The sequence below is a fragment of the Aurantiacibacter hainanensis genome (genome assembly GCF_036321025.1).
Classification (GTDB): domain Bacteria; phylum Pseudomonadota; class Alphaproteobacteria; order Sphingomonadales; family Sphingomonadaceae; genus Alteraurantiacibacter; species Alteraurantiacibacter hainanensis.
Map to the genome: position 1 here is coordinate 1,063,751 of NZ_JAZAPB010000001.1, position 54,461 is coordinate 1,118,211.

Genomic DNA, 54,461 nt, shown 5'->3' on the forward strand with positions numbered 1-54,461 from the left:
GCCTGCCGAGGAAGCGGCGGCGACCGCCGATCCTATGGATACGTCGGATCGCGAAAGTCTGTCCGACCACGAGGTGGCGGATCGCTTCATCGAGGTGTTCTACAACGAGAACCGCCTGACCGACGGGTTCGAGGCCTGGGTGCATCCCGATTACATCCAGCACGATCCCAATTCGCCCACCGGCCGCGACCCTACCATCGCGGTGCTGGCCGATCACATGCAGGCCAACCCGGAAATGACGCACGACGTGAAGCGGGTGATCTACGGTGACGATGGCGCTGCCGAGGGCGGCGGAACGCTGGTGGCGGTGCACTACCACTTCAAGCGGGCACCCGACGATCGCGGCAGCGCCGTGGTCGACATCTTCCGCGTGCAGGACGGCTATCTTGTCGAGCACTGGGACGTGATCCAGCCGGTGCCCGAAGAGGCGCTGAACGACAACACGATGTTCTGAAAGGAGAACGGGGCATGGTGACGGGCAAGCTGGAGGACGGCAGCGAGAAAGGCCTGAAGGGTCACTTCAAGGAGGACTTTTCGCACCGCACCCGCATCGGTCTTGCCCCCCGCGCCGGTCACATTGATCGAGACGCGCCCTACAAGCGCATCGCCACCGAGGAGGCCTGGACCTTTCCGGAGTTGGTGAAGGCGCAGGTCGATTACCTCCAAAGCGGGGATGCACCGGACGACGACAGCCTGAAGATGGCGGGCATGTTCTCGAAGATGCCCAGCCTGCAGGAGATGTTGCAGGACCTTGGGGCCTTGCGTCTCTCGCACATGGACGAGCTGGGCATCGACAGGCAGCTTCTGCTCCTGACAGCGCCCGGCGTACAGGTGGTACGGCCCGGCGACGGAACGCCGCTGGCGCGCGAGGCAAACGACATCGCCGCCGAGGCCTGTCGTAATCACCCGGATCGCTTCTCCGCCTGCGCCGCCTTCGATCCGCGCGACGTTGCGGGCAGCGTCAAGGAAATCGAGCGGGCCATGGGAGAGTTGAAGCTTAACGGCGCGGTGCTCAATTCGCATTTCCAGGGCCATTACCTCGACGAACAGGACTACTGGCCTATCCTCGAGGCGCTGGAGGCGATGGATGCCGCGCTCTACATCCATCCCACCGCGCCCTACAACGCGCCGCACTACGAGGATCGCGGCTTCCTCGGCGCGCTGGCAGGCTTTCCGCACGACGTGTGGCTGCACACGATGGGACTCATCTTCTCGGGCGCCTTCGACCGCTTCCCGAAGCTGCGGCTCGTCATCGGCCACATGGGCGAATGCCTGCCGCTGCATCTCTACCGGTTCGACTGGATGCAGGGGAACGCCGACGGGCGTAGTCACCTGCGCGGCGGCAACCAGCCAAAGCTGAAGCATCCGGTCAGCTACTATTTCCAGAACAACATCTGGATCACCACCAGCGGCGTCGGCTGGGAACCGGCGATCAAGTTCTGCCAGCAGGTGATGGGCGTAGACCGCGTGCTCTACGCCATGGATTACCCCTACCAGCAAAGCTACGACGAGGTCGCCGCCTACGACCGGATGGACATGGACGCGAAGACCAAGCGGATGCTCATGGAAGACAACGCACGCACCGTGTTTCGCATCACCGGGTGATACGAAAAGGGCGATCCCGCCAAGGACCGCCCTTCCCTTTTCCTCGCAGTCGCCTGACCGATCAGTCGACTTCGGCGGGCACCTTGCCCCAGACCTCCTCGGCCACCTCGACGCACAGGCGGATCTTGTCGGCCTGCTGCTCGGTGGTGATGTCGTTGCCGTGCACGGTGCTGGCAAAGCCGCACTGCGGGCTGATGGCCAGCTGTTCGATCGGTGCGAACTGCGCGGCTTCGTCGATACGGCGCTTGATCGCGTCCTTGTCTTCCTTTTCGCCCAGCTTGGTGGAGACCAGGCCCAGCACGACGGTCTTGCCCTTTGGCAGGAAGCGCAGCGGGCTGAAATCGCCCGAGCGGGCATCGTCGTATTCGAGGAAGAAGGCGTCGATGTCGCATTCGTTGAACATCACTTCGGCCACGGGGTCGTACCCGCCTTCGGCCGCCCAGCTCGAGCGGAAGTTGCCGCGGCACAGGTGCATGGTACGCACCAGGTCATCGGGCGCGCCGGCAAAGCTTGCGTTGATCAGCTTGGCGTAGTCGTGGGTGATGGAATCCGGGTCCATCCCGCGGTTCTTCGCGTCCTCGCGGTGACCGGTGTCGCACAGGTAGGCGAGGTTGGTATCGTCGAACTGGATGTAGCGGCAACCGGCATCTACGAGGTCGGCGACCTCTTCGGAATAGGCCTTGGCGACATCGTCGTAGAAGCCCTGCATGTCGGGATAGGCTTCTTCGGGAATGCCTGCCCGGCCGGCACGGAAATGCAGCATCGTCGGGCTGGGAATGGCGACCTTCGCCTTTGCACCCGGCTTCGTCACCTGCGCGGAGAGGAACTCGTAATCGGCGCGCTGGATCGGTTTGACGTGCTCCACCTTGCCGGTGATGACCATCTTGGGCGGCGCGAACTTCACGTCCACGCCCTTGTCGTTCTTGAAGGCCTTCTGGATGCCGCCGGTTTCCTCCACGCCCGAAAGCTGGAGCAGGAAGTCGGTGTGGAAGAACTTGCGCCGGTATTCGCCGTCGGTGATGGCCATGAGGCCGAGGTCCTGCTGCCATTCGGCCAGCTCGGCAATGGCGGCGTTCTCGACCTCGCGCAGGGCATCGCGGTCGATATCGCCTGCGGCGAAGCGCTCGCGCGCCTCGATCACGGATCGCGGACGGAGGAAGGAGCCGACGTGATCGGCCCGTGAGGGTAGCTTGAATGTCATCGGATTAATCCTGTCGTGGCTAATAGCATGAATGCAAAGCCAGGGTCATGACGCGGGCTCGCGCTCGACTGACGAGGGCAAGAATACTCCCATTCCACCCCGCAACGCAACAGCCCGTTCGACCGGAAGGCGACCAAAGGCACGCTTGACCTTGTCCGCGACAATTCTAACGATGGTTACGATTGCGCGGGTCCCTGGCCATGGAGAGTCGCGCGCCGCGCTTTGGGAGAGGCGAGAATGCATCTGGGAAAGTGGGCGGCAGGTGCCGCCATGGGTATAGCGCTGGCAAGTTGCCAGACCGCCGGGGAGACTCCCGCGGCAGTGGCCTCCGCATCTGTCGGCACGGTGGACGGGGAGGACCTGCTTTCGGCTGCTGCCAACAACGCAAACTGGCTGACCTACGGGCGCGACTATGCCGAACAGCGCTATAGCCCGCTTGCCCTGATCAATGCCGGCAACGTCGGAAGCCTGGGGCTGGCCTGGTACGCCGACATGGATACCGCGCGCGGGCAGGAGGCGACGCCGCTGGTGATCGATGGGCAGCTGTTCGTCACCACCGCCTGGAGCAAGGTGAAGGCCTACGACGCCACCACCGGCGCCCCGCTGTGGGAATACGATCCTCAGGTCCCCGGCGAGACGGCGGTGAATGCCTGCTGCGACGTGGTGAACCGCGGCGTGGCGGCCTGGGGCGACATGCTGTTCCTGGGGACGCTCGACGGGCGGCTCGTCGCCCTCGACCGCGCCACGGGTAACGAGGTCTGGTCCGAAGTCACCGTCGACCAGTCCATGCCCTACACCATCACCGGCGCGCCCCGCGTGATCGACGGCAAGGTGATCATCGGCAACGGCGGCGCGGAATATTCCACCCGCGGCTACGTCTCCGCCTACGATGCCGAAACAGGCGAAATGCTCTGGCGCTTCTACACCGTGCCCGGCAGCCCGCAGGAAGCGGGCAGCGAGCCCGCACACCTTGCCGCCGCGCGGGAGACCTGGACCGGCGAGTGGTGGGAGCTGGGCGGCGGCGGCACCGTGTGGGATGCCATGGCCTACGATCCCGATCTCGACCTGCTGTATATCGGCGTGGGCAACGGATCGCCCTGGAACCAGGCCTATCGCTCGCCCGAGGGCGGCGACAACCTTTACCTCTCCAGCATCGTGGCGCTGCGGCCCGATACCGGCGAGTACGTGTGGCATTACCAGACGACGCCCGGCGATACGTGGGATTTCACCGCCACTCAGCACATCATGCTGGCCGATCTCGAGATCGACGGCGAGGTGCGCGAGGTGCTGATGCAGGCGCCCAAGAACGGCTTCTTCTACGTGATCGACCGCGCCACCGGCGAACTGATCAGCGCCAACAACTACGTGCCGCAGAACTGGACCACCGGCATCGACATGGCGACCGGTCGCCCGATCGAAGTGCCGGAGGCGCGTTATGGAGATACCGGCGTGCCCTTCGTCTCCAGCCCCGGCGCGGGCGGCGGACACAACTGGCACCCGATGGCCTACCACCCGGGCGAGGGGCTGGTGTTCATTCCCGCCATCGAAGCGGCCTTCCCCTACGTGCCGGAAGCCGACTGGGAGCCCGATCCGCATCGCGGCTTCAACGTGGGTATCGACCAGTCCGCCGGCTTCCTGCCTGCCGATCCGGAAATTCGCGCCGCCTCTGCCGCCGCCACGAAGGGCGCCCTGATTGCGTGGGACCCTGTCGCGCAGCAGGAACGCTGGCGTGTGCAGTATCCCGGCCCGTGGAACGGCGGCGCGCTGGCGACCGGCGGGGGGCTGGTTTTCCAGGGCACGGCAGCGGGCAACATGGCCGCCTACAGCGTGGCCGACGGCAGCGAGCTGTGGCGCTTCCGCGCGCAGACCGGCGTGGTCGCCCCGCCCATCACCTACATGATCGACGGCGAGCAGTACGTCGCCGTGCTGGCCGGCTGGGGCGGCATCTGGGCGCTGGCGCCCGGCGGCTTCCTGAACGAGACCAGCGGCCCGGTGCAGAACATCTCGCGCCTGCTGGTGTTCAAGCTGGGCGCAAGCGGCGAACTGCCGCCCGAGCCCGAGCTGGTGCGCCTGCCGCTCGATCCGCCGCCTTTCCGCGGCACCCAGGAACAGGTGGCCGGAGGGACCTACGACTACGGCCGCTATTGCGGCACCTGCCATGGCGACAATGCCGTGGGATCGACCGTCCTGCCCGACCTGCGCCGCAGCGCCGTGCTGCAAAGCGAGCAGGTGTGGCAGACGATCGTCCACGACGGCGCGCTGGCCGAGCGCGGCATGGTCGGCTTTTCCGAAAGCCTCTCGCCTGCGGAGATCGAGGCCATTCGCCAGTTCGTGATATTCCGCGCCAATCAGGACAAGGAGCTTGACGCGCGCGGCGGATAGAGTCGCCACCGATCGCAATGATTGCTATAACATACAACAATTCTTCTGATTCTCCCGGGAAAGGAGCCCCACGATGAACGAACAGACCACGATCGACCGCACGCAGCGCGAATATTCGGATGCCGCCAAGAAGGCGCTTGGCCGCAGCCCGCAGCTCTTCATCAATGGCGAATGGGTGGATTCCAGCCACGGCGAGACGCTGGACGTGGAAGACCCCTCCTCCGGCAAGGTCGTCTCCAGCATCGTGGAAGCCAGCGACAAGGACGTGGACCGCGCCGTTGCCGCCGCACGCACCGCCTTCGACGATGGCCGCTGGCGGGGCATGCCGCCGGTCGCCCGCCAGAAGATCATGAATCGCCTGGCCGACCTGATCGAGGAACATGCCGACGAGCTGGCCGAACTGGAAGCCATCGACGTGGGCAAGCCCAAGGGCATGGCCGGCGCGATCGACGTGCCGGGCGCCGCCGCCCACATCCGCTTCTGCGCGGGCTGGGCCGGCAAGATCAACGGCGAGACGATCAGCCCCTACACCATGCCGGGCGACATGATGTTCGCCTACACGCTGAAGGAGCCGGTGGGCGTCTGCGCGCAGATCGTGCCGTGGAACTTCCCGCTGCTGATGGCCTGCCTCAAGATCGCCCCGGCGCTGGCCGCGGGCTGCACCACGGTGCTCAAGCCTGCCGAGCAGACCAGCCTCACCGCGCTGCGCCTGGCCGATCTGGTTGCGGAGGCCGGCATTCCGGCGGGCGTGGTCAACATCATCACCGGCAACGGCCATACCGCCGGCGACCGGCTGGTGAGGCACCCCGATGTCGACAAGGTGGCCTTCACCGGCTCCACCGAGATCGGCAAGCTGATCAACCGCAACGTCACCGACACGCTGAAGCACATCACGCTGGAACTGGGCGGCAAGAGCCCGGTGGTGGTGATGCCCGATGTCGACATCCAGGAAACCGCCCCCGGCGTCAGCCAGGCGATCTTCTTCAACTCCGGCCAGGTCTGCGTTGCGGGCAGCCGCCTCTACGCGCACAAGAGCGTGTTCGACGAAGTGGTGGAAGGCATGGCCAACACCGCCGAGTTCTGGGCACCGCGCGCCAGCCTCGATCCCGATGCCCACATGGGGCCGCTGGTGTCGAAGGAGCAGCACGAGCGCGTGATGGGCTACATCGATGCCGGCAAGCGCGACGGTGCATCCGTCCTGATGGGCGGCGACGGTCCGGGTGGTGACGGCTACTACGTGAACCCCACCATCCTCACCGACGTGAATCCGCAGATGAGCGTCGTGCGCGAGGAGATCTTCGGCCCCGTGGTCGTCGCCCAGCGGTTCGAGGACCTCGACGAAGTGGTGAAGGATGCCAACGACACGCAGTACGGCCTCGCCGCCGGTGTCTGGACCAAGGACGCCAGCGCCGCGCACCGCATCGCCAGCAAGCTGCAGGCGGGCACGGTGTGGGTGAACTGCCACGCCATGATCGACACCGCGATCCCGTTCGGCGGCTACAAGGAAAGCGGCGTGGGCCGCGAACAGGGCCGCGAGGGTATCGAGGCCTATCTCGAAACCAAGTCGGTGATCATGAAGCTGTGATCGACTGACACCAGACGAGGCCCGCCTTCGGCATTGCCGGGGCGGGCCTTGTCGTGTTTACCTTTGGCCCCACTGGAACACGCGAGGGAAAGCCGTTGCCCGTAGATCCCGACAAAGTCCGCGCCATCGACGTGCACGTTCACGCCGAGGTTTCCTGCCATGACCCGGAAGACCCGGTGATGGGCAAGTTCTTCGATGCCGCCAGCACCTATTTCAAGGCGCCGCGCGAGCGGCCGAAGATGCCCGAGATCATCGAGCTTTACCGCGAGACCAACATCGCCTTCTGCATGTTCACCGTCGATTGCGAGAGCGGCATGGGGGCCAAGCGCGTCTCCAACTACGAGGTCGCGGAGATCGCCAACAAGAACGACGATATCTGCATCCCCTTCGCCAGCATCGATCCGCACAAGGGCAAGTACGGCGCGCGCGAGGCGCTGGACCTGATCGAGAACCACGGCGTGAAGGGCTTCAAGTTCCACGGGATCGCGCAGAACGCGCACCCGGCGGACCGCATGGGCTACCCGATCTACGAGGTGATCAACGAGTACAAGCTGCCCGTCATCTTCCACACCGGCCACTCCGGAATGGGCACCGGGATGCGCGGTGGCGGCGGGATGCGCCTGAAGTACGGCGAGCCCATGCTGATCGACGACGTCGCCGTGGACTTCCCCGACATGAAGATCATCCTTGCCCACCCCAGCTGGCCGTGGGTGGACCAGAGCCTGTCGATGGCGCTGCACAAGGACAACGTGTTCATCGACCTGTCGGGATGGAGCCCGAAGTACTTCCCCAAGCAGGTGATCACCTACGCAAATACGCAGCTGAAGCACAAGATGATGTTCGGCAGCGACTTTCCGCTGATCCACCCGGACAAGTGGATCAAGGCGGCCAAGGACGTTGGCTTCCGCGACGAGGTGATGCCCGGCATCATGAAGGACAACGCTGCACGGGTGCTGGGACTGGTCTAGGCCCGTGGGCGGCGGTGACATCGGCGACCCGGTCGATATCCGTGGCTGGCTGCGCCTGTCGCCTCGCTTCACGACATCGGGACGGCTGCACGCCGAGGACCTGCCGCGCCTGGCCGCGCTGGGCGTGCGCCATGTCGTCAACCTCGCCCTCGACAACCATCCGGAGGCGCTGGCCGGCGAAGCTGAGAAGCTGCGTGCGTCAGGCATCGCCTACACCCACATCCCGGTGCCGTTCGATGCGCCGACGGACGAACACTACCGGCAGTTCGTGACTGCCATCGAGGACATGGAGTGCCCCGCGCACGTCCATTGCATCATGAACTACCGGGTGTCGGCGTTCTTCTATCGCTGGCACCGCTCTTGCGGCATGCCGGAGCCTGAGGCACGAAGGCTGATGGAGAAAATATGGTCGCCGCATGATAGCGACCGCCCGGACGTGAAACCATGGCGGGCATTCGTGGAGAGGGCAGGACAGGAATGAATTTCGAAGGGCAGCACATCGCCATCACCGGCGCATCTTCCGGCATCGGGCTGGAGACCGCGCGCCTGCTGGCACAGCGCGGCGGGAAGGTGACGCTGATAGCGCGGCGGGCGGACAAGCTGGAGGAGGCCGCGCGCGAGATCGGCGCAAGCGCCGCCTTCGCCGCCGCCGACGTGGGCGATCGCGAACAGCTGGAAAAGGCGCTGGAAGATGCCGAGCGCCAGAACGGCGCGATCACCGGCCTTTTCGCCAATGCCGGGCTGACCGGCGGCTTCACACCGCTGCTGGACTATCCGGGGGACCTTTGGGACGACACGTTGCGCGTGAACCTCTCCAGCGTGTTCTGGGCCATCCAGAAAGTACTGCCGGCCATGGTGGAGGCGAAGCGGGGCAGCATCCTCGTCACCGGCTCGATGGCCTCCAAACGGGGCATGGCCATGAACCCTGCCTATGTCGCATCGAAGCACGGCCTCCTGGGACTGTCGCGCGCGGTGGCCATGGAAATGGCGCCCCACGGCGTACGCTGCAATTGCGTGATCCCGGGCTTCATCGAGACAGAGGCGCTGGCGCGCATTCCTGAGGAACAGCGCGGCATGATAGAAAAGCGCATACCCCAGCGCCGCATGGGACACGTCGCGGAACTGGCCGAAGTCGCCGCGTTTCTCTTGTCGGATGCGGCAAGTCATGTGACAGGGCAGGACTGGGCCGTCGACGGCGGCACGCTGGAAACGCTGGAAGTATAGGACTGCGGGGAGAGAACGATGCGCGCATGGCTGATGCCGGAAGGCTCCGACGGCTTCGACAAGCTGTACATGGACGAGTTGCCCGATCCCGAGCCGGGTCCGGGCGAGATCCTGATCGCGCCCAAGGCATGGTCGCTCAACTACCGCGATTTCGCGGTTGCCGCCGGGAAGTATTTCGGCGGCCCGATCACCGAGCCTTCGATCCCGCTGTCGGATGGCGCGGGCAAGGTCGTGGCGATTGGCGAAGGCGTGAAGTCGGTGCGCGTCGGGGACGAGGTTCAATCCACCTTCTTCCAGGGATGGTACGACGGTCCGCCCAAGTTCGTGCCTGCGCTGGGTGACGGCAAGGCGCCCGGCATGCTGGCGGAAAAGGTCGTGCTGGATCAGCACGGCGTGATCCCCATCGCGCGCAGCCTGGATGTGCAGCAGGCCTCCTGTCTGCCCTGCGCGGGCGTGACCGCGTGGAACGCCCTGTTCGAGGGCGGTCGTCCGCTGGAAGCGGGTGAGAAGGTGCTGGTGCTGGGCACTGGCGGCGTGTCGCTTATCGCCATGACACTGGCCAAGGCGGCAGGCGCGGAGGTGATCGTCACCAGTTCCTCCGACGAGAAGTTGGAGCAAGTGAAGGCTCTCGGCGCCGATCACACGATCAATTACAAGACTACGCCCGAGTGGGGTAACCACGTGAAGGAACAGTTCGGCGGCGCGGACAAGATCGTCGAGGTTGGCGGCACCGGCACGCTGGAGCAGAGCATGAACGCCTGCGCGCCGCTGGCCGAGATCGCGCTGATCGGCGTGCTGGCCGATGGCACTCCCCCCGAGCCGCGCGGCCTGATGTTCACCGGCTCTTCCATCCGCGGCATCTTCGTCGGCTCCGCGCGGATGGCCGAGGATCTCAACGCCTTCGTGGATGCGCACCACCTGAAGATCCCGGTGGGCAAGACCTTCGCCTTCGAAGAAGCGGACAAGGCCTATCAACACGGCTGGGGTCCGGACAGTTTCGGAAAGACGGTCATCGCGCTGGGATAAGTCGCTCCCCACCCGCGCGCAGAGAGGAGAGACCCGATGTGGCAGGTCCGCGTGAGCCCTTGCGGCGATTTCGACAACCATCCGTTCAAGTCGAACCATTTCGGCGTGGAGCCGCTCGGCGCCGCCATGGGCGCGGAGATCACCGGGGTGCGCTTGCCCGAACTGTCCGACGAAGGCATCGAGAGCCTCAAGCAGGCGCTGTGGAAGCACAAGATGGTCTACCTGAAGGACCAGCACCTCAGCCACGCCGAGCACGAGGAATTCGCAAGCCGCCTGGGGCCCTTTGCCGTCGACGCCTACACGCAAGGGGTGGAGGGGCACCGCGAGGTGCATCCCATCATCAAGGAGGCCGACGAGGTGACGCCCAGCCTGTTCGGCGGCGGCTGGCACACCGACAGCCCCTTCCTGCCCGAACCGCCCAGCATCACCACCCTGCGGCAGGTGGAAGGACCGCCCTACGGCGGCGACACCACCTGGGCCAACAGTGCGCTGGCCTTTCGCCACCTGTCCGAAACCTACCGCATCATGCTGCGGCCGCTGCGCGTGCACATGAGCGCGCGCAACAATATCGCCACCCAGAACCTGCTGCGCGATGGCGGCGCGATCCAGTTCGGCGATCCGGCCAAGCAGGAACAGGGCATCAAGGGCAGCTACCACCCTCTGGTCCGCACGCACCCGCACACCGGAGAGGAAGCGCTGTACATCTGCGATACCTATGCGGTCGGGATCGAAGGCATGACCACGCACGAGGCCAGGCCGATCATCGAATACCTGGTGTGGCACACCACCCAGCACGCCTTTACCTGCCGCCTGCGCTGGAAGCCGGGCATGGTCTGCATGTGGGACAACGCCGCCACCATGCACCTGGGCCCCAACGACTACGACGGCTTCCGGCGTGAAATGTATCGCACGACCACGGCGGGCGGCGCGCCGCATTAGGTCGCAAGCGAGGCAGAGCCTGCGTCAGGTCTCCAGGCGTTCATCGTCGGCGAGAGGCGGCGGCTCCGCCGAATTCCGGGTCACGAGCACGCGACGTTGGAGGGATCGAAACTGGTTCGGTCCATAAACTCGGCATCAGGCACAACGACCGCGGCTCCATTTTCCTGCAACAATTGCGCTGCCGCACGCGCCACGGCGAAATTGCCGGGCTCGCGCAGGTGGTAATCGGGATTGCCGAAAAGTTCGCTCGTCGGAATGCCCGCTTCCCGGGCCGCGTCCTCAAGCACCGGTTTCAGGTCCAGGTATGTGAAGCCGTTCTCTTCCGCAGCCTCTTGCAGCAGCCCGCGCGTGGCATTGCCATATCCCACGGCATCTTCACGCAGGGACATCCGCTTGTCCTCGAAGAATTCCGAAGCCTCGGGAAGGGAAAATACGAACAGGCGCGCGCCCTGATCCGCAACCGAGCGCGAGAGTTCCGCCAGCGATTGGGCAAGCAGTTCTTCCTCATCCTCGCTCGGAGTCGAGGAGTAGCGATAGCCGTCGAGATAGCCCTCCTTGAACCGCTGCAGTAGCTTGCCGACGTGAAGGGTGAAAAGCATTTGCTTCAACCTTTGCATCGCGGAAGGCTCACGCGAATTGGCCTCCGGATCATCCTGCCAGGCCTTGAAATCGAGGTTGTCGGCAAGGTCGTTGCCATTGAAGACGAACAGCAGGACGACTTCATGGGGGATCGTGTCCTTGAACTCCTGGTAGGTCAGTGCGTGCTGCATCGTTCCGTGGCCGCCGGTGCCCAGGTTTACGAAGTGCGTGCCCTGCGACCATTGCGACAACAGCGCAGGGATGGTCTCGGTCTCATCGGCAAGCGTTCCGCGAACGAATGAATCGCCAAGGACCAATATCCGTTCTTCGGCATCGCCTAGGTCGAACTCGCCGCGAAATCCGTATTCGTTGGTCTCGATGAGAGAAGCGCTGTCATTGAGAAACTCGAAGTAGCGCTGGTTCGGCAGTTCGCGCGAATTCACCACCGGATGCGCGACCAGCTGCTGTGGGCCTCCTTCACAGAAATAGAACGGGCTGGCTCCGAGGGGGACGTTCGCCATCTCTCGGCTTGCATGGGGCTGGAAATCGAGCGGATCGAGAACGCGCAGACCGATCTCTACGATCAACAGTGCGAAGACGGTGCTCAGACCGGCTATGACGATGCTTTTCACGAACAATCCCCCCCAGGTAGTTCGACATCAAGCATACACCCGGGGCGTCGCAATCGCTACCTGCAAGCGGACACGGAGCCGCAGTATCAAGGCATTACTGGCGTGGCGACGCCTTCTTGTCCCAAACCGGGACGCTTCACTCCCCGAAGAAGTTCAGTTCCAGCAGGACATTGTTGGGATCGGCCGTGAAGATCTGCCGCAGGCCGATCGCTTCCACCAGGTTTTCCTGGTAGTCCGCCCCGCGCGCGTCCAGCCGCGCCTTCATTTCCTCGTAGCCTTCCAGCCGCAGGGCGACGTGGTGCAGCGCGCCGGTCAGTTCGCCGGGCTGCACCTCGCGGTCGTAGGCGCGGGTGCAGTCGACCGAGTTGATGTGGATTATGGCGCGCCCGTCCGCATCGAACATCCACTGCGCGGTCGCGGGCGTCAGCGGCGGCGGGGCATCGCGGCGTTCCAGGTCGAGAAGGTCGGCATACCACCGCGCCGTTTCGTCCAGCCTGTCGGTGATGATGTTCACGTGATCGAGTGCCTCGACCTTCATGGGGAACCTCCTGCCGATTGGTGCGCCTTATCCCTTGCACCTCTAGCCGAATATTGTATGCACCGCATACTAATTTCGCATACGTGATTCATTCACAACCATGGAGAGGAGCCATAATGGCCGACAACCTGCAGCAAATCGTAGAGGGCACTGACGATATCGTCGGCATGCTCCGCAACAACCAGATCGGTGCCTACGTGTATCCTGTCGTCGCCCCGGAATTTTCCAACTGGCGTGACGAGCAGTGGGCCTGGCAGCACGGCGCGGTGCTGTTCGACCAGTCGCACCACATGTTCGATCTCTACATCAACGGTCCGGACGCGCTCAAGCTGCTGTCCGACACGATGATCAACTCGCCCAACGGCTTTGCAGTCGACAAGGCCAAGCAGTACGTGCCCACGACGCCCTATGGCCACGTGATCGGCGACGGCATCATCTTCCGCCTGGCCGAAGAAGAGTTCGTCTACGTGGGCCGCGCGCCCGCCGCGAACTGGCTGATGTTCCACGCCGAGACCGGCGGCTACAACGTCGATGTCATCAACGATCCGCGTTCCCCCAGCCGCCCGATGGGCAAGACGGTGAAGCGCATCAGCTGGCGCTTCCAGATCCAGGGCCCGCGCGCCTGGGACGTGATCGAGAAGCTCAACGGCGAGCCGCTCGACAAGCTCAAGTTCTTCAACATGAGCACCATGAAGATCGGCGACAAGACGATCCGCACGCTGCGTCACGGCATGGCCGGTTCGCCGGGCCTGGAGATCTGGGGTCCGTATGAAGAGCAGGAATATGTCCGCGACAAGATCCTGGAAGCGGGCGAGGAATTCGGCCTGATCCCGGTCGGCAGCCGCGCCTATCCGTCGAACACCCTGGAATCGGGCTGGATCCCCTCCCCGCTGCCCGCGATCTACACCGGCGACAAGCTGGAAGACTATCGCAAGTGGCTGGGTGCCGACAGCTACGAGGCCACCGGCTCGATCGGCGGTTCGTTCGTCGGCGACACCATCAACGACTACTACCTCAACCCCTACGAGCTGGGCTACGGCCCGTTCGTCAAGTTCGACCACGATTTCCACGGCGCCGATGCGCTGAAGGAAGTGGCCGAGAACAAGGACGAGCAGCGCAAGAAGGTGACGCTCGAATGGAACGCCGACGACATGAAGAAGATCGTCAGCTCCATGTTCGATCCGGAAGGTGAGCAGTACAAGTTCTTCGACCTGCCGCTCGCCAACTATGCCAACTCGAACTACGACAAGGTGGTGGATGCCGGCGGCAACACCGTGGGTCTGTCGATGTTCACCGGCTACAGCTGGAACGAGAAGAAGGCGCTTTCGCTCGCCACCGTGGATCCGGAAATCCCGCTGGGCACCGAGCTCGAGGTCGTCTGGGGCGAGGAAAACGGCGGTACCGAGAAGACCACCGTGGAGCCGCACAAGCAGATCAACGTGAAGGCCATCGTTTCGCCGGTTCCCTATTCGGAAATGAGCCGCGAAACCTACGCCACCGGCTGGCGCACCTCGCGCAAGTAAGCGCGCGCCGAAAGGCAGCTTGATGGAAGGCCCGCGCACCGTCAGGGTGTGCGGGCCTTTCGCATTTCATGGAGTTTCGGCATGGCCACTTTCGTCCTCGTCCACGGCGCCTGGGGCGGCAATCACACCTGGGGCGATGTCCCCGCGCGGCTCGAGGCAGAAGGCCATGAGGTGCTCAACTGCACCCTTCCGGGTCTCGGCTCGCGCCAGGGCGAATTGCATCCCGGCATCACGCTCAGCGATCATGTGGACGATGTCTGCCGCCAGATCGCGGAGGCGAAGATCGGCCGCTTCATCCTTGCTGGCCATTCCTACGGCGGCATGGTGATCTCCGCCGTTGCCAGTCGCCTTGGCAAGCATATCGAAGCGATCTGCTACATCGATGCCTTCCTGCCCGAAAGCGACCAGTCGCTGTGGGACATTACCGGCGAATTCGAGCACAACTGGTACGTCGACAGCCAGCGTCACCAGCCCGGATATGTCACGCCCATCGGCTCGCTGGATTTCGAGCACGTGCCCGGCGTCGTGGGCTTCCACCCGCTCCTGACCCTGCTCGAGGCGATGCCCTTCACCGGCGACGAGAAGGGCATCGCGAAGAAGAGCTACATCTTCGCCACCGGCTACGAGCCCACGCCGTTTGGCGGGTTCGCCGCCAAGGCCAAGGCCGCCGGGTGGGACTATCACGAGACCGATACCGATCACTTCGTCATGCAGAACGATCCCGACACGACGGTGAAAGTCCTGCTGGGTCTTGCCGACTGAACTGCGCCGGCAAGGCTCAGATCGTGGCCGGATCCCAGAACGTCGCCAGCGCGACCGCGGCGACCATCATCGCCCGCCGCTTTCCGATTTCCGTTCCTTGCGGCAGGATCAGCACCGGCTTGCCGTTAAGCTCCAGCGCGCCGATCGCGCGACCGTCCTGCTCGAAGACGTAGCCGATCGAGTCTTCCACCGGCCAGGACGAACCGGCGAGAGAGTGAACCAGCCGGAAGGACACGATCTCGCCAGCCAGCCCGATCTCCCCGCGGCGTGCGTTGCGCGTCAGCGCGTTCTCCAGGCCGCGGCGGTCTTCCTGAACTTCGAGACGCGCCGGGATCGCGCGCCCGTCGGCTTCCAGGTCGCACCGGTATGCCATCGGACGGGGGCGGAATTCGATGTCGTCGAACGCCAGCGCCCGCTTGCGCACGCTGCAGTACCCCTCGATGGTGGTCGAGATTCCCGGTCCGGCGATGGTGAACTCGGCATGGCCATCGGTGCGCTGGAACAGGTCGCCCACCGTGAGCCTGTCCAGCCCCCTCTCATAGCCGCCCACGTACTCGCCGGCGGAAAACCGGCCGTGGGTCCAGCCGCTCATGTTATCGAAGGGAATCCGCTCCGAGGTGTCGGTCAGCGGGGCGGGGAGAGCCATTCTGGCAGGCTGGATGGCAGAGCAGGCAGAGAGCAACGCTAGCGTTGCGACAAGGGCAGGAAGGCGCATTGCCAAGACTTTCTAAAGAGGTCCCGCCGCGCAATTGACCCAGCCATCCTGAACGGCGCAGAAACGAACATTCGCGACATCGCCGGATGGCGAAGCCCGTCCGTCGAACGACCTGCTACCTATTCGCCCAGAACGGACGGATCGAGCGGAGTGCCCTGCGCCTCCATGCCTGCCACGAGGTCCGTGACGATCTGGTCCATGTCATGCTGCGAAGCGCGGGCACGCAGCGCGGCGATATCCTCTTCTCCGTGCCATCGACCGTTTCGCACAACGCCGACGACCTGCCGGATGCAGGCGATATCGGCGCGCGGATTGCAGGCTGTGAAGACAAAGTCGGCGGCGCAATCCTGCTCGAGGCAGCCAAGACGACCCTCCTCGCCCAGAGCCCGCGCGGCGTTGGTCGTGGCCGTCTCGATCGCCTCGCCGGGAGTAAGGCCCGCCTCCACCAGCAGCTCCAGTTCATCGTGCAGGGCATCGCCCGGCAGGTTCACGAAGATGCCCGCGTCGCTGCCGGCCACCAGCGGCACACCGGCGGCATGCATGCGTCCGGTCAACCAGCTGTAGAATTCCGCCCGCTCGCTTTCGTAGGCCGGATCGCGCGCGGCCCAGGCGGCGATATTCTCCGCCTCGGTCGACTGGATAACCGGGTTGAGCCACTCCATTCCCTCGCGGCTGGCGTAGACTCCATCGCTTTCCGCGACGCGGACGAGATTGCGATGCGCCACCAGCGTCGGCGTCACGGTCGCACCGCTGGCCGCGATCTCTGCAACGAGCGTCTCGCCCGCGTCACGGTCCACCCCGGCGCGAAGACCGTGGAAGGCGATGCTCTCTGTGTGCTCGATCGTCTCGAAGGCGGCAGTCAGCGTATCCGCGAACGGAACGAGGAAGTCGCGCTCAAGCGGAATGCCCTCTTCCCGCGCGCCTTCTACCGGATGCCCCGTCAGCTTCATTCCCAGCGCGCGTGCCTCGTCCAAAGCGGCGACAAAGGCCTCGCCGGTCAGGTTGGAATAGACCTTCACCCGGTCGAAGCCCGCCGCGTGCTGCGCGCGCACCGCTTCGCGGGCCTCGTCGATTGTCGAGACCATGACGTGATTGATCTGCGCATTCGGCCCCGGCGAATTGAGGATCGGACCGCTGGTGAAGAGCCGTGGCCCTTCGAGCTCGCCGTTCTCGATCCGCTCCGCCATGCGCAGATGGAAGGGCATGCCCGACAGGTTGCGAACCGTGGTGACGCCGTGGGCGAGATAGGCCGCCAGTTCGGCCTCTCCCCACAGGTGGACATGCATGTCGATCAGGCCGGGCGTGGCAAATGCCCCTTCGGCATCGACCGTGCGGCCCTGCTCTGGCGGAAGGATCGACGGGCCCTGGTCGACGACGACGCCGTTCTCGACGAAGATGGAATCCCCGTCCGGTCCGACGTTGACGACCAGCAGCGCGTCCTGCGCGCTCGCGGGCGCGGCGGCTGCAAGCAGGGTGGCCGTGAATATCCCGATTGCCAACCTGCCCATGTTCGCCCCCTTCGTCAGACCCTGTTGCGCAGCGTCAGAGCCGCTTCGCTTTCCTGCATAAGCTGCGCGATGATGTCGGCCACCGGCTCTTCCGCCTTGACCATGCCGACCGACTGGCCCGCCATCAGCGAACCGTTCTCCACGTCGCCGTCGATGACCGCGCGCCGCAGGGCTCCGGCCCAGTAATGCTCGATCTGCAACTGCGCCTCGGCCATGGCGATTTCCTCCCGGTCGAGAACGGCCGCCACCTCGCGCTGCTTGGCGGTGAATTCTTCCGTCCCCTTGTTCTTCAACGCCCGCACGGGGATGACCGGCAGGCGCGGGTCCACCTGCACGCTGGCCACGGCATCGCGGGCGCTGGCGCGGAAGAAGGCCTTCTTGAAGTCGGGATGGGCAATGCTCTCGGTCGCGCAGGCAAAGCGGGTGCCGAGCTGCACGCCTGCCGCGCCCATTTCCAGGTAGCCCGCGATCATGTCGCCCCGGCCGATCCCGCCGGCCACGAAAACCAGGTTATCGGCGGCCAGCTCGGGAAGGATTTCCTGTGCCAGCACACTGGTGGAGACGGGGCCGATATGGCCGCCCGCTTCCATCCCCTCGATCACCAGCGCATCGGCGCCAGAGCGCAGCAGCTTCTTTCCCAGAGCCAGCATCGGCGCGAAGGCAATCAGCTTCGCGCCCTTCTGCTTGATCGCGTCGACGCTGCCCTTGGGCGGCAGGCCGCCTGCCAGGACCACGTGCGTAACCTCGTGCTTCGCACACACGTCGATCAGGTCGAACAGGTCGGGGTGCATGGTGATCAGGTTCACCCCGAAAGGCCTGTCCGTCAGCGCCTTCGTGGCGGCGATCTCCGCATCCAGCAGGTCGGGCGTCATCGCTCCGCAAGCGATCACGCCGAAGCCGCCGGCATTGCTGATGGCCGAAACGAGGTTGCGTTCGGAAACCCAGCTCATTGCGCCGCACATGATGGCGTAGTCGGAACCGAGGAATTCGTTACCGCGCGCCATCAGCGTCGAGGTCTTGGGAAAACTGCTCATGGCTGCGGGCCTTATTGCCCCCCTCGCCCGCGAGCAAGGGGAACCCTCGCGCGTTCCACGCCGTTCCGGTCACATGACAACGCCCTACGACAAGCTCGATCGAATTTTCATTGCCGGCGAATGGCGCGACGGAACCGGCAAGGAAATGACCAACATCTGCCCGTGGGACGAATCCACGATCTTCACGATGAAGGGCGCGACGGCCGAAGATGTCGACGAAGCCTGCCGCGCCGCTGCCGAGGCCCAGAAGGAATGGGGCGCGATGCCCCCCGCGGCGCGCGCCGCGGTGTTCGGCCGGATTGCCGAGATCATGGAGGCGCGCAAGGACGAGATCGCCGAGTGGATCGTGCGTGAAGTCGGCGGCACGCAGGTCAAGGCCGCGCTCGAACTGATGCTCTGTACCGATTTCGCCCGCAAGGGCGGCGTTTGGCCGTTCATGAAGGAAGGCCTGATCATCGACGAGGACATTCCCGGCAAGGAAAGCCGCGTCTATCGGCAGCCCGCCGGTGTCGTCGCTCTGATATCGCCGTGGAACTTCCCGCTGCAGCTTACCGCCCGCACGCTGTTCCCCGCGCTGAGCCTGGGCAACGCGGTGGTAGTGAAGCCGTCCAGCGATTCCATCGTTACCGGGGGCACCATCTTCGCCGCGATCTGCGAGGAGGCGGAAGTGCCCAAGGGCCTGGTGTCGGTGCTGCCGGGCGGCGGTTCCGATATCGGCGACCCGCTGATTGCCCACGACATCCCCTCGGTCGTGTCCTTCACCGGGTCCACCGGCGTCGGACGAGGCGTCGGCAAGGCCGCGCTGGACGCCAATCTCATCAAGCCGGTCGAACTCGAACTGGGCGGCAATTCGCCCATCGTCGTGCTCGACGACGCGGACCTCGATTACGCGGTCGAAGCCAGCGTCTGGGGCAAGTTCATGCACCAGGGCCAGATCTGCATGATCGCCAACCGCATCATCGTCGAAGACGGACTTTACGATCGCTTCGTCGAGGCTTTCGTGGAGCGGGTGAAGAAGCTGCCGGTGGGCCAGCGCGATGCGGCGGATTGCTTCATCGGGCCGATCGTCAACCGCGACCAGTTCGATTCCATCACCGACCTGATCGCCAAGGCGAAGGACCAGGGCGCCAATTGCGCGCTGGGCGGCGATCCGGACGGCCTGGTCATTCCACCGCACGTCTTCACCGACGTATCGGAAGACAATTGCCTGTTCGAGAACGAGATCTTCGGGCCGGTATGCCCCATCTCCCGCGCCAGCGACGAAGAGGATGCGATACGGCTCGCCAACGCCACGACCTACGGCCTCTCAGCGTCGGTCTTCTCGCAGGACGAGGGGCGCGCCCTTCGCGTGGCGAAGCGGATCCAGTCGGGCGTGTGTCACATCAACGATTCGCCCGTGAACGACAGCCCCTTCTCGCCGTTCGGAGGCGTGAAGAACTCTGGCATCGGCAGGTTCAACGGCCGCTGGGCGGTGGAAGCCTTCACCACGACACGCTGGATCAGCGTGCAGCACGAGAAGCGCCAGCTGCCTTTCAGCGCGGACGACCTCTAGCCGCACGCTGCCAGTCGACGTTCACGCCGCCGCTTCGTCCGGCGCATCGAGGCCATAGGCGGTGTGCAGCACGCGCACGGCGAGTTCGGTCTCGTCCTCGTCGATCAGCACCGAGACCTTGATTTCCGAGGTGGAGATCGCCTGCACGTTGATGCCGCGATCGGCCAGGGCCTTGAACATCGTGGCGGCGACGCCGGTGTGGCTTTTCATGCCCATGCCGACGACGGAGATCTTGGCCACCTTGCTGTCGGTGATGATGCGGTTGAAGCCGAGCGCTTGCTGCTTTTCCTCCAGCAGCGCCTGCGCGCGGGCAAGCTCGGCCTGCGGCACGGTGAAGGTCACGTCGGTCTCGCCCTTGTCGCGGCCCACGTTCTGGATGATCATGTCGACGTTGATGCCCGCCTCGCCCAGCGGGGTGAAAATCTCGGCCACCGCGCCCGGCTTGTCGGGCACGCGGGTGAGGACCACGCGGGCCTCGTTCTTGTCGTGAGCGATGCCGGTCACGGTCTGGCGTTCCATATTCGAATCCTCCAGGATATTCTGCATTTCCTCTTCCGAGACGATCATCGTGCCGGGCAGCGTGTCTGCGGGCGGGGCACCGTCATCGACGAACGAGGACAGGACCTGCACCCGCACGTTGTGCTTCATCGCCAGGCTGACCGAGCGGGTCTGCAGCACCTTGGCGCCGACCGAGGCGAGTTCGAGCATCTCTTCGTAGGACACATACTTGATCTTGCGGGCGCGGGCGACGATGCGCGGATCGGTGGTGTAGACCCCGTCCACGTCGGTGTAGATGTCGCAACGATCCGCCTTCACCGCGGCGGCGATGGCGACGGCCGAGGTATCCGATCCGCCGCGTCCCATCGTGGTGATGCGCTGGAGGTCGGATACGCCCTGGAAGCCGGGGATGATCGCGATCTCGCCGTTCGCCATGCTTTCGGCCAGGCGCTCCGCATGGATTTCGCCGACGCGGGCATTGGCATGGGCGGAGAACGTCTTGACCGGCAGCTGCCAGCCAAGCCAGCTGCGCGCCTTGCAGCCCATCGCCTGCAAGGTCAGCGCCAGCAGCCCGGCCGTCACCTGCTCTCCGCTGGAGACGACCACGTCGTATTCGGCGGGGTCGTAGAGCGGGTTGGCTTCGCGGCAGAAGTTCACCAGGCGATCGGTCTCGCCGGCCATGGCGGAAACCACCACGGCCACCTCGTTACCGCCCGCGGCCTGCGCGCGCACGATATTGGCGACGCGGCGAATGCGCTCTGTCCCCGCGACCGAGGTGCCGCCGAATTTCATCACGATGCGGGCCAAGAATCCCCCTTCATGCATTCACTGGTTGAAACCCACGCGCGCTGTTAGGGAGCATGCATGGCCAAGGCAACTGTCACATCTGCAACCAGTCCTGCAACCATCCGTCCGGAGGAAGCCGCCCACTTCGGCGCGCTGGCCGCCGAATGGTGGGATCCGCACGGCAGTTCCGCCATGCTGCACAGGCTCAACCCCGTGCGGCTGGGCTTCATTCGCGACGCGGTGGACATGCACTGGGGCGGCGATATCGAGAGTGCCCGCCCCCTGGCGGGCAAGCGCGCGCTGGACGTGGGCTGCGGCGCCGGGCTGCTGTGCGAACCGCTGGCGCGGCTGGGCGCGGAAGTGACCGGCGTGGACGCCTCGCCCGAGAACACCCAGGCGGCTGCCGCCCACGCCGACGGCGCGGGGCTGGATATCCGGTACATCCCCGGAGAGCTGGGATCGGCCAACCTGGGACACTTCGATCTCGTCACCGCGATGGAAGTGATCGAGCACGTGGCCGACAAGGCCGCCTTCGCCGCCCAGCTTTCCGCGCACCTGGCACCCGAAGGGCTGATGGTGCTTTCCACCCCCAATCGCACGCTGAAAAGCCGCACCCTGCTGGTCGGCGCGGCGGAAGCCATCGGCGCGGTGCCCAAAGGCACGCACCACTGGGAGGATTTCGTCACGCCCGAAGAACTCGAGTCGCTGCTGTCCGACGCGGGGCTGACCATGGGCGAGCCGAAGGGGATCGGCTTTTCGGTAGGCAAGGGCCTGCATCTGTCGGACGACTTGTCGCTCAACTACGTGGTTACGGCGCGGAGAGCCTAGGCGGAATGTCTACGGATCCTATCCGGCGTCGATGGCAATCTGTCAGGCGGCATGGATGATCGGTAAAGATGCCGTCGAGGCCAGCATCGCGTAACGCTCTAATGACCGACATGATAATACTGTCAGCTAGCCTTCCATAAGTGGGGAGATCATCGCCATAGGGAGGCGGCAGAAACTCTGGTTCCAGCCGCAGAGTCCAGCCGTGAACCGCCAGTTCCGCTTTATGTGCTCGATCAATCATATCAGTCGGCACGCCGTCGGCATTTGACAACAGACGCAGGTCCGCCCCAATCCCGTCGGCATATTCGGCAATTTCGGCGAGTCCCGCAGACGAAACCATATCCGCATAGCTCAAAGAAGGATCGTCAACCGGACCGCCTTCAACCGCGATCAGTTGCACGAGACGCAAGTCGGTCATTCCATTGAGCCGCCGCAGCGGCTCTATCTCGAAGCTCTGGATGAACACCGGCGCATCCGCGCCCCGATATCCGGCGTCGTGCAGTTCCTTCACCAGCATGGTGGCCAGGTCGTGGCCGATCCCGGCGAAGTAGGTGGGGTGCTTGATCTCGGGATAGAGCCCGATGGTGCGCCCCGTCTCCGCCTCCTTGGCGCGCACCAGCGCGATGATCTCGCCCAGCGTCGGCACCTGATAGAGTCCGTCGAAGCGGGTATTCGCCGGACGGATCGCCGGCAGACGTTCACGGGCGCGCAGGGTGCGCAGTTCGGCCAGGGTGAAATCCTCGGTGAACCATCCGCGCACTTCCTGTCCGTCGATCACCCTTGTGGTGAGGCGCGCGGCGAACTCGGGGCGCTGGTCGATGTCGGTCGTGCCCGAAATCTCGTTCTCGTGGCGGGCCACGAGCACGCCGTCCTGCGTGGCGACAAGATCGGGCTCGATGTAGTCCGCGCCCTGGTCGATGGCACGTTCGTAGGCCGCCAGCGTGTGCTCGGGCCGTTCGGCGCTGGCGCCGCGATGGGCGATGATCAGCATGTCGTCCTCTCCCTGCGCCGTGGCGGGCATGGCCAGCCCGAAGGCGATCAGGGCCAGCAGCCACTTCATGCCAATGCCGCCTCCCAAGCAGCCTCATCGAAGCCGACCAGCAGACCGCCGTCATGCTCCACCACCGGGCGCTTGATCATGCTGGGATTCTCGACCAGCAACTGCGCCGCACCGATGGCGTCGTCGGCGCGCGCTTTCTCTTCGTCGGGAAGCTTGCGCCACGTCGTCCCGCGCCGGTTCAGCACGGTGTCGATGCCTTCGGCACCCAGCCAGCGCTCCACCTTCACCGGGTCCGCGCCTTCCTTCTTGTAGTCGTGAAAGGCGTAGTCGATCCCCTTCGCGTCCAGCCACTTGCGCGCCTTCTTCACGGTGTCGCAGTTGGGGATGCCGTACAGGTGGATCGTCATTCGATTGAGCCTCTCGCCGCTAATGTGGAACACATGGAACACTGTCCTAGGCCGAAAAACCCGGCCCTGTCAGCATCCTGACGGGCGCATCCCCGACTAGCCGGGTTTTCGGGCAGTTTCGCGACAGTCGAAGCCATTGCCTGCTGATGCGGGCCCCGGCCGGTGTAGGACAGTCAGCTGGCGCGGAAGCGGTGCGTGCGCGGGTTATCGCAGGCGAACATGGTGTATTCGGCATACCAGCGCTCCCGCCCGTCGTTCTTCGCGATCCGGTGTTCGGCCACCTTGCCCCACGCACGCGCCGCGCCCTCGTCTTCCCACTCCGACAGGGCGATCACTTCGCCGTCTTCGGCGACATAGCTCTTGAACGACAGGAAACCCGGCTGCCGGGCGGCAAGCTCCTCCATCGCGTCGGCCTGCGCATCGTACCCTGCCCGGTCGATATCGGGCCGCTTTCGATTGCGGAAAACGACGAGATACATGGCACCGGATTACGCCCGGCGCGGCCCTTGTCAAACCGAACGTGCGGCTGACGCCTTAGAGGACGCGGAAATCGGCGATGCGGCCATTGCTGGCGAAGGTGCAGGTGAACTGGTCGCGGCTGCGGTCGCGCGTCTCGATCCGCCCGTCGACGCGCACGGCATCGCGGCTGATCTGGTCGACCCGGTCGATACCGATGCGGTCGCGGGTGTAGCGCTCCGCCTCCTGCCCGCAGGCATTCACCGCGGCGCGCTCGAATTCGCTGAGGCCGCGGTCGTTGTAGCCGCTCCCTCCGCCGAGAATTCCGCCAAAGATATTGCCCAGCGGACTGCCGCCGTAGCCACCGGCGCAGCCGCCGAGAACGAGCGTGGCGGCGATAGCGGCGGGAAAAAGGGTCTTGCGCATCAATAAGGCTCCGGGATGGTGTTTGCGCCGGCCTCCCACCGGTCGATTACGCAAACTACGAAGCCCGCAAGGCCTTGTTCCAAAACAGTTTGGCGCGGGAGCGGGGCGATCAGCCCAGATTGGCGTCCGCTATCGCCACGGCGAGGGCGTCCGCCGCGTCGGCCCCGGCAAGCTGCACGCCGGGCAGCAGCACCTTCAGCATGGCCTGGACCTGCGCCTTTTCCGCACCGCCCGTCCCCACGACGGCCTTCTTCACCAGCCGCGCCGCGTGTTCGCGAACCTCCAGCCCGGCCAGCCCACAGGCCGCCAGCACCGCGCCGCGCGCCTGCGCCAGCTTCAGCGCGGACTGCGGGTTCTTGTTGGCGAAGACCTCTTCCGCCGCCACGCGATCGGGGCGGTGCGTCACGATCACCTCGGCGAGGCTCTGCTGCAACACGGCCAGCCGCCGCGCCATCGGCATCTTTGCGCCGGTGGGGATCTGGCCGTTGGCGACGTGCGCCATGCGATTGCCCTCGACCCGGATCACGCCCCAGCCGGTGCAGCTGAGCGAGGGATCGAGGCCGAGGATCAGCATGAAGGTATCGGCAGGAGGGCCGTCAGCCCTCGACCTTCTCCATCACGTCGTCCGAGATGTCGTAGTTGCCCCAGACGGTCTGCACGTCGTCGTCGTCGTCCAGCACGTCGATCAGCTTCAGCAGGGTGGTGGCGTTCTTCTCGTCCATGTCGACGGTGAGGTTGGGCTTCCACGCCAGCTTGACCGTTTCCGCCTCACCCAGCGACTTTTCGAGGTCGGAGGCGACCTGGTGGAGGTCGTCCGCCGCGGTCCAGATCTCGTGGCCGTCTGCGGTGGAGGTGATATCCTCCGCGCCCGCTTCCAGAGCGGCCTCCAGCACCGTTTCCTCGTCGCCCGCGTCGGCGGGGTAGATGATGAGGCCAAGCCGCTCGAACCCGTGGACCACGCTGCCTTCGGTGCCGAGGTTGCCGCCGTGCTTGGAAAAGGCCGTGCGGATCGAGGTGGCCGTGCGGTTGCGGTTGTCGGTCAGCGCCTCCACGATGATCGCGCTGCCGCCGGGGCCGTATCCCTCGTAACGCACTTCCTCGTAATTCTCGCCATCGCTGGCAGAGGCCTTGTCGATAGCGCGCTGGATATTGTCCTTCGGCATCGACTGCGCCTTGGCCGCATTCACCGCCAGGCGCAGGCGCGGGTTCATGTCGGGATCGGGCATGCCCATTTTCGCCGCGACGGTGATTTCGCGCGACAGCTTGGAAAAGAGGTTCGAACGCTTCTTATCCTGCGCACCCTTGCGGTGCATGATGTTCTTGAATTTGGAATGGCCTGCCATGGTTTTTCTTCTAACGGAGTGCTGATGTGCTGGGCTGAAAATGAAAACGGGGCCTAGCCCAGCCCCGCTTCCGCTTCAACAATTCACATGGCCCTAAAGCTTCACGGCCGTACCGCTGGCCGAGACCATCAGCATGGAGCCCTTGTCGCCGATCACCTCGTAGTCGAGGTCGACCCCGACCACGGCATCGCCGCCCAGCTTGCCGCATTCGGCCTGGATTTCCATGATCGCCTGCTCGCGCGCCTCGCGCAGGATGCGTTCGTAGCTGCTGGAGCGTCCGCCCACGATATCGCGAATGTTGGCGAAGAAATCGCGGAACAGGTTCGCGCCGATGATCACCTCGCCGGTAACGATGCCGAGATAGGCCTGGATCGGCCGCCCCTCGATCATGTGGGTGGTGGTGACGGGGATACCCCGCGCGTCTCGCCATTCACCGGGCATGTTCGCACTCCTTCAGCCTCTCCGGAACAGGTGTATTGCTAGCACAATACAGTAGCGCGGGCAACGTCGGTTCAGCCGTTCACCACCGTGCCGCCATTGGGATGCAGCACCTGGCCGGACATGTAGGAACTGTCTTCGCAGGCGAGGAACAGGAAGGCCGGGGCGACCTCGTTTGGTTCGCCGGCGCGGCCCATCGGGGTGTCGGTGCCCCAGTCGTCCATCTCCTCCTCCGGCATGCCTCCGCACGGGTTCAGCGGCGTCCAGATCGGACCCGGCGCGACCGCGTTCACGCGGATGCCGTCGTCGATCAGGTTCTCGCTCAGCGAGCGGGTGAAGGCCGTGATCGCGCCCTTGGTGGCGGAATAGTCCAGCAGGATCGGCGCGCCCTTGTACATCGTGATGCTGGTGCAGTTGACGATGGTGGCTCCGCGCTTCAGGTGCGGGCGGGCCGCCTGCGCCAGGTAGAACATCGAGAAGATGTTGGACTGGAAGGTGCGCTGGAGCTGCTCGGGCGTGATGTCGGTCACGTCGTAGTCGGGGTGCTGCTCGCCCGCGATCTGGATCAGGCTGTCGATCCGCCCGAACCGGTCGATGACGGCTTCGATGAACCCCTGCGCGTGCTTCTGATCGCCCAGATCACCTGCCGAAAGCAGCACCTTGGCGCCTTCGGCCTCGCACAGTTCGCGGGTCTTCTTGGCGTCGTCGTGTTCCTCGAGATAGGAAATGGCCACGTCCGCGCCCTCGCGTGCGAAGAGCACGGCCGTTGCGCGGCCGATGCCGCTGTCGCCGCCGGTGATGACGGCCACCTTGCCCTTCATCCGTCCCGAACCGGGGTATCGCGGTTGCCACTGGGGCTTGCGATCGAGCGCGCTCTCGTGGCCCGGAATGCCCGGCTCCTCGGCGATCGGCTTGATGAAATCGGCGTCGGCGGTCTTTTCTCGCGTGTCGGTCATGATCGTTGTCCTGCAAATTGGGTCTATGCAGAATCAACGGGCGGCGATGTCGCGCCGTTCCGCGCGCCATCGCCGCAAAGCCTCACGCCATCCCGAGTGCGGTCTTGTAGGTGTCGAGTATCATTTCCTGTTCGCTGCGGTCGTTGGCGTCCATCTTCCGCAGGCGCACGACCTGGCGCATGATCTTGGGATCGTATCCCACAGCCTTCGCCTCGGCGTAGACGTCGCGAATATCGTCGGCGATGCCTTTCTTCTCCTCTTCGAGGCGTTCGATGCGCTCGATCAGAAGGCGCAGGCGGTCGTCGGTGGCTTCGGCCATGGAATAGGTGCTCCGGTATGCAAGAGAATCGGTCGGAGCGCTGACTAGCGCAGCACCGCGCGGGCGCAAACCGGGCTGTGGACCAGTCTGTGAAAAAGGCCGTCTAGCGCAGGTCCGCCTTGTTCTTCTCGAGGCTCGCGGCCATCCGGTCGAGCTGTTCCTGGCTCGCCTCGCTCTGCCGGGAAGCCTTCCACTCGTCCATCGGCATGCCGTGGATCAGTTCGCGCGCCTGTTCCTTGCTGCCGTCGTATCCGGCGTCGCGAATCCAGTCGGCCAGGCAATTCCGGCAGAAGCCGGAAAGACCCATCAGGTCGATGTTCTGCGCATCGTGGCGATGGCGCAGGTGCCGCACCAGCCTGCGGAAGGCCGCCGCCGCCACGTCGTCGGGCAGCATGTCGAGGGGGTCTTGCGTATCGCTCATCGTAATATCCTTGTGTTGTTATCGTCGCCTGTCATAGGCGGTGGCCATGCCGAAACGCGATGCTTCCAGACTCGATCCGCGTGGCCGCAAGGTCAAGATCCTCGCCACCACCGGGCCCGCCTGCAACGATATCGACATGCTGAGACGCCTGTTCCAGGCCGGGGCCGACGCCTTCCGCGTGAACATGAGCCACGGAGAGCACGAGCGGCACGCCCAGACAATTGCCCATATCCGCGCGCTGGAAAAGGAATTCTACCGCCCGATCGCCATCCTGGCGGACCTGCAGGGTCCGAAGCTTAGGGTCGGAACCTTCGTCGATGGCCGCGCCACGATCCCGCACGGCAGCACCTTCACCTTCGACCGCGTGGGCGAGCCGGGCGATGCCAGCCGCGTGGAGCTGCCGCACCCGGAAATCTTCCACGTGGTGGAGGAGGGCCAGCGTCTGCTGGTGAACGACGGCAAGATCCGTCTGCGGGTGCAGTCTGTCAGCAACGGCGCGATCACCTGCAAGGCGGAAGTCGGCGGGGTCATATCCGATCGCAAGGGCGTGAACGTGCCCGATGCGGAAATCCCCATCCCCGCCCTGACCGACAAGGACCGCCGCGACCTGGCCTTTGCGATGGAGCACGGGGTCGACTGGATCGGCCTGTCGTTCGTCCAGCGCCCGGACGACCTGGCAGAGGCGCGCAAGCTGATGGGCGGCAAGGGCGCGCTGTGCGCCAAGATCGAGAAACCGCAGGCGGTGCGGCGATTGAACGAGATCATCGAACTGGCCGACGGCATCATGGTGGCGCGCGGCGACCTGGGCGTGGAGCTTGAGCCGCAGGAAGTCCCGCCGCTGCAGAAGAAGATCGTCAACGCCACGCGCCTTACCGGCAAGCCGGTGATCGTGGCGACGCAGATGCTGGAAAGCATGATCGAAAGCCCCGCCCCCACGCGTGCCGAGGTGTCCGACGTTGCCAACGCCGTCTACGACGGCGCGGACTGCGTGATGCTGAGCGCCGAGACCGCTGCGGGCGACTGGCCGGAGGAAGCGGTGCTGATGATGGATTCCATCGCCCGCCAGGTGGAGAAGGACGAGGGCTACAAGCAGCGGGTTCGCATGCTGGATACACCGCCCGACCCCACCCTTGCCGATGCCCTGTCCCATGCCTGCATGACCATTGCCGACACGGTGAACATCAATGCGATCGCTGTCTTCACCTTCTCCGGCAGTTCCGCACGCCGCGTCGCGCGCGAAAGGCCCGCGGTGCCGCTGATGGTGCTGACACCGTCCATGTCCGTGGCCCGGCGCGTGGCCCTGCTGTGGGGCGGACACCCCGTCGCCACCAAGGATATCGGCAGTTTCGAGGAGATGATCGCCAAGGGCAAGCGCATGGCCCTGCGCCACGGCTTCGCGCGCGAGGGCGCGCGCATCGCCATGCTGGCGGGCGTTCCCTTCGGCCAGGCCGGTGCGACGAACCTCATCCACGTCGTCACCCTGCAGGGCGACGAACTGGAAAAGTACGAAGGCTGAATCGCCCCGCACGTGGGTTGCGTCGCATGACGCAGATATGTCCCGGAGTTGACCGGACCGCTCATTCCGGTATCGCCCGTCGCGGAAATGTAGCCTCCGAAAGACCTTGAATATGCAAAATGAATGGTGGTTCGATCACGCGGGTCAGACAGAGCTGCGCGATCGATTGCGGGCCAATCGCAGGCACTGGCTGGTCACCGGCGCGGCGGGATTCATCGGTTCGAACCTCGTCGAAACCCTTTTGCAGCTCGATCAGACCGTTACCGGTCTCGACAACTTCTCCACCGGTCATCGCTTCAATCTCGGCCACGTGGCATCGCGGGTCGGCACGAAGTGGCAGAATTTCACCCTGATCGAGGGCGACATCCGCGATCGCGACACCTGCGCATCGGCGGTCGACGGCGTCGATGTCGTGCTGCACCAGGCTGCTCTCGGTTCGGTCCCGCGCTCGATCGAGGATCCGAAAACCAGCCACGACGTGAACGTCACCGGTTTCCTCAACATGCTCGACGCATCGCGGCAGGCCGGCTTGCAGAGCTTCGTCTACGCGGCATCGAGTTCCACCTACGGCGACGAGCCGCAGCTGCCCAAGATCGAGGAGCGCATCGGCAAGCCGCTGTCTCCCTATGCCGCCACCAAGCTGTTCGACGAGATCTACGCCGACATCTATCGCCGCACCTACGACTTCTCGTCGATCGGCCTGCGCTACTTCAACGTCTTCGGACCCCGGCAGGACCCGCAGGGCGCCTACGCGGCGGTCATCCCCAAGTGGACCGACCTGATGATCGACGGACAGCCGATCACCATCAACGGCGATGGCGAGACCAGTCGCGATTTCTGTTTCGTGGACAATGCCGTGCAGGCCAACCTGCGCGCGGGCCTCGCCCAGCTACGCGGCAACAACGAGGTGGTGAACGTGGCGGTGGGCCAGCGCACCACGCTCAACGAGCTGTTCACGCGCATCCGCAGCGAACTGGCGAAGTTCGGCATCGAATACGACCTCGACCCGGTTCACGCGGATTTCCGGCCCGGGGACGTGCGGCATTCGCTGGCGTCGATCGACAAGGGGCGCGCTCTGCTGGGATATTCGCCCACGCACACGATCACGTCCGGACTGGAAACCGCCATGCCGTGGTACGTGCAGGAACGCCGCGAGGTCATCGCCAAGGCCGAGGCCTAGCGCAAACACGGTCTGGCGACGGCCTACTCCTGCCACGCCGGGCGGCGGTCGCGCAGGCCATAGTCCTCGACGGGCACCTGTTCGACATTGCCTTCCCGAACATCCAGCCGCGGCCCGATATCGTCGCCGATCGACCGGGTGGCGCCCTCGCCCGCGCAGTATCCCCGGCCCTGCGGCTCCTGCGCCACCACGCCGCGAAGACTGCGGCCTGCGGCCAGCGAACGGTAGCGATTGTTTTCCGAAAGGAGCCGCCCGCCATCCCGCGCCAGCGCGCCATAGGAACCGCTCATCTCTCCGGACCCCCGCGGCCTCGGCGCGAAGGCAATCTCGTTTCCGTAGACGTGGACGAAGCTGCTGCCTGAAACGCGCGGAATGCGCTGCGCCACCCGGGTAAAGCGATTGCGCAGCAGGCTGAGCTGTATCTGCGCGTCGCGCACCGGCCCGGCAAAGCATGCGCCGCTCTCGGCCTCGGACGCCGACACCAGCATGACCTTGTCATGGTCTGAGAACAGGCTGTCGGAAATCGTCACCCGACTCTGGCGGTCATCTTCCTTGGCGGTGATGTCGATCATGCCGTCGCGGCAGGCCGAGAGAGTAACGGCGGAAACCCACAGCCGGTCGGTACCATCGCGCACCGTGATGCAGTCGCCGCCTTCTTCCCGGCCCGCAAAGCCCGTCTGGGTGAGCGAAATGCGCCTGAGCACCACGTTGTCGATACCATCCAGGTAGAAGGCCGAGCCCGCGCCTTCGTCGACGATGCGCGGCGGCGTGCAACCGCCGTCCAGCGTCGTGTTCGAACCCAGCCGCAGCGGAGCCGCGAGCGTAATCGGTGCAGCTCCGGCGGGAAGATCGAACAGGATGTATCCGCCACCCTCGCGGCGCGCCGTTTCGATGGCATGGCGCAGCGTGCCCGCACGCGGCGAACTGCGATCATCCCCTGTCGCCGTGACCCTCAGCAGTTGCCTGCCGAGGCCGCCCGTGGTGTCGACCTCGTCCGCAAACCCGTCGCGCCGCGTCATGTAGTCGGCCGCCGCGGCCATGCCATCGCGTACGGTGACACCGGCCAGGCAGGACCGCGCCTCGGCGCTGCCACCCTGGGGGCTACGCGCGGAAAGGGAAGCTGCGAGCGCGGCGATGGCGAGCACCCCCGCCAGGACCGCCGCCAATGTCACCGGCCTCGGCAAATTCGCCGGCCAGGCACTGGCTGCCATCAGGATCCTTGCGGCACGATATGCCGCCAGATGCCGCCCGCCAGTCGAAGGTTTTCCGGTTCCGCGGAAAGCACGATACGCAACTGGGCGAGATAGGCTTCACGCCACCGGGCGGTGAACTCTTCCAGCGGCTCGCCCTCGCGCGGGTAGGGCAGCTTGGCGAGGTGGAAGTGGATCGTGCCGTCGCGCCACTGCGGCACGGCGAAGACCGACGGCGCCTTCTGCTTGTAGGCAAGGCGAGCGGCAAAGGCGGAATAGGTGATTTCCTGCCCCTCGAACGCGATGCGCGGCGCACCGGTGCTCATTCTGCCATCGACGGCGATGGTCAGGGTCGCGCCGCTTGCCAGCGCCCTCACGGCCTGGCGTGCCACCTGCGCTTCGGTCTGGTCGCTCGTGCTGATCAGCTGGCGATTGAAAGTGACCGAAGGCAGTCCCGGCGTCGATGCCATCCAGCGGTTCTCGAAACCCAGCAGTTCCAGCGCCAGAGGCCCCGTGAACATGGCGCCGATATGGGCGGAGGCGAAGATCACGCCCCTGCCCTGGTCGACCAGCGGCTGCACCAGCTGCTGCAGCGGATCGAGCTCGCAGACCTTTTCCAGCACCTGGCCGGCCTCTTCCATCCGGCATTCCAGCCAGTCGTAGATCAGCCGGTCGGCCAGCAGGCCCCACTTCCCGCGGCGTTCCCACTCCTCGCGGTCGGGAAAGCGTTCGGCATCGCGAAACTGCCAGGCCCAGTCGAACCGCGCCTTCGAAATGTCGAGGTCGTCGACTTTCTGCCACAGAGCCTGCAGCCCACTGGCGAAATCGCTGGGCAGACCGGCATCGCGCGTCTTGAGCAGGTGATCGTAAAGCCGCATGGCGGCTTCCTGCCGGCCCGCCTGGTTCAGCGCAGACGCGGCATCCCGGCGCAGCGTCTCGCTCTCCGGCTCGTTCAGGCATGCCTCTACCATCAGGTCGGCGGCCCGGTCGTATTCCCCGGCACCCTTCAGCGCCCGCCCCAGCCACACCCGCAGGTGGTTGAGATGCGGAGCCAGTTCCAGCGCGCGGGCCAGGTCTATCCGCGCGGCGCGGTAATCGTTCATGGTCAGCAGCGTCTCCCCGCGCCGCGTCAGCGCGCGCGCGGAATCGGCGTCGATTTCCAGCGCCCGCCCGTAGCGTTCGACGGCCTCTTCGCGCCGCGCGAGCGAAAGCAGCGCATCGCCCACCTCGATGTGAACGCCCGCGCTATCCGCCTCGGGATCGTCCAGCGCGGGGGCCATCTCGACGACCTTGTCGAACATCTCGCGCCTGTTGAGCAGCCGCAGCCACTGTTCCAGCTGCGCCATGTCGTTCTTGTCGCCGCGCGCTTCCAGCAGGGCGAATGCGCTTTCGGTCCGGTTGTCCCGTATCAGCGCCTTCAGCGCCTGGGTCGTCAGTCGTCCGTCCTCGGGCCAGTCGCGATAACCCTCGGCATAGTCTGCGGCGGCGGTGAATTCCTTGGCCTTGAGCAGCCGCACCAGGGCCATCGAGATACCGGCCGGATCGTCCTCGTGGTTACGGATGAGATCGTCGAGCAGCGGGCGCGCGGCGTCCCTGTCGAACTCCCATACCAGCCGCGCATGGACGATCCTGTCCTTGCGATTGGTGGCCGGGCTTTCGACCAGCAGTGCCAGCACCTCGGCGGCGTCGCGGTCCCGCCCCTCCTCCATCAGCGGGCGGACGATTGAGGTCCTCACCCGCCGGTAGATTTCCGGATCGGACAGGTCCAGCGCCGCGATCGCGGTCTTGTCCACCCGGCCCGTCTGCGCGAACTGGTCGGCAAGGGTGCGGACCTCCTGCGTGGGATCCGTGGTTTCGGTTTCCGTCTCGGTCATTCGCTGTCCTGCATCGGTCGCTTGAGCATGATGAAGCCTGCAATCAAGATGATGACGATTGCACCGAGCAGCAAGAGCAGCAGGTCGAGCAGGCGGCTTTCTTCCCTTTCCAGAGGCTGGATCGGGCTGGCGATCAGCACCAGGTACTTGCGCTGTTCAAGGCCGCGCAGCCTCGCCTGCTGCAAGGTTTCGCGCGCGGCGGCCAGGGTCGTGGCGGCCGCATCGCGTTCGGCCACGGCGGCTTCGAAAAGCGCCAGCGATCGTCCCAGCGAACCGTTCTCCTGCGAACTGGTCAGCCGTCCCTGCTGCTCCGCGATCTGTCGCTGAAGGGCCTGAATTCGGGCATCCAGCCGTGGCAGGAACGGGCTTTCGGAGAGTCCGTTGGAAAGCAGCGCCTGGCGGCGGGCCTCGGCCTCGGCCAGTTCCACTTCCAGGTTGTTGATGATCCCGTAGATCCCCTGGGCGGACAGCCGCGGATCGAGCTCCGCCTGCCGGGTCTGGATTTCCTGAACGCGGCCCTGCGCCTGCGTCAGTTCGTCCTGCGCCTGCTGCTCGACTTCAACCAGGTCTTCCAGCTGGTCATCGTCGATCGACTGCGAGATGTTGCGCACCTTCGACCGGGCCAGTTCCAGCAGGATATTGGCGTAGCGAACGGCATCTTCGGGAGTTGCCCCGTCCACGTTCAGCGTGAGAAGCCCCTCCTGCTGGTCGACGAGGATGGAAACCCGGTCCTGGTAGAACCCGTAATCGAGCGAGCCGGCCGCCGGTCCGCTGTCGAAATGGCTGAGGTACCCGTGTTCCTGTTCCATGATCTGCATCACCTCGCGCGAGCGCAGGTATTCGCGCACACGGTAACCGTCGGTCATGCCGGCACCGCCGCCGCCCAGCCCCATCAGGTTCATGGCAGGCGATTGCGGTGACGAGTTGACCGTAGTGATCGCGAACGATGCCTCGGTCTGGAAATAGTGTTCCTTGATCAGGGTGATATAGGCCAGCGCGAGCAGGACCGGCAGCAGGCCGAACAGCGCGATGTTCCGCAGGCGACCGATCTGGCGGCGACGTTCGCGCCGGTTCAGCTCGTCGAGCCGCGCGGAAACGTCGGCGTCGGATGGTAGCAGCGCCTCGATCTCGCGCCGGCGCTCTTCTTCCTGCTGCCGCAGTTCTTCCTTGCGCTCCCTGCGAATGCGGGCCTTGCGGGCGGCATCGTCGGGAGTGGACGTGCTGTCCCCGCCGGAGGTCTCCAGCAGGTCGGAGACATCCTCCTCCGAAGCCTGATCGCGCGAGGACGCGGCAGAACTGCCGCCGTCCGCCGGCTCGCTTCCGCGCGGCGCCGGACGGCCGCCCTTCTGCGAGAGTTTCCAGGCTTCAAGTCGCGCCTTGTTATCCATTTTCGTTGCGCATCCCTGCTGTAATCGGTTCACTCACTTGCAAAACCCTCCACCAGCAATTGCAGGTGGTCCTGCTCTGCAAGATCCTCTTCGTAGGCCGATTGCGCGGCATCGAAGCTATCGTAAAGGACGAAATCCCGGTTCCGCAGAACCGCGAAACGCCGACCAAATCGCTCTGCAAGGCGCGGCGAGTGCGTCAGAAAGAACATGCCGGCATCCTCCAGTTTCTGTTCCAGCGCCACTTCGCACTTCGCCCGGTAGGCCGGGCTTCCCGAGCCGATCGAACCGTCGATAACATAGGTATCGGCGGGAATGGCCATGCTGAGGGCAAATCCCAGCCGGTTGCGCATGCTGGAGGAATAGGTTTCCAAGGGACGATAGTAATCGTCGCCCAGCTCGGAAAATTCCGCGACATAGGCGCTCACCCAGTTCCGCGGGGCCTCGGCAAGGTCGGCGATGATCTCGATATTGCGCACGCCCGTCATCGCCGGATGAAACGCTCCGGAAAAGCCAAGCGGCCAGGAAATGCGGCCGTGGCGGTGGACCTGGCCCGCGCTCGGCCTGCCGAAACCGGACAGGAGGTGGGCGATGGTGGTCTTGCCCGAGCCCGGAGCCGCCAGAACGCAGATCCGGTCCTTCGGATCGAACAGCAGGTTGGCCTCGTCCAGGATGACGCGGTCCTCGTTGTCGAGGCGGAACCGCTTCGTGCAGTCCTCGAAACCGATCATCAAATCGCCCACGAGGTATCCCCTTCGGCGGGTTCGCTGGCCAGGCGACGGCGCTGCACGAGGAAACCGATGGCCACGCACACGATGATGAAGGCGACCGGAACCGAGCTCGTCCCCAGCAGCGACGTGTAGCCCTCGAAAAGGCCGTTACGCAGCACCTCGATGCCGTGGAACAGCGGGTTCCACGACAGCCAGTCGCGCACGGCGGGCGGCAGCTCGTTGGCAGTGTAGAAGACGCCCGAGATGTAGAAGAACGGGCGCAGGAAGATCGGCGTCGCCCGCGTCAGGGCCGGAACGATGGTGGACAGCGATGCCATCATATAGCCGAAGGCGCCGCCGCTGCTTACCGCGAGGAAGAAGCCCCACATCGCCAGCACCGGGTCGTGCATCTCGAAGAAGCCGAAGATGACGAAATTGAGCAGCAGCAGGATCAGGAACACCAGCACTGAGTTGCCCAGTTCCAGCAGGAAGACCGAGCCCCCCACCAGATTGGGGCTGACGCTGGGAAAGGAAAGGATGTGGCGATAGGCGGTGCGCGCCCTGAGGATCGCGTTCACGGCATATCGCGCGCAAAGGTAGGGCACGACGCCCGAGCAGATGAAGCTGCCGATATCGGTGTCGATCGGGATGCGACGCCCAAGCACGATGAAGAGGATGTAGATCACGCCGATCCAGGTGAGCGGCACGATATAGGCCCACAGGTATCCCAGCGCATCGCCCGTATAGCGCGAGCCGACCTCGCGCATGATGATCGCCTTCATCTTGCGCACCCATCGCGCGATCGCGGTCAGCGGATGCGTCGTGGCGGGGCGTGTCATCTTACCCGCGTGGCGGAACTGGCAAGGCTCGACACCCCGCTGATCGCCCGCAACACCTTGTCGGTCTGCGTGAAGGAGGCATAGCTGACATAGACCACGTCACCCGGACGCAGCGGGAAATCGGTGGCGGCGAAGATATTGACGGGATCGCTCATGTCCATGCGATAGACCACGTCGCGCGGCTCGCCGTCGGACAGTCGGGCGTCCCTGCGGAACACGAAGACGCCGGTGGGGTCCGCCGTCCGCTCCTCCAGCCCGCGAGCGCTGCCAAGCGCATCCATCAGCATGTAGTCCTGCCGCGGCAGGGGAACGCGCGCGGCGTCGCCCACCGAACCCATGATGATGTAGAAACGGCTGTCGCGGCGCAGAGAGATCACGTCGCCGGGCTGCAGCGGGATATCGTAGGTCGGATCGGAAAACAGCGTGTCGAGGCCAATCTCCGCGGTCGCCCCGTCGCGGTGGACCTGCACCACGTATTCCGCCCCCTCCTCGCGCGCGATGCCCGCGGCACCGATCACGGCGGCAAGAGAGGACGTCTGCGGCGTCAGCTCCACGGCGCCGCCCTGGGTCACGTCGCCCATCACCGTCACGCTTCTGCCGGTCGATCCGATCCGCGTGACGTAGACCTGCGGACGGAACAGCTGCCGGTCGATGCGCTGACGGATGGCGGTGGTCAGTTCGGCCGTGGTCAGGCCGCTCGCGTCGACGCGTCCGGCGAAGGGCAGCGTTACGGCCCCGTCCGATGCGACCGAGATGCCCTCGATCGTGACCGGCCCAGCCAGAGTGACAGGAAAGGTTCCGTCCCCGCCTGCCTCGCTGATGGTGACGTTCAGGATGTCGCCCGAGCGCAGTTCCTCGAAGTCGGTGGACCCGGCAAGCGAGAATTCGTCGGGAACGATGCCGGCAGGCGGTGCCAGCGCCTCGTCGGCCCGCCACTGCGTGATCGGAACGACCGGGATGTTCGTCTCTTCCTGATCGACGATCTCCGTGATGGACGGCCCCCCGCGCGGAATCGCGCAACCGGCAAGCAGGGTTGCTCCCAATGCGAGAACCAGGACGTGTCTTGCGATGGTCATGCAATGCTTCTCAAAAAGGTGCGAACCCGGAGTTCCGGCCCGGCTCAAGCCTGGCAGAGCCGGAGAAAGGTTCGCAAGGATTGTTCGTCGGAAAACCTCTGCCCGACGAAATCGCGTGCCGCCTGGCTGGCGTTCGGATCGTTGCGGAATCGCGTGGCGAGTTCGTACGTCTTCTCGACCGCGACCGTGAGGTCGGGCTCGAGGATATCGTCGAGGATGTATCCCGTGTTGCCCTCGATGAAGCATTCCGACGACCCGCCCGTGGGCGTGGCGACGACGGGCAGCCCGGCAGCCTGCGCTTCGATCAGCACGTTGGGCAGACCCTCAAACCGCGACAGCAACAGCTTCACGTCCATCTTCTCGTACCAGAAGCCTACGCTGCGCGTGCGGCCCACCAGCAGGAACCTGTCCTTCAGGCCGAGTGCGGCGATCTGCTCTTCCAGCCGGTCGCGCATACGGCCATCGCCCAGGAGGATGTAGCGGGAATTGGGGTAGCGCGCATGGTACCGCGCCGCGAGCTTGATCCACAGGCCGGGCTGCTTCAGCGGTTCCAGCCGGAACACGCCGCCAAGCGTCGTGTCGGCCCCGATCGTCCTTTCCTCGAACTCCAGCCACTTCTTCTCGTCACACTCTTCGGTGTTCGTGTGATAGGCGGTTACCGCGTTGTAGAGGATTTCGACGCTGTCTTCCGGCAGGCCCAGCCACCCGGCATATTCGTCCGCCACGAGCTTGCTGTTGCACACGAGCGTGACGCCGGGAATCTTCGCCATGCCCTTGAACAGCACTTCGTATTCCGGCTGCGCGCGTTCCTTGCGCACGCTGGGCGGAAGTCCGCGGAAGACGAGCTGGATCTTCGGCACGCCTGCAAACAGGGCCGCCAGTCCGCCATACAGCGTCGCGCCGTCCTGCCATACGCTGGCGACATCGAAGTTCTTGTTGCGATAGTAGGGCGCCAGCCGCGTCACACCGTAGTGGATCTGCGGGGGCAGCATCGCGAACAGCAGCTTGGAATCCTCGTCGAGATCGACCTGGCGGGCTGCCGCAACCGGCATCATCGCTTCGATCTCGACAACCTCGATCTCGTCGGCCTGCAGTTCTGGCAGGAAGAAGTCGTTCGGCTTCACCTCGTTGAGGAGCAGGGTCTTCACGATGACGCTGACCGTGTGCAGGTCGCCATGTTCGGACTTCAGCAGGCGCGCCAGGCGCGACAGCTGCCGCTCCGCCCCGCCGGCTCCCAGGCCCCCGGTCACGAGGGCGACTTTGTAGGCATCCCCGATCTCGCGCGGTTCGCGGTTCTCGTACTTGCGCAGCAGGCATTCCAGCGAGAGGATGCGGCAATCCAGCCCGGCAAGATCGCGATCGGGCGCCAGCCTGCGCAGGCAATCGACCTTGCGCTGCCAGTCCTTTATCGCCTTGGCGTGGCGTTCGTCCTCGCAGACCGCTTCAAGCACGGGTTCCACCGTATCGAGCGCGTCGGCGAGCCTGCCGACCTTGGCCAGCCGGATGGCATACTGGATGCGGGCCCGGTCGTCTTCGGGCTCGGCTTCGATCAGGTCCGCGAAAAGCGCGTGGGATTCATCGGTGAAGCCGATCGCTTCGAGGATTCCCGCCCGCTTCATCAGTATCGGGCGTTCCTCGGAATCCGCCGGGTAATGGCGGTCGGTCACGGCCAGCGCGTCCTCCTTGCGCCCGTGCTTGGCGTAGGAGTTGATGAGGTTGCGAACGACAATGTCGTTGCCCGGATCATCGTCATACAGCGATTGCCAGGCGTCCGCCGTTTCGCGGATCAGCTTGGCCTTGTCCTTGATCTGCAGGAGCAGGATCAGCGCCTCGTTGTCGTACTTCGCGACTTCCTCGAAGCGGCGCGCTTCCTCGGCGGCGATCTGCGATTTTCGCAGACTCGTGCAATCGGCCAGCAGGCTGGCCAGGATCTCCACGGTATCACCGTCGAGATCCGGCGTTTCTTGGGCTTCAAGCGCGAGATTTTTCATGAACTTCGCTCCGCTTCAATTCGGCGCATGGATCAGGCCGCCTTGCGAGCAAGCTTGGCCTGGCACTTGGCAATGTTGCGATCGACCTGAGACTTCCTCGCAGTCAGCGGTCGCATCGCCTCGAAATAGTGGATTGCCGTCTCGAACCGGCCAGCCTTCATCGCGCCCATGGCAGCGTGCTTGGCCCCGAATTCGTTTTCCGGGTCGATCTCGAACAGGCGCCTGCCCAGCTCGAGCTGCTTTTCGTATTGCGAGGCGTCGAGAACCCTGATCTGCTTCTTGAGCGCGGACGCGAGCTTGTACAACTCCTGATCGGCGCGCTCCCTTGCGCCGTCGATCTTCGCCATTTTCTCAAGCAGGTCGCGGGCGTCGTCGAAACGCCCCTCGGCCGTCAGTTCGCGCGCCTGGCGCACGGCCTTGCCGACGAGGCTGTTGAGCTTGCCGCGGGCGTCTTCACGTTCCTTGTCGGAGCTCTCCTCGTCCGCCGCGATCAGCAGCAACTGGTCTATCGCGACACCGTACCGTTCGGCGTAGATGGCGGCACGCGCGACGTTCCACGCCAGGCGGCTGTCGAAGTCCTGCTGGGCGATCTCCTGCAGCAGATGATCGACGGCGGCGTCGTGATTTTCGAGTGCGTAGTGCGTGCGTCCGACAAGAAGGTGCATCTGCCGGAATTCGACCAGCGCGCTGCGCGCGATCCGGTATGTCTCCAGCAGCGCCTCGTAGTCGCTTTCCTTGTAGGCCTCGCGCGCCTGGTGAAGCAGGATCCTGTCCAGCTCGCGCCGCGGCTGGCGGGCCCGTCGGTCCTCGACCAGGAACGCCGCGTTGAGCCGCTGGGCCGCATTGAACAGATCGCCGGCGTCCAGCGATTCCTGTCCTTCCTTGAGCCAGCGCGAACGCCTGTTGTCGATCCACTGGCGTACTGCCGCGGCCTCTTCCTCCACGAAGTTCTCCGGCGCGGGCTCCTCGCGGAAAACCAGCAGCTGCGCACCGATCGCGTGGAGATCCGCCGCGCAGCACTTGGCCGCAAGGTCGAGAGCCAGTTCGTCGGACATGTGCCGCGACTGGCGCAGCAGATAGAGCAGGCGGTCGGCCGAACGCTTTTCGATGGCCGCCTTCCAGAGCACCGCCAGCGCGTCCTCGTGCTGGGGATAGCGCTCGAGCACGAGGGCGACCCATTCGTCCTTCTTCTCGGCAGCCTTGGGTCCGCGATCGAGCAGATCGAGAACTTCGCTGGCCGCTTCCAGAGCCGCCTCGCCGCGGAAAAACAGGTGCTTCCACCGGGTGATGGCCGTTTCGGTCTGCCCTACGTCGGCGGCGGCGCGCGCCACGGTAGCGTAGATGAGCGGCGATTCGATCTCGTCGGCCAGCAGCGTTTCCCCGAATTCGAGGGCTTCCTGCGGATCGCCGACCTCGTAGAGCGAGACCAGCCAGGCTTCCTGGTCGCCGTCGGAGAGATTGCACTCCTTGCCGCGCTCCTCGAAGAAGGCCAGCGCCAGTTCGTAGCTGCCGAGGCGATAGTCGAGACGAGCCCGCTCGAGCTGCAATCCCAGGTTCTGCGGGTAATGGCGCGCGGCGTTGCGCAGGCTCCGCGATGCCCTGAACACGCGCCCTTCTTCCAGGTCGCGGTTGTAGCGCGACTGGCTGAAGCCGGCGATATCCTCGTCGTCGTTGTCCGCACGCGGGGAAATGCCGTAATAGTGCGCGTTCCAGTCGCGGAAAAGCGCGTCCGAGAACGTGTCCGTGAAGTGGGTAAGGTCGCGGCCCTCGCTCTTCAGCGCATCTTCCTGCTCGATACGCTGCATAAGGCCGGTCGGGTTGTAGCAGACGATGTCCAGCTCTTCGCATGCTGTCTCGACATCGGTGATATTGCGATGGCGCTTGGGCAGGCGCTTGCCGTTCTCGTCGAGCGCATCGACGTGCGTGGTGACAACCAGCTTCTCGCGGCCGACCAGATCGACGATATCGGACAGGGCCGACTTGATGTCGTCCTTCGTATCCATGACGATACGAACGTCCTTCACCAGCTCCTGCTCGGCTTCCGGCAGACGGGTGAACTGGGGCTGGGCCTCCAGCCATTCGTGCAGGGCTTTCGGCGACGACCTTTCCGCCAGTTCGGAAAACCGGTTTCTGCGCTCGACTTCGGAGAACAGATCCTCGAAACGGCGATAGAGGTAGTTGATCTGCACCGCCGTTCCATCGACGGTGATGCGCTTCGCTGAGGAAACCTCGACCAGGTAGTGATCGGGCTGCGAGGCGAGCGCGGACTTCAGCTGCGTTTCGATACCGTGGCGAAAGACCAGCGACCTGACCCGCTCGGGAATGTCGATCTTCCCATGCATGAAGCGCAACTGCTGCAGCGCTTCGTTGGCCGTGTGGGTAAAACCGTAATTCCGCGACTTTTCCAGAGCCACCATGTGGGTATTGCGCGCCCGCTTCAACGGAGTGTGGATACGGCAGGTACCGATGGGGCAGATAGTTGTCATAATGTCTTCTAGCGGATCACAACGACCAGTAATTGTAATTTTGTTCATAGTCCTGCGGAGACAGGATCGACTTCAGATCGACAAGCGCGCCGCCGTTCTTCAGGTTCTGTTCGATGAACGAACCGAGGTCGTTCATGAACACATCGTGCTGAACCGCAACGACAAGTGCATCGAGATCGCTCAGACCGTCTCGCGGCGAAAGGTCGAAGCCATATTCATGCTTTACCTCATCTGAATTCGCCAGGGGGTCGTAGGCGATTACTTCCAGACCGAAACTTTTCAGCAACTCGACCAGTTCCAGAACCTTGCTGTTGCGCACGTCCGGCACGTTTTCCTTGAACGTGACCCCCAGCACGCCGACGCGCGAGCCGCGGATGGGGAAGCCGCTGGACGCCAGCATCTGCAACATCTCGGTAGCGACGTAGCGCGGCATGGAATCGTTGATGCGGCGACCGGAGAGGATCACCTCGGGGTGATAGCCGAGCTCTTCCGCCTTCGACGTGAGGTAGTAGGGATCGACGCCGATACAGTGACCGCCGACCAGGCCCGGCCTGAAAGGAAGGAAATTCCACTTGGTGCCGGCCGCATCCAGCACTTCGGAAGTGCGAATGCCGGCCTTCCGGCAGATCCGGGCCAGTTCGTTCATCAGGGCGATGTTGATGTCGCGCTGGGTGTTCTCGAGGACCTTGGCGGCCTCGGCGACCTTGATCGACGTCGCCTTGTGGGTGCCCGCCTCGATGATGGTGCCGTAGAGTTCGGCCATCGCCTCGGTCGTCTCGGCATCCTCGCCGGAAACCACCTTCACGATCTTCTCGACCGGGTGCTGCTTGTCGCCCGGATTGATCCGCTCGGGGCTGTAGGCGATCTTGAAATCCTTGCCGGGTGCAAGGCCCGATTCCGCGGCCAGGATCGGCGCACAGATGTCTTCCGTGGCACCGGGAAACACGGTGGATTCAAATACCACCGTGGTGCCGCGCTTCATGTTGGCGCCCACGGTGCGGCAGGCGCTTTCCAGGATCGAAAGGTCGGGCCGGCGCTGCTTGTCGACCGGGGTCGGCACGGCAACGATTACCACGTCGCACTCCCCGATGACCGCCGGATCAGACGACAGGCGCAGCGTGCTTGCCTGCAGTTGCTCGCTCGTGAGTTCGCCCGTCCTGTCGAAACCGTCGCGCAGTTCGGCGATGCGCGCTTCGGATACGTCGAAACCGACGACATTTTCGATCTTCCGGGAGAAGGAATGGGCCAGCGGCAAACCCACGTAGCCCAGGCCAACCACGCATAGATGCGCCTGATTGAAAGACAAAATCGATCCTTTGAATTGCTGCAAGATGGCTCAAGCGACTGGCTTGTCGCATCTAACGGTGCCCTCCTTGCCATCGGGCACCGGGTGCGCGCCTATAACACACTGGGAATTACCGTCAATTCAGGGGTGATCCGGACCTTTTTCGTTCATCAGGCGCAATTCCTTCTCCACCACAATGTCCATCGCCAGCGTCTCGCGAATACGCTGAGCCGCGGCGCGCGATTTCGACAGGAACAGTTGCGGGTCTTCCGCCATCGCGATCAGCCCGCGCGCCAGGTCCTCGTGATCCTCTGCCGGGGCCAACCAGGCGCAGGTCTGGTCGGCGAATTCGGGCACCGCGCCAACCGAATTCGTCACCGGAACCAGTCCCGAGGACATGGCCTCGTCGCGGGCGACGCCCTGCGCGTCGTTGCGCGTTGGACACAGGAAGATGCCCGCCGTCCGGTGCAGTTCGGCAATGCGCTGCTGGGTGATGAAGGTCTTCTCTAGATGGACGTTGGGAAAGTGGGCGATCGGCCCCGTCATCTCCTCGAACAGATGCCCGTCGCCGATGAAGCGGAAGCGAAACCGGTCGAACAGTTCATGGGATGCGATAAGCCGAATGGCCTTCGCCGACAGGTCGTTGGCATAGCGCCAGTCGCTGAACGGTCTGACGGTGAGAACCTCGAACCGGTCGCTTTCGACCTTGGGCTGGTGCCGGAACAGCTCGGTATCGACCGGACTGGGAAGCACGGTCCAGCGCGGGAGTTCGCGGCCGACGGCGCGAAAGGCCTCGTCGGCGGCAAACTGCGAAACGAAGACCAGGCGAAAATTGCCCGGCCAGCGAGTCGTCAGGTCCTGCCAGTAGGCGATGCGCCGATTGAACGTGTCACGCGCCTTGATCCAGCGTTCGCGGTTGTGCTCCTCGCGCTCGGTTACCTCGTAGAAGGGCATGATTTCCGCACCGTAGATCCAGCCGTGGACCGGGATTTCGGGCGGGACGCCTTCGATGACCTCGGCGAAATCGTCGCCTGGAGCGTGCAGCGCGACCGTATCGGGCCGCTCATGCCGAATCAGATCTGCTGCCTTCGCCGGTGTGAGCACCTGCACCCTCACCCCGTCGTATTCGTACGAATCGACGGGCGGGCGGTGGTGCCGCCAGATCACCGTCACCCGGTGGCCGAGCGCGCGATAGGCCAGCGCGCGGCGATGAACGAAGCCGTGGTTGTAAAGGCGTTCGGTCGATGGATAGCCGCGCGAGACGATGACGATGTGCATGCGCGCGTCGCTATCCGGCAAACGCCGGGGCATCAATGCCGTATGCCGGCATGAAAGACCGAGAATGTCGGGAAAATGGAGCGGGCGAGGCGATTCGAACGCCCGACCCCAACCTTGGCAAGGTTGTGCTCTACCCCTGAGCTACGCCCGCTCACTGACGTACCCGGAAACAGCCGTCCGGGTGGGGAGCGGGGCGGTTAGCACCAGTCCCCTGACCCCGCAAGGGCAAAATTGCCCTCGTCGCACAAAGCGTGGCGAAGGGCCGGATGCCCCTTCACATCGGGCACACAAACGCCACATTGTGCGGCAAGACATTACGCAAAAATCACAGGAGCAGAGACTTGGCGAGCATGGGCCTTAGCATGGAAGAACAAAAGGCAGTCGAACAGTTCCGCAAGGAAGTGGTCGACCCAAGCCAGACCAAGCTGGTCATTCTGGATTTCTGGGCCGAGTGGTGCGGACCGTGCAAGGCCCTGACCCCGGTGCTGGAAAAGGTTGCCGCCGAATACGCCGACAAGGGCGTGATCCTGGCAAAGATCAACGTGGACGAGCAGAAGTTCATCGCCAGCCAGTTCCAGGTGCAGTCGATCCCCACCGTCTACGCCATGTTCCAGGGCCAGCCCGTGGCCGACCTGACCCCCGCGCGCACCGAATCGCAACTTAAGCAGGCGCTGGACGAGATCCTAAAGCAGGTGCCCGTGCAGGCAGGCGCGTCTGACGGCCAGGGCGGCGAGGGACAGCAGGCGCCCGATATCGATCAGCTTGTGGCCATGGGCGAGAAGGTGCTGGCGGACGGCGACGCCGAGCGCGCAGCCTCTGTCTTCATGCAGCTGGCGCAGATGGCGCCTGACAAGGCCGAAGTGCATTCGGGACTGATCCGCGCGCTGGTGGCTGCCGGACAGGCGGACGCGGCGCAGCAGGCCTACGATGCCCTGCCCCAGGAGATGAAGGACGATCCGCTGGTTCAGCAGGCGCACAGCGCGCTGGAGCTTGCCGGCACGCAGGTGGATACGGGCGAACTCGACAGGCTGCGCAAGGCCGCCGCGGAGCGGCCCGCCGATACCGAGGCGCAGATCGCATTTGCCGAAGCCGCCTTCGCCGCCGGCGAGCGGGACGAGGCCGCCGAGGTGCTGCTCCGCTCCATCGAAGGCGGAGGGGAGGAAGGCAACGCCGAGGCGAAGGAAAAGCTTCTCAAGATGTTCGAGGCCGTGGGCATGGAAGACCCGTGGGTTTCCACCCAGCGCCGCAAGCTATCGCTGTTGCTGTTCGGATGAGCAGGAAGCTCTCGATCTTCCCGCTCACCGGAGCGATCCTGTTTCCCGGTCTGCAACTGCCGCTGCACATCTTCGAGCCGCGCTACCGTGCCATGATTGGTGATGCCCTGGCGCGCGATCGGCGCATCGGCATGATCCAGCCCGCAGACAGCGTCGAGAACGCGCCGCTCTACGATATCGGCTGCGTGGGCAAGATCGACGATGTCGAAACCAGCGAGGACGGACGCTACAACATCGTGCTGACCGGCGAGGCGCGCTTTCGCGTGCTGCGTGAACTGGAAGTCACCACGCCGTTCCGCCAGGTGGAGGCGGAGCTGATCGACGAGCCGAAGGAGGAATTCCTCACCCTGGGCGAACGCGCCAGCTTCGAACACGAATCGCGCAAGTTCGCCGACAGCCAGGGCTATGCCATCGACTGGGACTCGGTCGCCCGGCTGGACGATGTTTCGCTGATCAACGGCGTCTCCCAGATCGCACCGTTCGACGCCGCGGCCAAGCAGGCACTGCTGGAAGCGCCTAACCTTCGCGAGCGCTGCGACCTGCTGGTGCAGCTGATGGAATTCTTCGGCCGCGGCGATCCCGACGACGAGCACGTGACACTTCAGTAGTTTGTTTTCCGAAGCCGCCTCCGCGGCTTCGTCCTCGCTAGATGCGCAGCAAGCTGCGCCCGCTGCGGGCGGGCGGTCGCCCTTGCGGCCCGCTAGATGCGGACCGTTCCCAGTCCTTGTCCATGAATTTCGCACGGGACACGGGCGCGAAGCGACCGCAAGCGCGAATGCGCGCCCGAGCTAATGCGAGGAAAGCCAAGCAGCGCGGACGCGCTGCGCCCGGCGCTTGAGGGGCTAAAGCAAAAAGGCGCCCCGCAGCCCGTCGATCACGTACTGGGCCGCCAGCGCGGCCAGCAGCACGCCGAGCAAGCGAGTGATCACCGCTTCCACGCGGTCGCCGAGCAGCTTTATCAGCGGGCCTGCGGCAATCAGCGCGATCATCGTGAGCAGCAGCACGGAAACGAGCGCGCCCAGCACCACCAGCGAAGCCTCGAGGCCCTGCGCCTCGTTCATCAGCAGCATGATGGCGGCAATCGCTCCGGGTCCGGCCAGCATCGGCATGGCCATCGGAAACACCGAGACATCCTCGACATGTTCGCGCGTGGCGCGCTCGGCGCGTTCCTCGCGGCGCTGGGTGCGCTTCTCGAACACCATTTCCCAGGCGATCCAGAACAGCATCAGGCCGCCCGCGATGCGGAAGGAATCCAGCTCGATGTGCAGCGCGCTCAGCAGGTCCTGCCCGAACAGGGCGAAGACCAGCAGGATGATCAGCGCGATCAGGCTGGCGCGGATCGCCATGATGCGCCGTTCTGCCGGGGTCGCCCCCTTGGTCAGCCCGGCATAGATCGGCGCGCAGCCAGGCGGGTCGATCACCACGAACAGGGTGATGAAAGCGGAGATGAACAGCTGTTCCATCGTCTATTCGCCTGCCGGAATGGCGAGATCGACCACCTGCTGCCAGCCGCCGTCGCGCAGATACCAGGCGCGCACGGTGCGCGAGCCATCGGCTTGGAGGATGGACTGCCAGGTCAGGCTGGAATCCTCCGCCGTCGAGGCACTTGTGGCGACACCGGTGACCGCCAGCGGAAGCGCCGACTGGCCCGCATCGGGCTGGCATTCGGCGACGCGCCCGGTGATCGAGGACATGCCTTCCACGACGATCGCGTCTTCGGGCAAGTCCGCGTCCGGTTCGGGCACGGGCTGGGGATCGTCGGGCGTGCCGGTGTCGTAGATCCACTTGTAGCTGTTGTCGCGCTGCAGTTCCCACACCGTGACATAGTCGCCGACCACTCCGTTGGGGCGGACGAACCTGCCCAGGGTCACAGCCAGCGAGCCATCGCAGCTGGACCATACGTCGGTAGGTGCCCAGCGGATCGGTTCGGGCGGGTCTTCCAGCCCGGAAAGCAGTTCGCTCGCCGGAGCGAAGCCATCGGGCGCGTCCATCATGGCATCGTCGGCGGCATAGGCGCGAAAGGCCGTCCAATTGCCTTCCTCGCGCGCCATCTTGGCGAAGGCGAAGTCGGCGGCGGCCACGCGGCCCGGATCGCCGATGCTGCCCTGCCGTTCCAGGAACTGCGTCGCCGAACGGGATTCGCGCGATTGGCGGCGTTGTTCGGGGGTGGAACAGGCGGCCAGCGCGGCAACGGCGGCAAGGGCGATGGCGATGCGTGAGATCATGATCGCGCCCCTGCTCCCGCGCCTGCGCTTTGTCAAAGGTTGCGGCCCCGCCCGCCTAGATGGCGATATCGGTGAGAATGTAGATCACCGCGTTCAGCGCCAGAATCAGCACCAGCGGCGAGAAATCGATCGCGCCGGTGGCGGGCAGCAGGCGGCGGATCGGCTTCAGCAGCGGATCGAGCAGCGAGTTGATCGAGTTGTAGACCTGCACCAGGAATTCGTTGCGGCCGCTCACCACGTTGAAAGCGAACAGCAATCCGATGATGAACTGGATGATGACGAGGAAGATGATCGCTTGGGCAATCATCGAAAGGATCTGGATGAGGGCGACCACGCCTTTCTCCCGCTAAACTGTTATGGTCAGAAACTGTATCGCCTAGGTAATACAGGTCAAGAAATCCGCAAGCCTTCGCCGCCTATGCGCTCACCAGCGTGCCGGCGCCGCGGCTGGTGAAGAATTCCAGCAGCATCGCGTGCGGAACGCGCCCGTCGAGCACCACTGCGGCCTCGCATCCCGATTCCACCGCCTCCACGCAGGTCTGCAGCTTGGGTATCATGCCGCCGCTGATCGTGCCTTCCTCGCGCAAGCGGGCGATATCGGCGGGCTTGAGGTCGGTCAGCAACTTGCCATCCGCATCCAGCACGCCCGCCACGTCCGTCAGCAGGAACAGCCGCGCCGCGCCCAGGGCGGCGGCGATTGCGCCGGCCATGGTATCGGCATTGATGTTGTAGGTATGGCCCTCGATATCGGTGGCGATGGGGGCGATGATGGGGATCATGCCCGCACCGCTGGCGGTTTCCAGGATGGTGGTGTCCACTTCCTTGGGCTCTCCCACGAAGCCCAGGTCCACCACCTGCTCTATCTGGCTGTCCGGATCCTTCACGGTGCGCTTCACCTTCTCGGCCAGCACCATGCGCCCGTCCTTGCCGGAGATGCCGATGGCCTTGCCCCCCGCCTGCGTGATCCAGCCGACCAGTTCCTTGTTGATCGCGCCCGACAGCACCATTTCCGCGATCCGCGCGGTTTCCCTGTCGGTGACGCGCAGCCCGTCGACGAACTGGCTTTCCACGCCCAGCTTCTTCAGCATCGCGCCGATCTGCGGGCCGCCGCCGTGCACCACCACCGGGTTGATGCCGACCGCCTTCAGCAGCACGATATCCTCGGCAAAGTCTCGCGCGGCCTCAGGGTCGCCCATGGCGTGGCCCCCGTATTTCACCACGAAACTGCGTCCCGCGTAGCGCTGGAAATAGGGCAACGCCTCGATCAGCGTCTCGGCCTTGGCCAGCATCCTGTCGTTCGATTGGGTCATGTCGGGCGGTGACTTAGCCCGCGCGGGCCCTCGCGCCAATAGCCGCTTGCGAGGGCGACGCGCTGGTGGGACATATGCGAGCCATGAAACGCAAGCATTACGAGGAACTGCTCGAGCCGCTGGAGCACGAGCTGGTGGCCATGGCCCGCTGGGCACGCGCACAGGGCGAACGCATCTGCGTGCTGTTCGAAGGCCGCGACACGGCGGGCAAGGGCGGCACGATCAAGGCCATCAGCCAGCGCATCAATCCGCGCCAGTGCCGCGTCGTGGCCCTGCCCAAGCCGAGCGACGTCGAACGCACGCAGTGGTATTTCCAGCGCTACGTCCCGCACCTGCCCGCAGCCGGAGAAATCGTGCTGTTCGACCGCAGCTGGTACAACCGCGCCGGGGTCGAAAAGGTGATGGGTTTCGCCTCGCAGGAGCAAGTGGACACCTTCCTTCGCGAGGTGCCGACGTTCGAGAAGCTGCTGGTGGACGACGGCATACGCCTGTTCAAGTACTGGCTTTCGGCGAGCCAGGAGAAGCAGGAGGAACGTTTCGCAGAGCGGCTGGAAGACCCGCTGAAGCGCTGGAAGCTGTCACCCATCGATATCAAGGCGCGCACGCTCTATGCCGAATACAGCGCCGCGCGCGAGACCATGTTCGCCGCCACCCACACCGAACACGCCCCGTGGACGGTGGTGGATTTCAACGACCAGAAGCACGGTCGCCTCACCCTGATCCGCGACCTGCTGGACCGGTTGCCCGATACCCACGTTCCGCATGAGGAACTGGACTGGCCCGCGCTCGACCACGAGCCGCTGGACGAGGATTTCGAGCTTCTGAAGCCGATACCGCCTTACCCGATCGAGGATTAGTCGCCGCGATGGCTCGCCGCCGGGATAACGTGATCCGCTTTCGCAAGCCCCTTCGCGCGGCACCGCTCCGGCGCGTTCGGAACAGGCCGCGAAGCGGGTTGCGGCGAGGTCTATCGAGGCTGCCGGGACGCTTGCGGGTTGTCTTGCTGGGCGCAGGACTGCTGGTACTGGTGGCTTACGACATGTGGCGCGGGGGCGCCGCGGCGCACTGGACGTTTCTGCCCTGGGCCCCGCAGGCGAACGCGACGGACCGCGATGCCGCGTGGTTCGAGCTCTGCAACGGGCCTATCCGCTATACCTGTGTCGTGGACGGCGACACGATCTGGTATCGCGGCGAGAACATCCGCGTACTGGGCATCGATGCCCCCGAAGTCTCCGATCCCGAGTGTCCGCAGGAAGAGGAACTGGGCGAGCGGGCGACCCTTGCCCTGCGCGACCTGCTGAACGAAGGGCCGTTCTCGCTGGAAGACAGCTGGATGGAACCCGACGAGGACGCCTACGGACGCTCACTGCTGCGCATCACGCGGCAGGGAGAGGACCTGGGCGAACGATTGGTGCACCTCGGCCTCGCCGTGCGTTACCGCTCGGCCGGGCCGGGCTGGTGCTCGGCCAGCTACGGGCAAGGCTGACCCCTACTGCGGGGCGTCCTGCAACTGCTCCTCGCCCAGCGCGCCGGTTTCCTCGCTCTGGGGAACGTCCAGCACGACATCGCCTTCTTCGGCGGTCTCGTCCATCGGCTCGGCTTCAACCGGGTAATCGCTCAACGTGTCGTCACGGTCGATCGCGGCTTCCTGGGCCACGGCCTCGAGTGCCGCCTCGTCCTCTCCGCGCGTGGGGTTGAGGATGAAGATCACGGCGACCACCGCCAGCAGGGCGATCACGACCAGCCACAGCGTCTTGTTGTTCGAACTCTTGTTGGGCATCGAAAATTTTCTCCGTTCGCTACGTCAGACCAACAAGGCCGCAGGGCGCGGGTTCCGCAATCGGGCGCGAGAGGCGCCGGTTTAAGCGAATTCTAATCTTTCGCTGCCAGACACATGCGCAATTGTCCGGGCGGGATCCCGGTCGCAGACGGGAGGCGGACATGACCGCCAAGGGTACCGAAGCCGAAGCCTGGGACCGCCGCAAGGGCGAGGATCGCCGCAAGCAGCAGGTCGCGATCGACTTCCCCGATCGCCGTACTGGCGATCGCCGCAGCGGTGAAGACCGCCGCGCCTCGCCGCGCAGCTAGGCCATCGCCGCTTTCGCTTCCCCGGCCGCCGGCAGGGTCGCGCGCAGCAGCATATAGCCTGCCAGAGCAGCCACCAGCGAGCCGGAAAGCACGCCGATCTTTACCGCGTCCACCTGCGCCGGATCGGCGAAGGCCAGGTTGCCGATGAACAGGCTCATCGTGAAACCGATCGCGGCGAGCAGCGACAGGGCGTGAATCTGGCGCCAGCTCACACCTTCGGGCAGGCTGGCGAAGCCGGCTTTCACCGCCATCCAGGCAAACCCGACGATACCCAGCTGCTTGCCGATTAGCAGGCCCGCGGCGATTCCCAGCGGAAGCGGGGCTAGGAGTGTTTCCAGCCCCACGCCAGAAAGCGAGACTCCCGCATTGGCAAAGCCGAAGACGGGGATCACCAGGAAGGCGACGTAGGGGTGCAGGCCATGCTCCATCTTCTCGAGCGGAGTTTCGCCGTTGCGCCCGGCAATGGGCACGCACATGGCCGCCGCGACGCCCGCGAGCGTTGCATGCACGCCCGATTTCAGCACGAACACCCACAGCACCACGCCCAGCAGCACGTAGGGAATGCTTGAGGCGACCCTGGCCCGTCCGAACACGGCGAGCAGCACCAGGGTAACAGCCGCGCCAAGCAGCATGCCGAGGTCGGTTTCGGCAGTGTAGAACAGCGCGATGATGGTGATCGCGCCGATATCGTCGATCACCGCGATAGCCAGCAGCAGCGCCTTCAGCGCCACCGGCACGCGCGGGCCGAGCAGCGCGAGGATGCCTAATGCGAAGGCGATATCGGTGGCGGCGGGAATGGCCCAGCCGCCAAGGTTTTCCGGAGAGCCGAGGTTGAATGCGATGTAGATCAGGGCGGGCAGCGCCATGCCGCCGATCGCCGCCATCAGTGGCAGCGACGCCTTGTTCCAGCTGTTCAGCTGGCCGACCAGCGCCTCCCGCTTCACTTCCAGGCCAACCAGGAAGAAGAACACCGCCATCAGCCCGTCGTTGATCCACAGCAGCAGCGGCTTGTCGATCATGGCGGAACCGACGCCCGCCACCACCGGCACATCCAGCGCGGCGAAGTAGCCGGAAGCCAGCGGCGAGTTGGCGATGGCGAGTGCCAGAGCGGCGGCGGCGATCAGCACGATGCCGCCCGCGCTTTCCTTCTGCAGGAAGTCCCGCAGGGCCGGACCGAGCGCGTCGATCACGGGTTTCATGGGGTTGGCGGCGATCATGATGGCGTCTCCGGTGACTGGCCTGAGAAGTTGCGGGGGGCGTACCGGACGAAGGGGGAAGAGGAAAGACCTGCGTTCCCGGCCCGCCCCCCGCATGCCAGCCTGGGCGTCAGCTCCGCGCGGGAGCGGGCAATAGGCGGGCGAGCAGGTCCTTCACGCGCAGCTTGCGGCGCTTCAGCGCCATGACCTTGAACTGGTCGGGCGCGCGCCGGTTGACCTCGCGCCGCAGCGCGGTGTCGAGCTTCGCGTGAAGTTCGGTGAGCTTGTAGAAACGGGCCGTCATCCTTTGTCTCCTGTAAGAGAGGTTGCAAGGATCGGACGGCCGGTATCGTCTTTGCCGGGAGGGGTTTGTGGGGAGGGAGTGAAGGCCCCGTCAAACACGCACCGGCTGTCCGATGCGGTCCGACATCACGAGGGCAAATGAGCCATCGCCAGAGGGGCCCGGTCCGCACAGGAAATCTAGTGCGAACGGTTCGCGTTTCAAGCAGAATCGAACACGGGCTGGGCGAAAGCCGGTATGCCCCGCCCGCAGCCCGCCCGGACCCGCCTCGCTACTCGGCCCAGCCGCCGTCGTGGCCCTGCGGACCCCAGCCCTCGTCCGCCCCGGTCATCGACTCGCCAATCGGCGGGCCGGCCGGAGCGAGTTCGCTCGTCACCTGGCGGAATTCGTCGTTGCCCGCGCCGGGTGCCTTGTCGGGGTTGCACGCGGCTTCCATCAGCCCGTCGTGCATGCGGTGGCGACAGGCCATGCGTAAGCCCAGGCAGGCGGCGCGCGGGCACCAAAGCCCTTGCGCGCCGCCGGTGCCCTGGCCGGGGTGCCCCCTAGTCGATGGGGTCGGTCACGCCGTCGCCATCGACCTCGTCTCCCTCGACCTCCGCCTCGGCGATTTCCTCGTCGCTGGCCATGGTCATCTCGGTTTCGGGAATGTCGACCGGCACGCCTTTCTCCTCGGGATCGCGAGTGATCAGCTCGCCGCCCGACAGGTCTTCCGCGCCGACTTCGTACTCGACGTCCTCTTCCTCCGCGCCGCCGCAGGCCGCCAGGGCCAGCGCCGCGCCCAGCGGCAGGATGGATCTTGCAAGAGTGGTGATACGCATGAGTTCGGGTCTCCTTATCCCATTTCCCGTGGTCGATTGTGCAACCGCATGCGCCACCGTGGCAAGGGCGACGTTGGCGCGGATGCGAAAGGCGCAAGAATTAGGTGGCGGAGCCGGGCGGGCTTGGGCAGGGTCCGCGGATGCCGATCCCCTTCCGCCGCGCCGCCCCGGCCATCCTCGCCGCCGCCCTGCTTTCCGCCTGCGCCAGCATGGACAGACCGCCCACCCTGCCCGCTTCGCAGGAGGCATTCTGGGACAACCTGACGAGCCATTGCGGCAATGCGTATGAGGGCGGGCTGGCCAGCTCCGACGAGCGCGACGAGGATTTTGAAGGCCGCAGGATGCTGGCTCACTGGGCCGAATGCAGCGAGCGCCGCATCGCCATCGCCTTCCATGTCGAGGACGATAACGCCCCTGGCGGCTGGGACCGTAGCCGCACCTGGGTTGTGACGCGCAACGCGCCAAACGATTCAGGGGGCGGCCTGCGCCTGAAGCACGACCACCGCCACGCAGACGGCAGCGAGGACGCGGTGACGCAGTACGGCGGCGATACCCTGTCTGCCGGAACCGCGCGGGTGCAGGATTTCCCCGTGGATGCCTATTCCATCGCCATGTTCGAGCGCGAGGGGCTGGACGCATCGCTCACCAACGTATGGCGGATGGAAGTCGACCCGGCAGAACAGCCCGGCGCGCGCTTCGCCTACCAGCTGACCCGCCGCAACGATCCGACGCGGCTGTTCAGGGTGGAGTTCGACGCGGAGCACGCGGTGCCAGCGCCGCCCACGGCC

The 54,461-nt window shown here is 65.0% G+C and carries 57 protein-coding genes and 1 tRNA gene (2 of these 58 running past the window's edge); 21 read left to right on the forward strand and 37 right to left on the reverse strand.

The window, feature by feature from the left end; all coding sequences use genetic code 11:
* Together AAA989_RS05315 and AAA989_RS05320 are read left to right on the forward strand one after the other, a co-directional pair.
* On the forward strand, positions 1-454 hold the 3' portion of the coding sequence (locus tag AAA989_RS05315) for a nuclear transport factor 2 family protein (RefSeq protein WP_338241663.1). 86 nt of this gene lie to the left of the window's left edge; the window shows 454 of its 540 coding nt (coding positions 87-540); the start codon falls outside the window, past its left edge; the stop codon is at positions 452-454.
* A gap of 14 nt (positions 455-468) precedes the next feature.
* Positions 469-1,605: an amidohydrolase family protein gene (locus tag AAA989_RS05320; protein WP_338241664.1), complete on the forward strand. Its 1,137-nt coding sequence runs from the start codon at positions 469-471 to the stop codon at positions 1,603-1,605.
* A gap of 61 nt (positions 1,606-1,666) precedes the next feature.
* Here the strand turns inward: AAA989_RS05320 and AAA989_RS05325 are convergent, their stop codons facing one another.
* Positions 1,667-2,806 carry a 5-methyltetrahydropteroyltriglutamate--homocysteine S-methyltransferase gene (locus tag AAA989_RS05325; protein WP_338241665.1) on the reverse strand — a complete coding sequence of 380 codons (1,140 nt, stop codon included), beginning with the start codon at positions 2,804-2,806 and terminating at the stop codon, positions 1,667-1,669.
* Between the two features lie 237 nt (positions 2,807-3,043).
* On the opposite strand from AAA989_RS05325, the gene AAA989_RS05330 reads away from it, so the two are divergent.
* The 7 genes from AAA989_RS05330 (at position 3,044) to AAA989_RS05360 (ending at position 10,930) form a co-directional block, all read left to right on the forward strand.
* A complete protein-coding gene (locus AAA989_RS05330) occupies positions 3,044-5,188 on the forward strand; it encodes a PQQ-dependent dehydrogenase, methanol/ethanol family (RefSeq protein WP_338241666.1) in 2,145 nt (714 codons plus the stop codon).
* Positions 5,189-5,261: 73 nt separating this feature from the next.
* A complete protein-coding gene (locus tag AAA989_RS05335) occupies positions 5,262-6,773 on the forward strand; it encodes an aldehyde dehydrogenase family protein (protein WP_338241667.1) in 1,512 nt (503 codons plus the stop codon).
* Between the two features lie 95 nt (positions 6,774-6,868).
* Positions 6,869-7,741 carry an amidohydrolase family protein gene (locus AAA989_RS05340; protein WP_338241668.1) on the forward strand — a complete coding sequence of 291 codons (873 nt, stop codon included), beginning with the start codon at positions 6,869-6,871 and terminating at the stop codon, positions 7,739-7,741.
* A 4-nt stretch (positions 7,742-7,745) separates the two neighbouring features.
* A complete protein-coding gene (locus AAA989_RS05345) occupies positions 7,746-8,222 on the forward strand; it encodes a protein tyrosine phosphatase family protein (RefSeq protein WP_338241669.1) in 477 nt (158 codons plus the stop codon).
* Positions 8,219-8,965, forward strand: coding sequence for an SDR family NAD(P)-dependent oxidoreductase (locus AAA989_RS05350; RefSeq protein WP_338241671.1), 747 nt, complete (start codon positions 8,219-8,221; stop codon positions 8,963-8,965). Before AAA989_RS05345 ends, AAA989_RS05350 begins: the two co-directional genes overlap by 4 nt.
* A gap of 18 nt (positions 8,966-8,983) precedes the next feature.
* Positions 8,984-9,991, forward strand: coding sequence for a zinc-dependent alcohol dehydrogenase family protein (locus tag AAA989_RS05355; protein ID WP_338241672.1), 1,008 nt, complete (start codon positions 8,984-8,986; stop codon positions 9,989-9,991).
* Positions 9,992-10,027: 36 nt separating this feature from the next.
* Positions 10,028-10,930, forward strand: a complete 903-nt coding sequence (locus AAA989_RS05360; protein WP_338241673.1) for a TauD/TfdA dioxygenase family protein — start codon at positions 10,028-10,030, stop codon at positions 10,928-10,930.
* A gap of 80 nt (positions 10,931-11,010) precedes the next feature.
* On the opposite strand, the gene AAA989_RS05365 is transcribed toward AAA989_RS05360, so the two are convergent.
* Together AAA989_RS05365 and AAA989_RS05370 are read right to left on the reverse strand one after the other, a co-directional pair.
* Positions 11,011-12,141, reverse strand: a complete 1,131-nt coding sequence (locus AAA989_RS05365) for an SGNH/GDSL hydrolase family protein (RefSeq protein ID WP_338241674.1) — start codon at positions 12,139-12,141, stop codon at positions 11,011-11,013.
* Between the two features lie 136 nt (positions 12,142-12,277).
* A complete protein-coding gene (locus AAA989_RS05370; RefSeq protein WP_338241675.1) occupies positions 12,278-12,679 on the reverse strand; it encodes a VOC family protein in 402 nt (133 codons plus the stop codon).
* A 116-nt stretch (positions 12,680-12,795) separates the two neighbouring features.
* Between AAA989_RS05370 and ligM the strand changes: the two genes are divergently transcribed.
* Both ligM and AAA989_RS05380 read left to right on the forward strand, forming a co-directional pair.
* A complete protein-coding gene (gene ligM / locus AAA989_RS05375) occupies positions 12,796-14,202 on the forward strand; it encodes a vanillate/3-O-methylgallate O-demethylase (RefSeq protein WP_338241677.1) in 1,407 nt (468 codons plus the stop codon).
* Between the two features lie 81 nt (positions 14,203-14,283).
* On the forward strand, positions 14,284-14,964 hold the full coding sequence (locus AAA989_RS05380) for an alpha/beta fold hydrolase (protein ID WP_338241679.1): 681 nt from the start codon (positions 14,284-14,286) through the stop codon (positions 14,962-14,964).
* 16 nt (positions 14,965-14,980) lie between these two features.
* On the opposite strand, the gene AAA989_RS05385 is transcribed toward AAA989_RS05380, so the two are convergent.
* From AAA989_RS05385 to AAA989_RS05395, 3 genes are all read right to left on the reverse strand, one after another.
* Positions 14,981-15,679, reverse strand: a complete 699-nt coding sequence (locus tag AAA989_RS05385) for a VV20781 family protein (RefSeq protein WP_491844621.1) — start codon at positions 15,677-15,679, stop codon at positions 14,981-14,983.
* 119 nt (positions 15,680-15,798) lie between these two features.
* Positions 15,799-17,187 (reverse strand): amidohydrolase family protein, encoded by a 1,389-nt coding sequence (locus AAA989_RS05390; RefSeq protein ID WP_338241682.1) that lies wholly within the window; start codon positions 17,185-17,187, stop codon positions 15,799-15,801.
* A 14-nt stretch (positions 17,188-17,201) separates the two neighbouring features.
* Positions 17,202-18,221, reverse strand: coding sequence for an NAD(P)H-dependent flavin oxidoreductase (locus AAA989_RS05395; RefSeq protein ID WP_338241684.1), 1,020 nt, complete (start codon positions 18,219-18,221; stop codon positions 17,202-17,204).
* Between the two features lie 73 nt (positions 18,222-18,294).
* Here AAA989_RS05395 and AAA989_RS05400 point away from each other — a divergent pair, with 73 nt between their 5' ends.
* On the forward strand, positions 18,295-19,773 hold the full coding sequence (locus AAA989_RS05400; RefSeq protein ID WP_338241686.1) for an aldehyde dehydrogenase family protein: 1,479 nt from the start codon (positions 18,295-18,297) through the stop codon (positions 19,771-19,773).
* Between the two features lie 21 nt (positions 19,774-19,794).
* Here the strand turns inward: AAA989_RS05400 and AAA989_RS05405 are convergent, their stop codons facing one another.
* On the reverse strand, positions 19,795-21,078 hold the full coding sequence (locus tag AAA989_RS05405) for an aspartate kinase (RefSeq protein WP_338241687.1): 1,284 nt from the start codon (positions 21,076-21,078) through the stop codon (positions 19,795-19,797).
* Between the two features lie 57 nt (positions 21,079-21,135).
* Here AAA989_RS05405 and ubiG point away from each other — a divergent pair, with 57 nt between their 5' ends.
* A complete protein-coding gene (gene ubiG / locus AAA989_RS05410) occupies positions 21,136-21,885 on the forward strand; it encodes a bifunctional 2-polyprenyl-6-hydroxyphenol methylase/3-demethylubiquinol 3-O-methyltransferase UbiG (protein WP_338241688.1) in 750 nt (249 codons plus the stop codon).
* On the opposite strand, the gene AAA989_RS05415 is transcribed toward ubiG, so the two are convergent.
* The 10 genes from AAA989_RS05415 to AAA989_RS05460 form a co-directional block, all read right to left on the reverse strand.
* The gene (locus AAA989_RS05415; protein WP_338241689.1) at positions 21,866-22,945 is read right to left on the reverse strand and encodes a glycerophosphodiester phosphodiesterase; all 1,080 of its coding nucleotides are present in this window, start codon (positions 22,943-22,945) and stop codon (positions 21,866-21,868) included. The genes ubiG and AAA989_RS05415 overlap by 20 nt on opposite strands.
* On the reverse strand, positions 22,942-23,292 hold the full coding sequence (locus AAA989_RS05420) for an ArsC family reductase (protein WP_338241690.1): 351 nt from the start codon (positions 23,290-23,292) through the stop codon (positions 22,942-22,944). Before AAA989_RS05420 ends, AAA989_RS05415 begins: the two co-directional genes overlap by 4 nt.
* Before the next feature lie 173 nt (positions 23,293-23,465).
* Positions 23,466-23,771, reverse strand: coding sequence for an antibiotic biosynthesis monooxygenase family protein (locus AAA989_RS05425; protein WP_338241691.1), 306 nt, complete (start codon positions 23,769-23,771; stop codon positions 23,466-23,468).
* A gap of 55 nt (positions 23,772-23,826) precedes the next feature.
* Positions 23,827-24,174, reverse strand: a complete 348-nt coding sequence (locus tag AAA989_RS05430; RefSeq protein ID WP_338241692.1) for a hypothetical protein — start codon at positions 24,172-24,174, stop codon at positions 23,827-23,829.
* A gap of 109 nt (positions 24,175-24,283) precedes the next feature.
* Positions 24,284-24,748 (reverse strand): crossover junction endodeoxyribonuclease RuvC, encoded by a 465-nt coding sequence (gene ruvC, locus AAA989_RS05435; protein ID WP_338241693.1) that lies wholly within the window; start codon positions 24,746-24,748, stop codon positions 24,284-24,286.
* A gap of 22 nt (positions 24,749-24,770) precedes the next feature.
* Positions 24,771-25,517, reverse strand: coding sequence for a YebC/PmpR family DNA-binding transcriptional regulator (locus tag AAA989_RS05440; RefSeq protein ID WP_338241694.1), 747 nt, complete (start codon positions 25,515-25,517; stop codon positions 24,771-24,773).
* Positions 25,518-25,610: 93 nt separating this feature from the next.
* Complete coding sequence (locus tag AAA989_RS05445; protein WP_434781425.1) at positions 25,611-25,958, reverse strand: heavy metal-binding domain-containing protein; 348 nt, start codon at positions 25,956-25,958, stop codon at positions 25,611-25,613.
* Positions 25,959-26,029: 71 nt separating this feature from the next.
* Positions 26,030-26,911 carry an SDR family oxidoreductase gene (locus AAA989_RS05450; RefSeq protein WP_338241695.1) on the reverse strand — a complete coding sequence of 294 codons (882 nt, stop codon included), beginning with the start codon at positions 26,909-26,911 and terminating at the stop codon, positions 26,030-26,032.
* 82 nt (positions 26,912-26,993) lie between these two features.
* Complete coding sequence (locus AAA989_RS05455) at positions 26,994-27,230, reverse strand: DUF2312 domain-containing protein (RefSeq protein WP_338241696.1); 237 nt, start codon at positions 27,228-27,230, stop codon at positions 26,994-26,996.
* Positions 27,231-27,333: 103 nt separating this feature from the next.
* Positions 27,334-27,651 carry a DUF1244 domain-containing protein gene (locus AAA989_RS05460; RefSeq protein WP_338241697.1) on the reverse strand — a complete coding sequence of 106 codons (318 nt, stop codon included), beginning with the start codon at positions 27,649-27,651 and terminating at the stop codon, positions 27,334-27,336.
* 46 nt (positions 27,652-27,697) lie between these two features.
* Here AAA989_RS05460 and pyk point away from each other — a divergent pair, with 46 nt between their 5' ends.
* Positions 27,698-29,167 carry a pyruvate kinase gene (gene pyk / locus AAA989_RS05465; protein ID WP_338241698.1) on the forward strand — a complete coding sequence of 490 codons (1,470 nt, stop codon included), beginning with the start codon at positions 27,698-27,700 and terminating at the stop codon, positions 29,165-29,167.
* Between the two features lie 112 nt (positions 29,168-29,279).
* Positions 29,280-30,347 (forward strand): SDR family oxidoreductase, encoded by a 1,068-nt coding sequence (locus tag AAA989_RS05470; RefSeq protein ID WP_338242185.1) that lies wholly within the window; start codon positions 29,280-29,282, stop codon positions 30,345-30,347.
* Between the two features lie 23 nt (positions 30,348-30,370).
* On the opposite strand, the gene AAA989_RS05475 is transcribed toward AAA989_RS05470, so the two are convergent.
* From AAA989_RS05475 to AAA989_RS05525, 11 genes are all read right to left on the reverse strand, one after another.
* Complete coding sequence (locus AAA989_RS05475) at positions 30,371-31,558, reverse strand: pectate lyase family protein (protein WP_338241699.1); 1,188 nt, start codon at positions 31,556-31,558, stop codon at positions 30,371-30,373.
* Complete coding sequence (locus AAA989_RS05480) at positions 31,558-33,411, reverse strand: hypothetical protein (protein WP_338241700.1); 1,854 nt, start codon at positions 33,409-33,411, stop codon at positions 31,558-31,560. Before AAA989_RS05480 ends, AAA989_RS05475 begins: the two co-directional genes overlap by 1 nt.
* On the reverse strand, positions 33,408-34,799 hold the full coding sequence (locus AAA989_RS05485) for a KpsE/RkpR family capsule polysaccharide export protein (RefSeq protein ID WP_338241701.1): 1,392 nt from the start codon (positions 34,797-34,799) through the stop codon (positions 33,408-33,410). Before AAA989_RS05485 ends, AAA989_RS05480 begins: the two co-directional genes overlap by 4 nt.
* Positions 34,800-34,828: 29 nt before the next feature.
* Positions 34,829-35,539, reverse strand: coding sequence for a P-loop NTPase family protein (locus AAA989_RS05490; protein WP_338241703.1), 711 nt, complete (start codon positions 35,537-35,539; stop codon positions 34,829-34,831).
* Positions 35,527-36,345, reverse strand: a complete 819-nt coding sequence (locus AAA989_RS05495) for an ABC transporter permease (protein ID WP_338241704.1) — start codon at positions 36,343-36,345, stop codon at positions 35,527-35,529. The genes AAA989_RS05490 and AAA989_RS05495 overlap by 13 nt, the downstream gene beginning before the upstream one ends.
* A complete protein-coding gene (locus tag AAA989_RS05500; RefSeq protein WP_338241705.1) occupies positions 36,342-37,421 on the reverse strand; it encodes a polysaccharide biosynthesis/export family protein in 1,080 nt (359 codons plus the stop codon). The genes AAA989_RS05495 and AAA989_RS05500 overlap by 4 nt, the downstream gene beginning before the upstream one ends.
* Positions 37,422-37,465: 44 nt before the next feature.
* The gene (locus tag AAA989_RS05505) at positions 37,466-39,412 is read right to left on the reverse strand and encodes a glycosyltransferase (protein WP_338241707.1); all 1,947 of its coding nucleotides are present in this window, start codon (positions 39,410-39,412) and stop codon (positions 37,466-37,468) included.
* 32 nt (positions 39,413-39,444) lie between these two features.
* Positions 39,445-41,898 carry a hypothetical protein gene (locus tag AAA989_RS05510; RefSeq protein ID WP_338241708.1) on the reverse strand — a complete coding sequence of 818 codons (2,454 nt, stop codon included), beginning with the start codon at positions 41,896-41,898 and terminating at the stop codon, positions 39,445-39,447.
* 16 nt (positions 41,899-41,914) lie between these two features.
* Positions 41,915-43,204, reverse strand: coding sequence for a nucleotide sugar dehydrogenase (locus tag AAA989_RS05515; RefSeq protein ID WP_338241709.1), 1,290 nt, complete (start codon positions 43,202-43,204; stop codon positions 41,915-41,917).
* Between the two features lie 120 nt (positions 43,205-43,324).
* The gene (locus AAA989_RS05520; protein ID WP_338241710.1) at positions 43,325-44,461 is read right to left on the reverse strand and encodes a glycosyltransferase family 4 protein; all 1,137 of its coding nucleotides are present in this window, start codon (positions 44,459-44,461) and stop codon (positions 43,325-43,327) included.
* Between the two features lie 76 nt (positions 44,462-44,537).
* Positions 44,538-44,612: transfer RNA gene (locus AAA989_RS05525), tRNA-Gly, on the reverse strand.
* 199 nt (positions 44,613-44,811) lie between these two features.
* Here AAA989_RS05525 and AAA989_RS05530 point away from each other — a divergent pair.
* A complete protein-coding gene (locus tag AAA989_RS05530) occupies positions 44,812-45,735 on the forward strand; it encodes a tetratricopeptide repeat protein (RefSeq protein ID WP_338242186.1) in 924 nt (307 codons plus the stop codon).
* Entirely contained in the window at positions 45,732-46,343 is a 612-nt protein-coding gene (locus tag AAA989_RS05535; protein ID WP_338241711.1) for an LON peptidase substrate-binding domain-containing protein, read from the forward strand. The genes AAA989_RS05530 and AAA989_RS05535 overlap by 4 nt, the downstream gene beginning before the upstream one ends.
* A gap of 234 nt (positions 46,344-46,577) precedes the next feature.
* Here the strand turns inward: AAA989_RS05535 and AAA989_RS05540 are convergent, their stop codons facing one another.
* The 4 genes from AAA989_RS05540 to argB form a co-directional block, all read right to left on the reverse strand.
* Positions 46,578-47,198, reverse strand: a complete 621-nt coding sequence (locus AAA989_RS05540; RefSeq protein WP_338241713.1) for a MarC family protein — start codon at positions 47,196-47,198, stop codon at positions 46,578-46,580.
* Positions 47,199-47,201: 3 nt separating this feature from the next.
* Positions 47,202-47,960: a hypothetical protein gene (locus tag AAA989_RS05545; protein WP_338241714.1), complete on the reverse strand. Its 759-nt coding sequence runs from the start codon at positions 47,958-47,960 to the stop codon at positions 47,202-47,204.
* A gap of 55 nt (positions 47,961-48,015) precedes the next feature.
* Positions 48,016-48,294 carry a YggT family protein gene (locus AAA989_RS05550; protein WP_338241716.1) on the reverse strand — a complete coding sequence of 93 codons (279 nt, stop codon included), beginning with the start codon at positions 48,292-48,294 and terminating at the stop codon, positions 48,016-48,018.
* An 82-nt stretch (positions 48,295-48,376) separates the two neighbouring features.
* Positions 48,377-49,270 carry an acetylglutamate kinase gene (gene argB / locus AAA989_RS05555; protein WP_338241717.1) on the reverse strand — a complete coding sequence of 298 codons (894 nt, stop codon included), beginning with the start codon at positions 49,268-49,270 and terminating at the stop codon, positions 48,377-48,379.
* Positions 49,271-49,344: 74 nt separating this feature from the next.
* On the opposite strand from argB, the gene ppk2 reads away from it, so the two are divergent.
* Together ppk2 and AAA989_RS05565 are read left to right on the forward strand one after the other, a co-directional pair.
* Positions 49,345-50,127, forward strand: a complete 783-nt coding sequence (gene ppk2, locus AAA989_RS05560; RefSeq protein ID WP_338241718.1) for a polyphosphate kinase 2 — start codon at positions 49,345-49,347, stop codon at positions 50,125-50,127.
* A gap of 143 nt (positions 50,128-50,270) precedes the next feature.
* Positions 50,271-50,756, forward strand: coding sequence for a thermonuclease family protein (locus tag AAA989_RS05565; protein WP_338241719.1), 486 nt, complete (start codon positions 50,271-50,273; stop codon positions 50,754-50,756).
* A gap of 3 nt (positions 50,757-50,759) precedes the next feature.
* Here AAA989_RS05565 and AAA989_RS05570 read toward each other — a convergent pair whose 3' ends face one another.
* On the reverse strand, positions 50,760-51,050 hold the full coding sequence (locus tag AAA989_RS05570; protein ID WP_338241720.1) for a hypothetical protein: 291 nt from the start codon (positions 51,048-51,050) through the stop codon (positions 50,760-50,762).
* Between the two features lie 161 nt (positions 51,051-51,211).
* Here AAA989_RS05570 and AAA989_RS05575 point away from each other — a divergent pair, with 161 nt between their 5' ends.
* Positions 51,212-51,358, forward strand: coding sequence for a hypothetical protein (locus AAA989_RS05575; protein ID WP_338241722.1), 147 nt, complete (start codon positions 51,212-51,214; stop codon positions 51,356-51,358).
* On the opposite strand, the gene nhaA is transcribed toward AAA989_RS05575, so the two are convergent.
* The 4 genes from nhaA to AAA989_RS05595 form a co-directional block, all read right to left on the reverse strand.
* On the reverse strand, positions 51,355-52,575 hold the full coding sequence (gene nhaA / locus AAA989_RS05580; protein WP_338241724.1) for a Na+/H+ antiporter NhaA: 1,221 nt from the start codon (positions 52,573-52,575) through the stop codon (positions 51,355-51,357). The two genes, AAA989_RS05575 and nhaA, sit on opposite strands and share 4 nt — an antisense overlap.
* 109 nt (positions 52,576-52,684) lie before the next feature.
* Positions 52,685-52,858, reverse strand: a complete 174-nt coding sequence (locus tag AAA989_RS05585; RefSeq protein ID WP_338241726.1) for a DUF465 domain-containing protein — start codon at positions 52,856-52,858, stop codon at positions 52,685-52,687.
* Positions 52,859-53,126: 268 nt separating this feature from the next.
* On the reverse strand, positions 53,127-53,324 hold the full coding sequence (locus tag AAA989_RS05590) for a hypothetical protein (RefSeq protein ID WP_338241727.1): 198 nt from the start codon (positions 53,322-53,324) through the stop codon (positions 53,127-53,129).
* Between the two features lie 73 nt (positions 53,325-53,397).
* On the reverse strand, positions 53,398-53,673 hold the full coding sequence (locus tag AAA989_RS05595) for a hypothetical protein (protein ID WP_338241730.1): 276 nt from the start codon (positions 53,671-53,673) through the stop codon (positions 53,398-53,400).
* Positions 53,674-53,813: 140 nt separating this feature from the next.
* On the opposite strand from AAA989_RS05595, the gene AAA989_RS05600 reads away from it, so the two are divergent.
* Positions 53,814-54,461, forward strand: the 5' portion of a protein-coding gene (locus AAA989_RS05600; protein WP_338241732.1) for a hypothetical protein. The gene runs 12 nt beyond the window's last position; only the first 648 of its 660 coding nucleotides appear in the window; its start codon is at positions 53,814-53,816; the stop codon falls past the right edge of the window.

Excerpts from the sequence above, each read along its gene's own strand:
- ubiG (WP_338241688.1), top strand. The coding sequence starts at position 21,136 with ATGGCCAAGGCAACTGTCACATCTGCAACCAGTCCTGCAACCATCCGT.
- ligM (WP_338241677.1), top strand. The coding sequence starts at position 12,796 with ATGGCCGACAACCTGCAGCAAATCGTAGAGGGCACTGACGATATCGTC.
- AAA989_RS05430 (WP_338241692.1), bottom strand. The coding sequence starts at position 24,174 with ATGCGCAAGACCCTTTTTCCCGCCGCTATCGCCGCCACGCTCGTTCTC.
- AAA989_RS05585 (WP_338241726.1), bottom strand. The coding sequence starts at position 52,858 with ATGACGGCCCGTTTCTACAAGCTCACCGAACTTCACGCGAAGCTCGAC.
- AAA989_RS05540 (WP_338241713.1), bottom strand. The coding sequence starts at position 47,198 with ATGGAACAGCTGTTCATCTCCGCTTTCATCACCCTGTTCGTGGTGATC.
- AAA989_RS05350 (WP_338241671.1), top strand. The coding sequence starts at position 8,219 with ATGAATTTCGAAGGGCAGCACATCGCCATCACCGGCGCATCTTCCGGC.
- AAA989_RS05395 (WP_338241684.1), bottom strand. The coding sequence starts at position 18,221 with ATGAGCAGTTTTCCCAAGACCTCGACGCTGATGGCGCGCGGTAACGAA.
- AAA989_RS05520 (WP_338241710.1), bottom strand. The coding sequence starts at position 44,461 with ATGCACATCGTCATCGTCTCGCGCGGCTATCCATCGACCGAACGCCTT.
- ppk2 (WP_338241718.1), top strand. The coding sequence starts at position 49,345 with ATGCGAGCCATGAAACGCAAGCATTACGAGGAACTGCTCGAGCCGCTG.
- pyk (WP_338241698.1), top strand. The coding sequence starts at position 27,698 with ATGCCGAAACGCGATGCTTCCAGACTCGATCCGCGTGGCCGCAAGGTC.
- AAA989_RS05570 (WP_338241720.1), bottom strand. The coding sequence starts at position 51,050 with ATGCCCAACAAGAGTTCGAACAACAAGACGCTGTGGCTGGTCGTGATC.
- AAA989_RS05495 (WP_338241704.1), bottom strand. The coding sequence starts at position 36,345 with ATGACACGCCCCGCCACGACGCATCCGCTGACCGCGATCGCGCGATGG.
- AAA989_RS05380 (WP_338241679.1), top strand. The coding sequence starts at position 14,284 with ATGGCCACTTTCGTCCTCGTCCACGGCGCCTGGGGCGGCAATCACACC.
- AAA989_RS05400 (WP_338241686.1), top strand. The coding sequence starts at position 18,295 with ATGACAACGCCCTACGACAAGCTCGATCGAATTTTCATTGCCGGCGAA.
- AAA989_RS05485 (WP_338241701.1), bottom strand. The coding sequence starts at position 34,799 with ATGGATAACAAGGCGCGACTTGAAGCCTGGAAACTCTCGCAGAAGGGC.
- AAA989_RS05385 (WP_491844621.1), bottom strand. The coding sequence starts at position 15,679 with ATGCGCCTTCCTGCCCTTGTCGCAACGCTAGCGTTGCTCTCTGCCTGC.
- AAA989_RS05590 (WP_338241727.1), bottom strand. The coding sequence starts at position 53,324 with ATGGCCTGTCGCCACCGCATGCACGACGGGCTGATGGAAGCCGCGTGC.
- AAA989_RS05420 (WP_338241690.1), bottom strand. The coding sequence starts at position 23,292 with ATGACGATCCACCTGTACGGCATCCCCAACTGCGACACCGTGAAGAAG.
- AAA989_RS05470 (WP_338242185.1), top strand. The coding sequence starts at position 29,280 with ATGCAAAATGAATGGTGGTTCGATCACGCGGGTCAGACAGAGCTGCGC.
- AAA989_RS05330 (WP_338241666.1), top strand. The coding sequence starts at position 3,044 with ATGCATCTGGGAAAGTGGGCGGCAGGTGCCGCCATGGGTATAGCGCTG.
- AAA989_RS05595 (WP_338241730.1), bottom strand. The coding sequence starts at position 53,673 with ATGCGTATCACCACTCTTGCAAGATCCATCCTGCCGCTGGGCGCGGCG.
- AAA989_RS05325 (WP_338241665.1), bottom strand. The coding sequence starts at position 2,806 with ATGACATTCAAGCTACCCTCACGGGCCGATCACGTCGGCTCCTTCCTC.
- AAA989_RS05530 (WP_338242186.1), top strand. The coding sequence starts at position 44,812 with ATGGGCCTTAGCATGGAAGAACAAAAGGCAGTCGAACAGTTCCGCAAG.
- AAA989_RS05390 (WP_338241682.1), bottom strand. The coding sequence starts at position 17,187 with ATGGGCAGGTTGGCAATCGGGATATTCACGGCCACCCTGCTTGCAGCC.
- argB (WP_338241717.1), bottom strand. The coding sequence starts at position 49,270 with ATGACCCAATCGAACGACAGGATGCTGGCCAAGGCCGAGACGCTGATC.
- AAA989_RS05320 (WP_338241664.1), top strand. The coding sequence starts at position 469 with ATGGTGACGGGCAAGCTGGAGGACGGCAGCGAGAAAGGCCTGAAGGGT.
- AAA989_RS05355 (WP_338241672.1), top strand. The coding sequence starts at position 8,984 with ATGCGCGCATGGCTGATGCCGGAAGGCTCCGACGGCTTCGACAAGCTG.
- AAA989_RS05475 (WP_338241699.1), bottom strand. The coding sequence starts at position 31,558 with ATGGCAGCCAGTGCCTGGCCGGCGAATTTGCCGAGGCCGGTGACATTG.
- AAA989_RS05535 (WP_338241711.1), top strand. The coding sequence starts at position 45,732 with ATGAGCAGGAAGCTCTCGATCTTCCCGCTCACCGGAGCGATCCTGTTT.
- AAA989_RS05460 (WP_338241697.1), bottom strand. The coding sequence starts at position 27,651 with ATGAGCGATACGCAAGACCCCCTCGACATGCTGCCCGACGACGTGGCG.
- AAA989_RS05455 (WP_338241696.1), bottom strand. The coding sequence starts at position 27,230 with ATGGCCGAAGCCACCGACGACCGCCTGCGCCTTCTGATCGAGCGCATC.
- AAA989_RS05450 (WP_338241695.1), bottom strand. The coding sequence starts at position 26,911 with ATGACCGACACGCGAGAAAAGACCGCCGACGCCGATTTCATCAAGCCG.
- nhaA (WP_338241724.1), bottom strand. The coding sequence starts at position 52,575 with ATGATCGCCGCCAACCCCATGAAACCCGTGATCGACGCGCTCGGTCCG.
- AAA989_RS05415 (WP_338241689.1), bottom strand. The coding sequence starts at position 22,945 with ATGAAGTGGCTGCTGGCCCTGATCGCCTTCGGGCTGGCCATGCCCGCC.
- AAA989_RS05505 (WP_338241707.1), bottom strand. The coding sequence starts at position 39,412 with ATGAAAAATCTCGCGCTTGAAGCCCAAGAAACGCCGGATCTCGACGGT.
- AAA989_RS05440 (WP_338241694.1), bottom strand. The coding sequence starts at position 25,517 with ATGGCAGGCCATTCCAAATTCAAGAACATCATGCACCGCAAGGGTGCG.
- AAA989_RS05480 (WP_338241700.1), bottom strand. The coding sequence starts at position 33,411 with ATGACCGAGACGGAAACCGAAACCACGGATCCCACGCAGGAGGTCCGC.
- AAA989_RS05510 (WP_338241708.1), bottom strand. The coding sequence starts at position 41,898 with ATGACAACTATCTGCCCCATCGGTACCTGCCGTATCCACACTCCGTTG.
- AAA989_RS05425 (WP_338241691.1), bottom strand. The coding sequence starts at position 23,771 with ATGTATCTCGTCGTTTTCCGCAATCGAAAGCGGCCCGATATCGACCGG.
- AAA989_RS05575 (WP_338241722.1), top strand. The coding sequence starts at position 51,212 with ATGACCGCCAAGGGTACCGAAGCCGAAGCCTGGGACCGCCGCAAGGGC.
- AAA989_RS05370 (WP_338241675.1), bottom strand. The coding sequence starts at position 12,679 with ATGAAGGTCGAGGCACTCGATCACGTGAACATCATCACCGACAGGCTG.
- ruvC (WP_338241693.1), bottom strand. The coding sequence starts at position 24,748 with ATGCTGATCCTCGGCCTCGATCCCTCGCTCAGCTGCACCGGCTGGGGC.
- AAA989_RS05500 (WP_338241705.1), bottom strand. The coding sequence starts at position 37,421 with ATGACCATCGCAAGACACGTCCTGGTTCTCGCATTGGGAGCAACCCTG.
- AAA989_RS05445 (WP_434781425.1), bottom strand. The coding sequence starts at position 25,958 with ATGCCCGGTGAATGGCGAGACGCGCGGGGTATCCCCGTCACCACCACC.
- AAA989_RS05360 (WP_338241673.1), top strand. The coding sequence starts at position 10,028 with ATGTGGCAGGTCCGCGTGAGCCCTTGCGGCGATTTCGACAACCATCCG.
- AAA989_RS05545 (WP_338241714.1), bottom strand. The coding sequence starts at position 47,960 with ATGATCTCACGCATCGCCATCGCCCTTGCCGCCGTTGCCGCGCTGGCC.
- AAA989_RS05335 (WP_338241667.1), top strand. The coding sequence starts at position 5,262 with ATGAACGAACAGACCACGATCGACCGCACGCAGCGCGAATATTCGGAT.